The sequence below is a fragment of the Anabaena sp. FACHB-595 genome, from assembly GCF_048568275.1.
In the GTDB taxonomy this organism is placed as follows: Bacteria; Cyanobacteriota; Cyanobacteriia; order Cyanobacteriales; family Nostocaceae; genus Trichormus.
Genome location: NZ_CP183473.1, coordinates 5,088,015 through 5,145,685, shown reverse-complemented (window position 1 = coordinate 5,145,685; position 57,671 = coordinate 5,088,015). Strand labels below are relative to the sequence as shown.

48 protein-coding genes (2 of these 48 cut by a window edge) are annotated in these 57,671 nt (G+C 42.5%); 25 read left to right on the top strand and 23 right to left on the bottom strand.

The window, feature by feature from the left end:
- Positions 1–532: the 3' end of a peptidoglycan-binding domain-containing protein gene (locus ACN222_RS21470; RefSeq protein WP_010998432.1), read on the top strand. It extends 995 nt beyond the left edge of the window; the window shows 532 of its 1,527 coding nt (coding positions 996–1,527); its start codon lies off the left edge, out of view; it ends in the stop codon at positions 530–532.
- Between the two features lie 162 nt (positions 533–694).
- Here the strand turns inward: ACN222_RS21470 and ACN222_RS21465 are convergent, their stop codons facing one another.
- Positions 695–1,186 carry a hypothetical protein gene (locus ACN222_RS21465; RefSeq protein WP_010998431.1) on the bottom strand — a complete coding sequence of 164 codons (492 nt, stop codon included), beginning with the start codon at positions 1,184–1,186 and terminating at the stop codon, positions 695–697.
- Positions 1,187–1,396: 210 nt separating this feature from the next.
- Here ACN222_RS21465 and ACN222_RS21460 point away from each other — a divergent pair, with 210 nt between their 5' ends.
- Positions 1,397–1,966, top strand: a complete 570-nt coding sequence (locus ACN222_RS21460) for a DUF2808 domain-containing protein (protein ID WP_096637195.1) — start codon at positions 1,397–1,399, stop codon at positions 1,964–1,966.
- A 209-nt stretch (positions 1,967–2,175) separates the two neighbouring features.
- Here ACN222_RS21460 and psbC read toward each other — a convergent pair whose 3' ends face one another.
- Positions 2,176–3,555, bottom strand: a complete 1,380-nt coding sequence (gene psbC / locus ACN222_RS21455) for a photosystem II reaction center protein CP43 (RefSeq protein WP_010998429.1) — start codon at positions 3,553–3,555, stop codon at positions 2,176–2,178.
- On the bottom strand, positions 3,539–4,594 hold the full coding sequence (psbD, locus tag ACN222_RS21450) for a photosystem II D2 protein (photosystem q(a) protein) (RefSeq protein ID WP_010998428.1): 1,056 nt from the start codon (positions 4,592–4,594) through the stop codon (positions 3,539–3,541). Before psbD ends, psbC begins: the two co-directional genes overlap by 17 nt.
- Positions 4,595–5,077: 483 nt before the next feature.
- Here psbD and ACN222_RS21445 point away from each other — a divergent pair, with 483 nt between their 5' ends.
- The 6 genes from ACN222_RS21445 to ACN222_RS21420 all read left to right on the top strand — a co-directional run bounded on the left by ACN222_RS21445 (position 5,078) and on the right by ACN222_RS21420 (position 11,910).
- Positions 5,078–5,674, top strand: coding sequence for a photosystem I assembly protein Ycf4 (locus ACN222_RS21445; RefSeq protein WP_010998427.1), 597 nt, complete (start codon positions 5,078–5,080; stop codon positions 5,672–5,674).
- 230 nt (positions 5,675–5,904) lie between these two features.
- On the top strand, positions 5,905–6,690 hold the full coding sequence (locus ACN222_RS21440; RefSeq protein ID WP_044522147.1) for a peptidylprolyl isomerase: 786 nt from the start codon (positions 5,905–5,907) through the stop codon (positions 6,688–6,690).
- Between the two features lie 91 nt (positions 6,691–6,781).
- Positions 6,782–7,948: a beta-ketoacyl-ACP synthase gene (locus ACN222_RS21435; RefSeq protein ID WP_010998424.1), complete on the top strand. Its 1,167-nt coding sequence runs from the start codon at positions 6,782–6,784 to the stop codon at positions 7,946–7,948.
- Positions 7,949–8,086: 138 nt separating this feature from the next.
- A complete protein-coding gene (locus ACN222_RS21430) occupies positions 8,087–9,508 on the top strand; it encodes a folate/biopterin family MFS transporter (protein ID WP_010998423.1) in 1,422 nt (473 codons plus the stop codon).
- A gap of 134 nt (positions 9,509–9,642) precedes the next feature.
- On the top strand, positions 9,643–11,136 hold the full coding sequence (locus tag ACN222_RS21425; protein WP_010998422.1) for a carotenoid oxygenase family protein: 1,494 nt from the start codon (positions 9,643–9,645) through the stop codon (positions 11,134–11,136).
- A 24-nt stretch (positions 11,137–11,160) separates the two neighbouring features.
- Complete coding sequence (locus tag ACN222_RS21420) at positions 11,161–11,910, top strand: creatininase family protein (protein ID WP_010998421.1); 750 nt, start codon at positions 11,161–11,163, stop codon at positions 11,908–11,910.
- A gap of 3 nt (positions 11,911–11,913) precedes the next feature.
- On the opposite strand, the gene ACN222_RS21415 is transcribed toward ACN222_RS21420, so the two are convergent.
- From ACN222_RS21415 to ACN222_RS21405, 3 genes are all read right to left on the bottom strand, one after another.
- Positions 11,914–12,627 carry a DevA family ABC transporter ATP-binding protein gene (locus ACN222_RS21415; RefSeq protein WP_044522143.1) on the bottom strand — a complete coding sequence of 238 codons (714 nt, stop codon included), beginning with the start codon at positions 12,625–12,627 and terminating at the stop codon, positions 11,914–11,916.
- Positions 12,628–12,856: 229 nt separating this feature from the next.
- The gene (gene devC, locus ACN222_RS21410) at positions 12,857–14,035 is read right to left on the bottom strand and encodes an ABC transporter permease DevC (RefSeq protein ID WP_044522141.1); all 1,179 of its coding nucleotides are present in this window, start codon (positions 14,033–14,035) and stop codon (positions 12,857–12,859) included.
- Between the two features lie 42 nt (positions 14,036–14,077).
- Entirely contained in the window at positions 14,078–15,388 is a 1,311-nt protein-coding gene (locus tag ACN222_RS21405; RefSeq protein WP_010998418.1) for an ABC exporter membrane fusion protein, read from the bottom strand.
- Positions 15,389–15,573: 185 nt separating this feature from the next.
- Here ACN222_RS21405 and ACN222_RS21400 point away from each other — a divergent pair, with 185 nt between their 5' ends.
- Positions 15,574–16,461 carry a TetR/AcrR family transcriptional regulator gene (locus ACN222_RS21400; RefSeq protein ID WP_010998417.1) on the top strand — a complete coding sequence of 296 codons (888 nt, stop codon included), beginning with the start codon at positions 15,574–15,576 and terminating at the stop codon, positions 16,459–16,461.
- Positions 16,462–16,552: 91 nt separating this feature from the next.
- Here ACN222_RS21400 and ACN222_RS21395 read toward each other — a convergent pair whose 3' ends face one another.
- Both ACN222_RS21395 and ACN222_RS21390 read right to left on the bottom strand, forming a co-directional pair.
- Positions 16,553–17,419 (bottom strand): polysaccharide deacetylase family protein, encoded by an 867-nt coding sequence (locus ACN222_RS21395; RefSeq protein WP_126987203.1) that lies wholly within the window; start codon positions 17,417–17,419, stop codon positions 16,553–16,555.
- A 136-nt stretch (positions 17,420–17,555) separates the two neighbouring features.
- Complete coding sequence (locus tag ACN222_RS21390) at positions 17,556–18,941, bottom strand: ABC transporter substrate-binding protein (protein ID WP_010998415.1); 1,386 nt, start codon at positions 18,939–18,941, stop codon at positions 17,556–17,558.
- Positions 18,942–19,022: 81 nt separating this feature from the next.
- Here ACN222_RS21390 and ACN222_RS21385 point away from each other — a divergent pair, with 81 nt between their 5' ends.
- Positions 19,023–19,781 carry a YebC/PmpR family DNA-binding transcriptional regulator gene (locus ACN222_RS21385; RefSeq protein WP_010998414.1) on the top strand — a complete coding sequence of 253 codons (759 nt, stop codon included), beginning with the start codon at positions 19,023–19,025 and terminating at the stop codon, positions 19,779–19,781.
- A 64-nt stretch (positions 19,782–19,845) separates the two neighbouring features.
- On the opposite strand, the gene ACN222_RS21380 is transcribed toward ACN222_RS21385, so the two are convergent.
- Positions 19,846–20,322, bottom strand: coding sequence for an Rpn family recombination-promoting nuclease/putative transposase (locus ACN222_RS21380; protein ID WP_096637193.1), 477 nt, complete (start codon positions 20,320–20,322; stop codon positions 19,846–19,848).
- Between the two features lie 151 nt (positions 20,323–20,473).
- Between ACN222_RS21380 and ACN222_RS21375 the strand changes: the two genes are divergently transcribed.
- Positions 20,474–21,733, top strand: a complete 1,260-nt coding sequence (locus ACN222_RS21375) for an FAD-dependent hydroxylase (protein WP_010998412.1) — start codon at positions 20,474–20,476, stop codon at positions 21,731–21,733.
- Positions 21,734–22,004: 271 nt separating this feature from the next.
- On the opposite strand, the gene ACN222_RS21370 is transcribed toward ACN222_RS21375, so the two are convergent.
- Entirely contained in the window at positions 22,005–24,872 is a 2,868-nt protein-coding gene (locus ACN222_RS21370) for a GAF domain-containing protein (protein WP_096637272.1), read from the bottom strand.
- A gap of 143 nt (positions 24,873–25,015) precedes the next feature.
- Between ACN222_RS21370 and ACN222_RS21365 the strand changes: the two genes are divergently transcribed.
- Complete coding sequence (locus ACN222_RS21365; RefSeq protein WP_010998410.1) at positions 25,016–26,146, top strand: quinone-dependent dihydroorotate dehydrogenase; 1,131 nt, start codon at positions 25,016–25,018, stop codon at positions 26,144–26,146.
- Positions 26,147–26,378: 232 nt separating this feature from the next.
- Here the strand turns inward: ACN222_RS21365 and ACN222_RS21360 are convergent, their stop codons facing one another.
- The 5 genes from ACN222_RS21360 to ACN222_RS21340 all read right to left on the bottom strand — a co-directional run bounded on the left by ACN222_RS21360 (position 26,379) and on the right by ACN222_RS21340 (position 32,680).
- Positions 26,379–27,125 (bottom strand): hypothetical protein, encoded by a 747-nt coding sequence (locus ACN222_RS21360; RefSeq protein ID WP_010998409.1) that lies wholly within the window; start codon positions 27,123–27,125, stop codon positions 26,379–26,381.
- A gap of 125 nt (positions 27,126–27,250) precedes the next feature.
- Positions 27,251–27,625: a DUF2237 family protein gene (locus tag ACN222_RS21355; RefSeq protein ID WP_010998408.1), complete on the bottom strand. Its 375-nt coding sequence runs from the start codon at positions 27,623–27,625 to the stop codon at positions 27,251–27,253.
- 355 nt (positions 27,626–27,980) lie between these two features.
- Positions 27,981–28,997 (bottom strand): adenosyl-hopene transferase HpnH, encoded by a 1,017-nt coding sequence (gene hpnH, locus ACN222_RS21350; RefSeq protein WP_010998407.1) that lies wholly within the window; start codon positions 28,995–28,997, stop codon positions 27,981–27,983.
- Positions 28,998–29,084: 87 nt separating this feature from the next.
- Positions 29,085–30,068 carry a hopanoid-associated sugar epimerase gene (hpnA, locus tag ACN222_RS21345; protein ID WP_010998406.1) on the bottom strand — a complete coding sequence of 328 codons (984 nt, stop codon included), beginning with the start codon at positions 30,066–30,068 and terminating at the stop codon, positions 29,085–29,087.
- Positions 30,068–32,680 carry an efflux RND transporter permease subunit gene (locus tag ACN222_RS21340; protein ID WP_231865573.1) on the bottom strand — a complete coding sequence of 871 codons (2,613 nt, stop codon included), beginning with the start codon at positions 32,678–32,680 and terminating at the stop codon, positions 30,068–30,070. Before ACN222_RS21340 ends, hpnA begins: the two co-directional genes overlap by 1 nt.
- Here ACN222_RS21340 and ACN222_RS21335 point away from each other — a divergent pair.
- Positions 32,616–32,852: a hypothetical protein gene (locus ACN222_RS21335; RefSeq protein WP_010998404.1), complete on the top strand. Its 237-nt coding sequence runs from the start codon at positions 32,616–32,618 to the stop codon at positions 32,850–32,852. The two genes, ACN222_RS21340 and ACN222_RS21335, sit on opposite strands and share 65 nt — an antisense overlap.
- A gap of 210 nt (positions 32,853–33,062) precedes the next feature.
- Entirely contained in the window at positions 33,063–33,713 is a 651-nt protein-coding gene (locus ACN222_RS21330; protein WP_044522136.1) for a phosphorylase, read from the top strand.
- Here the strand turns inward: ACN222_RS21330 and ACN222_RS21325 are convergent, their stop codons facing one another.
- A complete protein-coding gene (locus tag ACN222_RS21325) occupies positions 33,714–34,175 on the bottom strand; it encodes a hypothetical protein (RefSeq protein ID WP_044522134.1) in 462 nt (153 codons plus the stop codon).
- Between the two features lie 136 nt (positions 34,176–34,311).
- Here ACN222_RS21325 and petN point away from each other — a divergent pair, with 136 nt between their 5' ends.
- The 4 genes from petN to ACN222_RS21305 all read left to right on the top strand — a co-directional run bounded on the left by petN (position 34,312) and on the right by ACN222_RS21305 (position 38,541).
- Positions 34,312–34,401 (top strand): cytochrome b6-f complex subunit PetN, encoded by a 90-nt coding sequence (petN, locus tag ACN222_RS21320; protein WP_010998401.1) that lies wholly within the window; start codon positions 34,312–34,314, stop codon positions 34,399–34,401.
- 7 nt (positions 34,402–34,408) lie between these two features.
- The gene (locus ACN222_RS21315; RefSeq protein WP_010998400.1) at positions 34,409–34,570 is read left to right on the top strand and encodes a hypothetical protein; all 162 of its coding nucleotides are present in this window, start codon (positions 34,409–34,411) and stop codon (positions 34,568–34,570) included.
- A 219-nt stretch (positions 34,571–34,789) separates the two neighbouring features.
- The gene (locus ACN222_RS21310; RefSeq protein WP_010998399.1) at positions 34,790–37,900 is read left to right on the top strand and encodes a GAF domain-containing protein; all 3,111 of its coding nucleotides are present in this window, start codon (positions 34,790–34,792) and stop codon (positions 37,898–37,900) included.
- A 203-nt stretch (positions 37,901–38,103) separates the two neighbouring features.
- Complete coding sequence (locus ACN222_RS21305) at positions 38,104–38,541, top strand: hypothetical protein (RefSeq protein ID WP_010998398.1); 438 nt, start codon at positions 38,104–38,106, stop codon at positions 38,539–38,541.
- A gap of 13 nt (positions 38,542–38,554) precedes the next feature.
- Here ACN222_RS21305 and ACN222_RS21300 read toward each other — a convergent pair whose 3' ends face one another.
- Together ACN222_RS21300 and ACN222_RS21295 are read right to left on the bottom strand one after the other, a co-directional pair.
- A complete protein-coding gene (locus ACN222_RS21300; protein ID WP_010998397.1) occupies positions 38,555–39,007 on the bottom strand; it encodes a hypothetical protein in 453 nt (150 codons plus the stop codon).
- Positions 39,008–39,078: 71 nt separating this feature from the next.
- Positions 39,079–39,771, bottom strand: a complete 693-nt coding sequence (locus tag ACN222_RS21295; RefSeq protein WP_190449730.1) for a hypothetical protein — start codon at positions 39,769–39,771, stop codon at positions 39,079–39,081.
- Positions 39,772–40,389: 618 nt separating this feature from the next.
- Between ACN222_RS21295 and acs the strand changes: the two genes are divergently transcribed.
- Positions 40,390–42,363: an acetate--CoA ligase gene (gene acs / locus ACN222_RS21290; RefSeq protein WP_096637192.1), complete on the top strand. Its 1,974-nt coding sequence runs from the start codon at positions 40,390–40,392 to the stop codon at positions 42,361–42,363.
- A gap of 234 nt (positions 42,364–42,597) precedes the next feature.
- On the opposite strand, the gene ACN222_RS21285 is transcribed toward acs, so the two are convergent.
- A complete protein-coding gene (locus ACN222_RS21285) occupies positions 42,598–43,887 on the bottom strand; it encodes a Glu/Leu/Phe/Val family dehydrogenase (protein WP_044522128.1) in 1,290 nt (429 codons plus the stop codon).
- A gap of 678 nt (positions 43,888–44,565) precedes the next feature.
- On the opposite strand from ACN222_RS21285, the gene ACN222_RS21280 reads away from it, so the two are divergent.
- The 3 genes from ACN222_RS21280 to ACN222_RS21270 all read left to right on the top strand — a co-directional run bounded on the left by ACN222_RS21280 (position 44,566) and on the right by ACN222_RS21270 (position 47,675).
- Positions 44,566–45,753: a HetZ-related protein 2 gene (locus ACN222_RS21280; protein ID WP_044522125.1), complete on the top strand. Its 1,188-nt coding sequence runs from the start codon at positions 44,566–44,568 to the stop codon at positions 45,751–45,753.
- 213 nt (positions 45,754–45,966) lie between these two features.
- Positions 45,967–46,233, top strand: coding sequence for a hypothetical protein (locus ACN222_RS21275; RefSeq protein ID WP_190449732.1), 267 nt, complete (start codon positions 45,967–45,969; stop codon positions 46,231–46,233).
- A gap of 317 nt (positions 46,234–46,550) precedes the next feature.
- Entirely contained in the window at positions 46,551–47,675 is a 1,125-nt protein-coding gene (locus tag ACN222_RS21270) for a Gfo/Idh/MocA family protein (RefSeq protein ID WP_010998390.1), read from the top strand.
- Between the two features lie 96 nt (positions 47,676–47,771).
- Here ACN222_RS21270 and petJ read toward each other — a convergent pair whose 3' ends face one another.
- From petJ to ACN222_RS21255, 3 genes are all read right to left on the bottom strand, one after another.
- Positions 47,772–48,107, bottom strand: coding sequence for a cytochrome c6 PetJ (gene petJ, locus ACN222_RS21265; RefSeq protein ID WP_010998389.1), 336 nt, complete (start codon positions 48,105–48,107; stop codon positions 47,772–47,774).
- A gap of 193 nt (positions 48,108–48,300) precedes the next feature.
- Complete coding sequence (locus tag ACN222_RS21260) at positions 48,301–48,795, bottom strand: GNAT family N-acetyltransferase (protein ID WP_010998388.1); 495 nt, start codon at positions 48,793–48,795, stop codon at positions 48,301–48,303.
- Positions 48,796–49,189: 394 nt separating this feature from the next.
- Complete coding sequence (locus tag ACN222_RS21255) at positions 49,190–50,362, bottom strand: RpoD/SigA family RNA polymerase sigma factor (RefSeq protein ID WP_010998387.1); 1,173 nt, start codon at positions 50,360–50,362, stop codon at positions 49,190–49,192.
- Positions 50,363–51,162: 800 nt separating this feature from the next.
- On the opposite strand from ACN222_RS21255, the gene priA reads away from it, so the two are divergent.
- The gene (gene priA, locus ACN222_RS21250; protein ID WP_096637191.1) at positions 51,163–53,703 is read left to right on the top strand and encodes a primosomal protein N'; all 2,541 of its coding nucleotides are present in this window, start codon (positions 51,163–51,165) and stop codon (positions 53,701–53,703) included.
- On the opposite strand, the gene ACN222_RS21245 is transcribed toward priA, so the two are convergent.
- Positions 53,689–55,215, bottom strand: coding sequence for an FAD-dependent oxidoreductase (locus ACN222_RS21245; protein ID WP_044523251.1), 1,527 nt, complete (start codon positions 55,213–55,215; stop codon positions 53,689–53,691). The genes priA and ACN222_RS21245 overlap by 15 nt on opposite strands.
- A 503-nt stretch (positions 55,216–55,718) precedes the next feature.
- Here ACN222_RS21245 and kdpA point away from each other — a divergent pair.
- Positions 55,719–57,404: a potassium-transporting ATPase subunit KdpA gene (gene kdpA, locus ACN222_RS21240; protein ID WP_010998384.1), complete on the top strand. Its 1,686-nt coding sequence runs from the start codon at positions 55,719–55,721 to the stop codon at positions 57,402–57,404.
- Positions 57,405–57,484: 80 nt separating this feature from the next.
- A protein-coding gene (gene kdpB / locus ACN222_RS21235; protein WP_010998383.1) for a potassium-transporting ATPase subunit KdpB crosses the window boundary here: on the top strand, positions 57,485–57,671 show its 5' end (the start). It continues 1,919 nt past the right edge of the window; only the first 187 of its 2,106 coding nucleotides appear in the window; it begins with the start codon at positions 57,485–57,487; its stop codon lies off the right edge, out of view.

The following is a 57,671-nucleotide window of genomic DNA, read 5'->3' as shown; positions in this document are numbered from 1 at the left end:
TAGACTCACAGCCGATGGCATTGCTGATGTGCAGATTTTACAGGCAGTTAGCCGGGTCTGGGAAGATAGATATGCTAATCAGCCCAATAGAAACTTACTCACTGTAGGCGATCGCGGCAACAATGTGAGAGCAGTTCAACAGCGTTTGACACAGCTAGGCTTTTTTACTGGCAGTCTAGATGGTTATTTTGATGAATACACCAGAGCATCTGTAGCCTCATTCCAGCAATATTATCAACTGAATCCTACTGGTAACGTAGATTCGCAAACTTGGCAAGCACTAAACATTAATGGTTCACCCATCGCAGAGATTTCTTATAATCCTGGTAATAATCGCTATGTGGTCATAGTGCCGATTAGTAATGGCGGGACTCTCAACCAAGTGCGCCGTTATGTACCTCGTGCTTACACATCTAAATCCAATTTGGGAACCTTTGTGAATGCTGGAACCTATAGCGATCGCTCTTCCGCAGAACAAATGTCTAGGATGTTACGCTCTAATGGCTTAGACGCAAGAGTACAGTATTTTTAATAGTTGAGGGCTGACCCTTCGACTACGCTCAGGGTCAGCCCTCAACAAACCATGTGTCTATGTAATTTAAAAGCGTAATAGCTGATCAACATTCACGAGTTTAATCTCATTCAGCTTCAGGGCTTTTTGCCTGGGTTTCATCTATTTTTTAGGAAAAACTATCTAACTTTGCTGTTGCCAGCACCAATTAAAAAGTGCGCCACCTACTAATAATTTCACCACCTCTAGTATAAAGTAACCACCGTGTAGTAAATTCATCGTTGCCGGAATCGTAGATTCTGTGGCAAATAGATTGAGATTAACTCCAATTGCCGACATTTGCGGAGTAAAAAAATAAGTATTGAGGAGAGCGATCGCCAACAGCATAAAGCCGATAATTGTCATATTCACGTTCCAATGTACGTGAGTCTTTTTCCAAACCAGTATCCCAGTCAATACTACAGCCGCAGATAACAATTCTAAGCGATTAAATATCCAAAAAATTGCATACCCTGCTGTAGTAAAACCCTCTTGCAACATCATCCCTGAAAGGTAAAGACTAGGCATAATTACCCAATCCAAAACTAGGCTAGCACTTAGCCAGAAGCCGAGAGCAAACAAGATAGCAGTTTGCCAACTCGGATGCTTGAATTCAACTTTGGAAATAGCATTCATAAGAATAATTGCTGGGTTTGTATGTTTAGTTTCTAACTTTCATAGTAACTCTGACAATAGATATCAATTATCTTTTACAAATCATTTGTATTTTTAAGTAATAATAGTTATCTTGGTAATTTATTAATAATAAATGTTAAGTTTATGGGCTAATTATTTTAGATATTGAGCAAGTATAATTACTATCTAATGAGTCAAACAAGCTGAGTCATGCGCCTTAAAGTATTATTGGGTAGAGCGATCGCCAGTTTAGCAATACTCAATGGATATACCATCCCACCGAGTCAAGCAATTCAGTTGCAAGATGGTACAGTCTATTTTGTCCAACCACCACGCCTTGTAGAAACTGTAACCACATACAATCAGGTCAATGTCTGGGGCGCAACATATTATTTCACAGTCAACTTGCCAGAAAACGCTAGCGAACCCTTACAAAAACTCACAATTAACCAACATCAGGGAGTAGATAATATTCGCTTCGACCTCAAAAATAGTTTTGCTTTTGAAGGTACACGCTCCCATAGAGGACAGAGAATTGGATTAAAAGATGCGGCTGATAATCGTCAAACCAGAACAGTATCTCTAATATTTGACCCGCCAGTATCTCCAGGTAAAACCATCACAATTGGCTTGAAACCTTGGCAAAATCCAACCATCTCAGGAGTATATCTATTTGGGGTTACAGCTTTTCCCGCAGGAGAAAAAACTCATAGCCAATTCCTCGGTTTTGGTAGATTACATTTTTACAATCACAGTAGCGGCCGTTTCCCTTTCTGGTAAGTAAGGGTATAGGGGTATAGGGGTATAAGGGTGTAATGGTTTCAAACATTCATAATCCTGTATCCCTCTATATTCTTTTCCTTGTACCCAATCCCCAATCGCCAGTCTCCAGTCCCCAGTCCCCAAAATCCATAATTAAAAAAAGCTCTTGCTGTTACGCAAGAGCCTAAAAAGCGTTTGATTGTCAGTGATGAAATAAAATTTGCAACCTAGTCAAGGTCACCCATAGCCATTGCTGGCTCATTCTCACGGTCGATACCCTTCTCAAAACCACCAGCCGCAGCGCGAGCGCGTCCAGCGTGCCACAAGTGACCAATTAAGAAGAAAAATCCTAACACAAAGTGAGAAGTAGCCAACCACGCACGAGGTGAGACGTAGTTGAAGGAGTTAATTTCTGTAGCCACACCGCCCACAGAGTTCAAAGAACCTAGAGGAGCGTGGGTCATGTATTCAGCAGCGCGACGTGCTTGCCAAGGCTGAATATCATTCTTGATTTTGTCGAGATCAAGACCGTTAGGGCCACGTAGAGGCTCTAACCAAGGGCCTTGGAAATCCCAGAAGCGCATGGTTTCACCACCAAAGATGATTTCACCAGAAGGAGAGCGCATCAAGTATTTACCTAGACCTGTAGGGCCTTGGGCAGAACCGACGTTAGCACCTAAGCGTTGGTCACGAACCAAGAAGGTCAATGCTTGAGCTTGAGAAGCTTCAGGGCCGGTGGGACCGAAGAATTCGCTGGGGTAAACGGTGTTGTTGTACCAAACCATACAGGAAGCGATAAAGCCCATTAAGGACAAAGCGCCTAAGCTGTAGGAAAGATATGCTTCACCAGACCAGATGAACGCACGACGCGCCCAACCGAAAGGCTTTGTGAAGATGTGCCAAATACCGCCAGAAATACAAATTAAAGCGATCCAGATGTGTCCGCCAATGACATCTTCCATGTTATTAACGCTAACAATCCAACCTTCGCCACCGAAGGGGGATTTAAGCAAATAACCGAAGATCACAGCTGGGTTCAGTGTGGGATTAGTAATTACACGTACATCACCACCACCAGGGGCCCATGTGTCATAGACACCACCAAAGAACATTGCTTTTAATACCAACAGCAACGCACCACATCCCAGGATGATCAGGTGGAAGCCAATGATATTGGTCATCTTGTTCTTGTCTTTCCAGTCGTAACCAAAGAAAGAGGAGTACTCTTCTAAGGTTTCTGGGCCACGGACGGCATGGTAAATACCACCAAAGCCTAATACAGCAGAAGAAATCAGGTGGAGTACACCGACAACAAAGTAGGGGAAGGTGTCGATAACTTCACCACCAACGCCAACGCCCCAACCAAGGGTAGCGACGTGAGGTAACAGGATTAAACCCTGCTCGTACACTGGTTTTTCTGGAATAAAGTGAGCGACTTCAAATAAAGTCATCGCTCCAGCCCAGAATACAATCAAGCCAGCATGAGCAACGTGAGCGCCCAGCAGTTTACCGGATAAGTTAATTAGGCGCGCATTACCAGACCACCAAGCAAAACCGGATGATTCTTGGTCGCGTCCGCCGCCTAAGGTATTAGAGAGCGTTACCACGTGGTAGTACCTCTTCGGGGAATACAAATTTTTCGTGAGGCTGATCTTGAGGAGCCATCCAAGCGCGGATACCCTCGTTCAACAAAATGTTCTTGGTATAGAAGGTTTCAAATTCTGGGTCTTCTGCTGCCCGTAGTTCTTGGGAAACGAAGTCATAAGCCCGGAGGTTTAATGCTAAACCGACGATGCCTACAGCACTCATCCACAACCCAGTTACGGGTACGAACAACATGAAGAAGTGCAACCAGCGTTTGTTGGAGAACGCAATCCCGAATATCTGTGACCAGAATCGGTTGGCTGTCACCATTGAATAGGTTTCTTCTGATTGGGTGGGGTTGAAGGCACGGAAGGTGTTTGCGCCTTCGCCGTCTTCAAACAAGGTGTTTTCTACTGTGGCACCGTGGATGGCACACAGTAACGCTCCACCTAGTACACCAGCTACTCCCATCATGTGGAAGGGGTTGAGTGTCCAGTTGTGGAACCCTTGGAGGAATAACAAGAATCTGAAGATTGCTGCTACTCCGAAGCTGGGTGCGAAGAACCAGGAAGATTGTCCCAAGGGGTACATCAGGAATACGCTGACGAATACCGCGATGGGGGCTGAAAATGCTAGTGCGTTGTAGGGTCTAATTCCTACTAGCCGCGCAATTTCAAATTGACGTAGCATGAACCCGATTAATCCAAAGGCTCCGTGTAGGGCTACGAATGGCCATAACCCTCCTAGCTGAAACCAACGGGTCAAGTCGCCTTGGGCTTCTGGCCCCCATAACAACAACAGGGAGTGTCCCATGCTGTCTGCTGGGCTGGATACTGCTACTGTCAGGAAGTTTGCTCCTTCCAGGTAGGATGATGCTAGTCCGTGGGTGTACCACGACGTTACAAATGTTGTACCGGTTAGCCAACCGCCTAGTGCTAGGAAGGCGCAAGGAAATAATAATATCCCTGACCAGCCTACGAATACGAAGCGATCGCGCTTTAACCAGTCGTCTAGTACGTCAAACCACCCTCTACTGGGGGCCCGTCCTACTGCGATGGTCATTTAACTAAAATCCTCTTTTACTAAAAATTGCAACGTCTTTAAGCAGTGCTTTAGCTGGGTTTCCCAACTTTTGGCAACTACCGCGAGGAAATAACGTTTTTTTTGACATTCTCAGTTGTCTTAAAACTTCTGAGTTCCTGAGAGGCTACCAATTAGTTAAATTGGCTTTTCTCAGAGTTATGTCTTTACACGCACCATCAGCTAGTCACCTAGCGTGTGGTAACTTAATGATTCTTAACTTACCATATTAGTTCGGCTTTTGCTTAATCCATCCAATGTGAATCAACCATTAAACACGAACCTATTAAATACTATGAATATCAGAAATTTTACAATCTGACACAACTTTTCTCAGAAATCTTGACATTGGACTTAGTTAACCGTTAACTGTCAACGGTTAACTAACTAATCTTGAGCTTGCAAGACATCCTATTCAGGTGGCAGACTCTTAAAAGGGAAGAACTCACAGGCCAAGATATTTCCATGACGGCATCAACAACAATTAACAAAGGCGATTCACCTAACGGTGACAGTTCCGCTTCCAGCGTCCTCCATCAAAAAGTTCTCGGTTCTCGTCGATTCAGTAACTACTGGTGGGCAAGTATTGTTACGTTGGGAGCATCGGGCTTTTTTTTGGCAGGCATATCCAGTTACTTAAGAGTTAATTTACTCATAGTTACCGACCCAACTCAACTGATATTTGTACCTCAAGGGTTGGTAATGGGTCTATATGGCACTGCTGGCTTGCTTTTAGCGTCGTATTTGTGGCTGGTTATCCTCTGGGACTTAGGCGGCGGCTACAACGATTTCAATCGAGAAACCGGGAATATTAAAATATTTCGTTGGGGATTTCCTGGTAAAAACCGTAAGATTGAAATTGGCAGTCGTATACAAGATATACAGTCTGTACGTGTAGATATCAAGGAAGGCTTGAATCCTCGCCGCGCGTTATATCTACGCGTTAAAGGTCGCCGAGATATACCATTGACTAGAGTCGGTCAACCTTTATCTTTGGCGGAATTAGAAACTCAAGGCGCTCAGTTAGCCCGCTTTTTAGGAGTACCCTTGGAAGGTCTTTAAGGGTAATGATTGGATGTAGCTTTAGATTTCCGAAGTTTGGTAGATGAAGAAACAGGGGAGCAAGGGGGAAAAACTTAGAGAAAGGTGTCCCCCTGTCCTCCTACATCCTGTCCCTCTGCCCATTCCTCTAGTTAATTATTTATTTTGAATTTTGAATTTTGAATTTTGAATTTTGAATTTTGAATTGTTATAAGAGGCTAATATACTTTGGTTGAGTCAGTAACTGAACAATGCGGTTAAAATTTTCACAATTCTTGGTTGCATTTTTAATAATCGGCTCCCTGATGTTGGGAGGTTGTTCTGCACAGGAGGTTAGCCTTAACTCTTCTCCAGCTTCTACAGCAGTTGAGACAACCACCACTACTGAAGCAACATCTGTCTCTGAAACAACTAGTGAGAGTAATTCGGGAATGACAAATTCTTTACCACGCCTCGAAGGCAAAGCTACTGTGGTAATTACAGTTAAAGGGTCACCAATTACTGTCGAGGTAGACGGTACTAATGCCCCCATCACAGCTGGCAATTTCATTGATTTAGTTCAAAAAGGTGTTTACGATAACACCGTTTTTCATCGGGTTGTCCGTCAGCCTCAACCCTTTGTAGTGCAAGGCGGCGACCCTCAAAGTAAAGACCCACAAAGTTCTCAACAACTCTGGGGAACTGGTGGTTATATTGACCCAAAAAGTGGCACCGAACGCCGTATTCCCTTAGAAATTAAACCCAAAGGAGAGGCGGAACCACTTTATAGCAAAACATTCGAGTCTGCTAGAGTGACAGTAGCACCTGAGTTACAGCATAAACAAGGGGCGTTAGCAATGGCGCGATCGCAACAACCAGATTCGGCATCTTCGCAGTTTTACTTTGCTCTAGCTGATTTGGGATTCCTCGACGGTAACTATGCTGTATTTGGTCAAGTTACTCAAGGCTTTGACGTAGTGAACAAAATTCAGCAAGGCGATCGCATCGACTCGGCTAAAGTTACTCAAGGTGCTGAGAACTTGAAAGTTCCTCAATAGGTTTGGGGATTAGGGATGGGGTACTAGTGATTGGGAATAGAGTAATCAGTGTCCTTTTCTTTATTTCCTCATCTCTAATCCAAAATCTCACATGATTGAAGTTGTCATTACTGGTATTGGGCTAGTTTCAGCCTTGGGTAAGAGCCTAGAGGAGAGTTGGCAAGGTTTAATTGCAGGCAAGTCTGGAATAAAATGGCATCAACCATTTCCAGAGTTACCACCTCTACCTTTAGGCTTAATTGGTGAAAAGCCGACTAGTTTGCACAGCTTGACTCAGGTGGTGGTGGATGCGGCAATCAAAGATGCGGGGTTAGTACCACCTTTAACTGATTGTGCGCTAGTCATTGGTTCTAGTCGCGGTTATCAAGGATCGTGGGAAAAACTAGCACGGCAAATATATACTGGTGATGATTCTGCGGATGAGGCAGAAAAATTAGAGAATTGGTTAGATGTTTTACCCCACATGAATACGATCGCCGCAGCGCGACAAATTGGGGCGACAGGGGCAGTTATAGCACCGATGGCGGCTTGTGCTACCGGAATTTGGGCGATCGCTCAAGCCGCAATTCTTATCCAGACAGGGCAATATCAACGCGTCATTGCTGGAGCCACGGAAGCAGCAATTACACCCTTAACCTTGTCAGGGTTTCAACAAATGGGAGCTTTAGCCAAAACCGGAGCTTACCCCTTTGATTTACAGCGTGAAGGTTTAGTTTTAGGTGAAGGGGCTGCTGTATTTGTCTTGGAATCCAGACAATTAGCAAAAAAACGTAAAGCCAAGATTTATGGTCAAATTTTGGGTTTTGGCTTGATAAATGATGCTTATCATAGTACTCAATTAGAGCCGGAGGGGAAGGGGGCGATCGCATCTATTCAGCAATGTTTAGCTCGGAGTCAGCTAACATTGACTGATATCGATTACATTCATGCTCACGGTACAGCTACTCAGCTCAATGACAGAGTAGAAAGTCAAGTAATCAAACATTTATTTCCCTCAAAAGTAGCAGTCAGTTCTACCAAAGGCAGTACAGGCCATACTTTAGGCGCATCAGGCGCATTAGGAGTGGCTTTTTCACTTCTAGCTTTAGAGCAAAAAATAATACCTCCCTGTGTGGGATTCCAGGAACCAGAATTTGATTTGAATATAGTAAAAACAGCACAACACAGCCAAATTCAACAGGTGTTGTGTCTGAGTTTTGGTTTTGGTGGACAGAATGCAGCTATAGCTTTAGGAAGAGGGAATGATAATTGGGGTTAGGGTCTAGAGTTTAGACAACAAGGAATTTCCCACAAAAATTTTGCCTTTTCTTCAGTCCCCAGTCCCTAATCCCCAATCCCTACATTTCAGAAACGGATATGATAGAAAAGTCGATAAAACTTAAAGAATATTCATCAAATGCTGATTGACTCCTCTGGCTTGTCCAAGGTCAAAGACTCAGTAAGAAAACAAATTTTCTTCGGTAATGAACCTAGTGCCGAATTAATTGCCATCCTTAGCGTCTATTTTGTCCAAGGGATTTTAGGCCTGGCGCGTCTAGCCGTCAGCTTTTTCCTCAAAGATGAATTGTTGTTAAGTCCTGTTCAGGTATCGGCATTAATGGGAATTGTTGCCTTACCTTGGATGGTTAAGCCATTATTTGGCTTTGTTTCAGACGGCTTACCGATATTCGGCTACCGTCGCCGACCATACCTAGTGTTATCAGGGATACTGGGGGCAATTTCTTGGATCAGTTTGGCCACAATAGTTCATACTAGCTGGGCAGCTACCGTGGCGATCGCTCTTGGTTCTCTATCTGTTGCGGTGAGTGATGTGATAGTTGACTCCCTAGTTGTGGAACGTGCCAGAGAAGAATCAGTGGCTCATGTTGGTTCACTACAAGCATTATGTTGGGGAGCTTCTGCCTTTGGCGGTTTGATTACTGCCTACTTCAGTGGGTTGCTACTGGAGCATTTCACAACCCGTACTGTATTTGGGATTACAGCCTCATTTCCCCTCATAGTCTCAGGGGTCGCTTGGTTGATTGCTGAGTCTCCCGTTAGTAAAGATGGGAGTGGTAATACTAACCTCCTCAGTGTCAAGCATCAACTACAGCAACTGCGCCAAGCATTCACCCAAAAAAGTATTTGGCTACCCACTGCATTCGTATTTATTTGGCAAGCCACACCAACTGCTGACTCAGCCTTTTTCTTCTTCAGCACCAATGAACTCCACTTTGAACCAGAGTTTTTAGGGCGAGTGCGTTTAGTTACTAGTCTGGCATCTTTGATTGGTGTTTGGATTTTTCAACGTTTCTTAAAAAGTGTCTCTTTCCGGCTAATTTTTGGTTGGAGTACGGTCATTTCCGCAGTTTTGGGCATGACCATGCTATTGCTGGTGACACACACAAATCGGGCTTTGGGTATAGACGACCGTTGGTTTAGTTTGGGTGATAGCCTCATTCTCACAGTGATGGGACAAATTGCTTATATGCCAGTTTTGGTACTCTCTGCCAGACTTTGCCCCCCTGGTGTAGAAGCCACATTATTTGCCTTGTTGATGTCAGTCTTTAATTTAGCAGGCATGGTTTCTTACGAAGCGGGAGCCATCATCATGCACTGGCTAGGAATTACTGAAACTAACTTTGATTTACTTTGGCTTTTGGTATTAATTACTAACTTGAGTACACTATTACCATTGCCGTTTCTCAACTGGCTACCATCCGATGATGCAGAAATAGAAACCCAGGCATTAGCACCAGCTTCAGCTAATACTCAAGTGTCCAATTTAGTTCCGGAATTAAGGTTGCGAGAAGCAGAACCCAGAACCGAAAGTAGTTGAATAAAGTTTCTCAACCAACGATAGCCTAATTTTTACTTGTGTCTCAATGTCTCTGTGGTTAAAAGGTTGTTTTCTCAACACGGAGACATGAAGTCACGCGGAATAATTCTTTCTTGATTCTCACCTTTTTTTATATGCAAAGTTACAAATATCAACAAAAGAAAAATTTAGAAAAATCATATACTCGTGAAGACTGGCAGGGAGGGTATAAATCTCTAAGGCAAGAGTTTGATTATTGGATTGATGATGTAGAAGGGGAAATTCCTACCGAACTGCAAGGTACTTTGTTTAGAAACGGGCCAGGATTGCTGGATATAAAAGGACAAAGCATTCATCATCCCTTTGATGGCGATGGCATGATTAGCCGTATTAGCTTTGTCAATGGTCGCGCCCATTACCGTAATAGTTTTGTCAAAACAGAAGGGTATTTAGCAGAGAAAAATGCTGGTAAAATTCTGCATCGGGGAGTTTTTGGTACTCAAAAACCTGGTGGTTGGTTAGCTAATATTTTCGATTTCAAGCTGAAGAATATTGCTAACACTAATGTTATCTATTGGGGTGAGAAACTATTGGCATTGTGGGAGGCGGCAGAACCCCATCGCCTTGACCCCAAAACGTTAGATACATTGGGCAAAGAATATTTTCATGGTGTTTTGTCAGCAGGTGAGGCTTTTGGCGCTCATCCCCGATTTGACCCCAGTTGTGAACAAGATAACGGCGCACCTTGCTTAGTCAATTTTTCAATTAAACCCGGATTATCTACAACAATTACGATTTTTGAGTTAAATGTAGCAGGCGAAGTTGTCAGAAAGCACGCTCATCATGTACCTGGGTTTTGTTTTATTCACGATTTTGTAATTACACCTAATCACTGCATCTTCTTTCAAAATCCTGTTAGTTTTAACCCCATCCCTTTCGCTTTAGGATTACGTGGCGCTGGGGAATGTATTCAAGTACAACCAAATCAGCCAACACGGATTATTGTCATTCCTCGCTTTCCTCAGTCAGGACAAAAAGAAATCAAAACTTTAGAAGTAGGTTCAGGTTTCATTTTCCATCACGTTAATGCTTTTGTTGTGGGAGAGGAAATTCTTGTAGATTCCCTTTGCTACGACTCTTTACCAGAAGTAGAGCCAGAAAGTGATTTTCGTCAAGTGGATTTTGAGGCGATCGCACCTGGTCAACTATGGCGTTTTTACCTTAACCTCAAAGATGGGACAGTACAAAAAAAATTAATTGAATCTCGTTGTTGTGAGTTTCCCGCAATTCATCCCCGTAATGTAGGACGCTCTTATCGATACTTGTATATGAGTGCGGCTCATGCAGCTACAGGTAATGCACCATTGCAAGCATTATTGAAAATAGATTTAGAGTCTGGAGAAAAACAGATCTGGAGTGTGGCACCTCGCGGTTTTACGGGTGAGCCGATTTTTGTTCCTCGTCCAGGCTCAGAAAAAGAGGATGATGGTTGGGTACTGGCTCTAGTTTATGATGCGGCTCATCACCGTTCAGATGTGGTAATTTTAGATGCTAGTGACTTTACTAAAGGGGCGATCGCTAGGCTACATCTCCAGCATCACGTACCCTATGGCCTTCACGGCAACTTTACTCCCCAGGTATTTGTATAAACTAGTACTGGAAAGTGAATAAAAATGTTACTAAGTTTAAGCACATGGCAGGAAGTTGAAACCTACTTGCAAAAATCAACGGGAATTATTCTGCCGATTGGTTCGACTGAACAGCATGGGCCGACGGGATTAATCGGGACAGATGCGATTTGTGCAGAAGCGATCGCTCATGGAGTGGGTGAAGCAACAGGGGCGATCGTTGCGCCTACAATCAATGTGGGGATGGCTCTACACCATGCTGCATTTCCGGGTACGATTAGTTTGCGTCCTAGTACTTTAATTTTGCTAGTGCGAGATTATGTAACTAGTCTTGCCAAAGCTGGTTTCACTAAGTTCTACTTTATTAACGGACACGGCGGTAATATCGCTACCCTCAAAGCTGCATTCTCAGAAACATACGTATATCTGGAAGACTTGCAGATTCCCTCTGCCCATAAGGTACAATGTCAAGTCGGCAACTGGTTTATGTGCAGTTCTGTGTACCAACTTGCCAAAGAATTGTACGGTGACAAAGAAGGTTCTCATGCTACACCCAGCGAAGTAGCCGTGACTCAATATGTTTACCCAGAAGCAATTAAGCAAGCACCGCTTTCACCAGAAGTAGCCAGAGGACATAGAATTTACAGTGCTACCGACTTTCGCCAACATTACCCAGATGGACGCATGGGTTCCAATCCCGCTTTAGCAACACCAGAACATGGTAAGCAGTTTTATGATTTGGCTGTTAAAGAACTCAGTAACGGGTATTTAGAATTTTTGACCAATGACCAATGACTATTAACTATTAACACTCACCGCATCCCTGACAAGATGACCATCTTCCATGTAGACAATGCGATCGGCTATGTCTAAAATGCGGTTGTCGTGGGTAACTAGCAGAATTGTGCAGTGATGCTCTTTGGCTAATTTTTGCATTAATTCTACGACATCGCGCCCTGATTGTTTATCTAGTGCGGCTGTAGGTTCATCGGCTAAGACTATTTTAGGCTGACTGACTAACGCACGGGCGATCGCTACCCTTTGTTTTTGTCCTCCCGATAAGTTATCAGGGTAATAGTTCAGCCGATTTCCTAATCCGACTTCTTCTAACATTTCTGTTGAGCGAGTGAGCATTTCCTGGGTGGAAATTCCTGGTTGCAACTCCAAACCCATCCGCACATTTTGCAGTGCTGTTAGGCTACCATGCAGGTTATGTGCTTGGAATATATAACCGTTGTTACGTCTTGCTTGAGTTAATTGTTTACTACTAGCACCAGTAAGTTCTCTTCCTAATATCCGCAAATTCCCAGACTGGGCAGAACGCAAACCACCAACTAAAGTTAGTAGGGTAGTTTTTCCAGAACCAGAAGGCCCTGTCATAATCACAATTTCGCCTGCATTAATTTCGAGGTTAATATTAAATAAAACCTGTTTTCGGAGTTGTCCACTACCAAAGTAATGGTCAAGATTTTGAATAGAAATCACAGGTTCGGAAGTGTTAATAGTTTGCATGAGTGATTTAATGATACCAATTTGAAAACAGAATGCGACAGATACATACGGACATACCCTTATTCCGTTTGGTTTTCCTAATTTTGAATTTTGAATTGGTATGAGGAGATTTGGCACGCAGAGACGCAGCGAAAAGTCGGAGCGGAGGTTTCCTCCGATCTGAACTTTTCAAGACAGAGGCGCAGAGAGTTTTTTTTGAGTATATGATGGTTATTAAAATTTTGCTGTCTCAAAACATATCTGCTGGGTCGGCAGATTGTAATTTACGTGTTGCTATAGCTCCCGAAAGAGTACACATTATTAGAGTTAATAATAAGACTAATAAGGCTCTAACTGCTGTCATAAATATGGGTAGATTTGTGGCATTGGCGGCTAACCGATAAAGTCCCAAGGGAACTATGAACCCTGGAATAAAACCCAAGACTGCCAGAATCAGCGCCTCTTCAAAAATTACTCCTAGTAAATAAGAATTGCCGTATCCCATTGCTTTGAATGTGGCATATTCTTTGATATGGGCATTTACATCAGTTGAAAGTACTTGATAAACAATAATCACGCCGACCATAAATCCCATTGATACGCCTAAGGTGAAAATAAAACCTATGGGACTTTCCGTTTTCCAGTAGTCTTCCTCCATTTTGACGTATTCAGCATGAGTTAGGACTTTGACATCATCCGTCGTTAGGTAAGACTTTAATGCTTCTGCTACTTGTTTTGGATCATGACCGGGTTGAATATTAACTAAGCCTAGATTGATACTTCCTGCTAGTCTGCGAGGAAACAAACGCAAGAAGTTTTCATCACTAGAAATTAAAGTACCATCAGCACCAAAGGAAGCACCTAGTTTAAATGTTCCACTAATCGAAATAGTTCTTTTATCTACTTCTGTGGTGACACTTTCACCGGCATCAATTTGACTAAAAACTTTATCATATTCACCCCTAGCCCCACGGTCAAAAATGAAGTTATCTGGTAACTTAATCTTATCTAGCTGATTGTTAACCTCTGGGATGTTCAGAGCCGATTGCTCAGGATTAAACCCAATTGCTTGCACTGAAGTTTTACGGCGAGTTTGGGGATTTTTCCAAGTGACTAAACCGATATACATGGCATCTGCGGATTTTACACCAGGAACATCAGCAGCTTGCAACAGTCGCCGCCGCGAGAAGGTAGCCAAGTTTTGCATATTCCGGCTTTGAGGACTGATTAAAACAATGTCTGCAAGCACTGCCCGATTGAGGCGAGTGTTACTGTCATACAAGGCATTTTGAAAGCCCAACTGCATGAACATGAGGACATCGGCAAAGGCGATACCAGATAAAGCAACCAAGAGGCGGCTTTTATGATGACTCAGTTGCAGCCATCCTAAAGGTGTGCGTCGCTGTAGTTCTTGAATAAATCCAGTCATATTAGTCATTAGTCATTGGTCATTAGTTATTGGTCAACAGCCTTATAGTTCAATTACTGCTGTGACTTGTAAGTTAGTAAATTTGGCTGCTTTCTGGCTGGAGGCTTCATCTAGTCGCACATGAACTTCTACGACGCGTGAATCAATATTTTCACTGGGGTCGCTGTTGATAATGTTCTGACGTTGGACTTTCCAGCCCACTTGGTCTACCGTACCTTGCAATTTTCCTGAGAGAGATTTACTTGATATCTCCACCTTTTGTCCGGGGCGGACTTTGTTGACATCACTTTGGTAAACTTCGACGACTGCATACATCTGGCTGGTTTGACCCATCTCGACGATACCATCAGTGGATACAACTTCGCCGGCGCGGGTGTAGATGTCGAATATCACACCATCTTGGGGTGACCGCACATAAACTTGATCTAAGTTAGCCTTTGCCTGTTTTGCTGCGGCTACAGCGCGGTTTACTTCTACTTTGGCTGCTTGCACATCAATAGGACGCACTTCCGCAATTTTATTTAAGGTGGCGGCGGCGGCGCTGACTTGTTTACTACCTGTGGCGTTAATTCGATATAAGGCTGTTTTCGCTTCGCTAATTTGCTTGCGTCCGGTGCTATCAATTCTTTGCAAGTTGGCTTGCGCTTCACTTAACTGCTGGGTGATGGTATCTAGACTCAGGCGCTTAGTATCATAGGAAGATTGGGAAATTGCACCGTCCGCATAAAGCTTTTGATAGCGTTCCCACTCACTTTGAGCATTTTTCAGTTCTGCTTCTAATCTCTTAACTGTTGCTTGTTGGGCTGATTTCTCACCTTGCCATTGGGCTTCTAATCTAGCTACTGTTTCTTGTTGTTCTCTACCATCACCTGTTGTCTGTGCTTGGACACGGGCAATTTCGGCTTTTTGCGCGTTAATCTCCCCAACTTTTGCCCCTTCTCGGACTTTCTCTAAGTTGACCTGGGCGACTTTCACCGCTTCTTGGGCTTCTTGATAAGCTGCCTCTAGGCGATCGCGGTTATCTAAAATAGCAATTACTTGTCCAGCTTTTACCCTGTCCCCTTCTTTAACTAAAAGCTTCTCCACTCGACTTCCTTGTCCAGATGATGAAGGTGCAGAAAGTTTAATCACTTCGCCCTTTGGCTCTAGTCTACCTAACGCTGTCACCGTTTTTATCTGCGGTGCGGTGACTTGGGGAATTGGGGTTGTAGGAGATTGCTGTGCTTGGGTTTGTAGTGAACTATAACCCTTTACGCCGGCGATCGCCAAACCTGCGGCTGTTGCCAAAATAATCAATTGCCGGGAGTTACGCTTGAAAAATACGGAACCTTGATCTGTTACCTCGCGTACCATAAGCCCCTCTTTTGTTTAGGACGCTAAATAAACTGTTTAGTTTAGTAATCTATAATTAAACTAAACTGTACATTACAATATTGTCAAGAGCGTATAGACTGAAAAATGAATCTTCCAGGAGAAATTTCTACAACGCCGGATCATTGATCGATCTAAGCTAGTTTATTTAGCGAAAATATAAAAATATGAGTAAGAACAAAGCACATATAGAAAGTAATAATGGCGATCGTTTGCCGTCAGCAGAGAAGGTTGATGCAATTCTCAAGGGTGCAATGCAAGAGTTTTTGACCCACGGCTATGCAGCTACAACAATGGATAGAGTGACAGCAGCAGCCGGAGTCTCGAAAACAACTGTCTACAGCTACTTTCAAGACAAAGAAGGATTATTTGCCGCTTTGATTGAAAAACTAGCACAGGAAAAATGTTTGTTAATCCACGACCCGGAATTTCTGCAAGGAGAACCCCGTATTGTTTTACGCCGTTTAGCAACAAATATTTTCGATCAAGTAGAGAAAGAACCAGTGTTTTTGAGTTTAGTCAGGCTAATTATCGGTGAATCTGGGCGGTTTCCATCCTTAGCAAAAACCTTTGTCTGCAACATAGATAAACAAGCTCTAGAGCGTCTGAGTCAATATTTTACAGAGCATTCAGAACTAAAATTACCTGATCCAGAGGTAGCAGCACGTATTTTTCTTGGTGCAGTAGTACACTTTATCATTCTTCAGTATATGCTCCATAGTCAGGATATCTTGCCAATGGAGAGCGATCGCCTGATTGACAATCTGATTAACTTAATCACTATTAATCTTTCCCAGAATACTTCTACGAATCAATATTCTGGTACAAGGCAGAAATCACCCAGGCGCAGGCGTACAGCTTCGGGTAAATTCCAGATGGACTATGGTTCAGAACCTAAACAGTTAAGGTCTATAAGATTGACGGATACAGCCTGGGAACAATTGGCAGAATTAGCAGAGAAAAATAATTTAACTCGCAGTGAAATGATTGAAATCTTTGCCCGTGAAGGTTTTTCAGGCAAGCGGACTAATTCTCAATTACCTACGATTGGTTAGTCTTGAGCCTTGAATTATGTATATACATGGAAGGATACAAGAACTAGTGAGGATTAATGTATATACATGGATAAAATCGCTTCCTAATCCCTTACTGACACGCCTGATTACTAGTTGGGGCCAATTCCTCAACCATCTTGATAATTTGTTTAGGTGATTTCGTGTAATTAACGATTAATCGAGGAATTTCATACGAATTATGTTTACAAGTGTAATTGAAAGTTTCATCATTATATAAATATCCAGATAAATAATATCTAGCAACATATAACTCTACCTGTTTATTATAAGCTCCATAAGGATAAGCAAAATGAGATGCTACGGTTTGTTCTGGATCTAAATCTTGTGTACATTTTCTCAAAATACTCCTAGATTTTAGAAGTTCATGCACAAGTTCTCGCCGGGATAATTTCGTTAAATCCTTGTGATTTAATCCGTGAGACTGAATATCATAAAATCCTTTTTGTAACCCTGCCCTGATTTCTTGGCAACTCAGGTGAGTTTTACTACTATTTGCCTTTTGAGCTAAACGACTGGGATTAATAAATAAAACTATTTTTACCTTCCTCCCATATTGCTTTTCTAGCTTAGATAAAATAGGCATTAGCTTTGTGTGTACTGATTTATAGCCATCATCAAATGTCAACATTATCGGCTTTTTTCGACGATACTCTGCTGGAATTTCTTGAGATTTCGTTAAGTAAAAATTATATAAGTCCTGGGTACTTAAAAACCAATAATTATTAATAATTAAAGACTCTAAGAGTTTTTCTAACTCCTGTTTTGAGTAGTGCATTTCTTCTGGAGCTAAAGCTGATAAAGTCTTATTATTTTTCGTATCTAGAATTCCGTGAAATCCCAAAATAGGCACGGTAGGCTCAGTATACCCAAAATTGAGGACAGCTAGAGAAATTATAGAAACTAAGGCTAAACTAAAGGGAAAATTTTGAGTAGTCATTGCAGTAGTAGTATTGCCCTGGTATGTCAGCATTCAGGTAAAAAGCCTGAGTTTTTTTACTCAAGTTTTGTTAACCTAGAGCCAAGATAGCAATTACTTTTTATACCACAATGACTTGGAAATCAATTGATATTAATTATTTGAAAATCAAATCTAATCTCTGCTGACTAGCTTTTAGGGCATCTGCTGGGGAACTTTTACCCATCAATACAGTTTCCACTGCCCGGCCTACACTATCAGAAATTCGATTATAACCGGGGAAAGTAGGACGCGATCGCGCATACTTAGCCTGTTCTAAAAAGACTTTTGCTTGGGGTACTTTCCTGACAAATTCCTGGTATTTTGAACTTTCGCGGGATTTTAAATTAATCGGTAAATAACCAGTTCCCAGTGCTAACTCTGTTTGAAATTCTTCACTAGCCGCATATTCAAGAAATTTAAAAGCCGCTTTTTCTCTTTCTGGTCTTGATTTAAAAATATACAAATTTTCGCCGCCAATTACAGTAGCAGGTCTTTGCCCCACCGGAATAGGGAATACATCAAAATCAATCCCACTGGCTTGAAACTCCCCTAAAGTCCAAGGCCCAGTTAATTGCATCGCCACTTTCCCAGCTAGCAAATCATTGGTTTCATAACCTCTTTCTGGGCCTGATAACACAGCCGAACCATCTGTAATTAAATCACGCCACAATTGCAAAGCAGCGATCGCCCCAGCATTATTTTCTAAAGTGACACCAGCCGCATTCTGTGAATCTTTACTTACCAACTCGCCGCCGCCACTCCACATAAATGGTAGCCAAGTAAAAACGGTAAACTCACCTTTGCCTAAAGGTAGTACCATCCCATGTTGATCAATTCTTCCATCACCGTCGGTATCACGAGTTAATTTTTTGGCAACTTCCCGAAACTCTGCCCAAGTCTTGGGTAATTTTGTAATTCCGGCCGCTTTAAACAAACTGGGACGATAAAAAACGCCAACATTATTTGTAGCAAAAGGTACTGCCCAAGTTTTCCCTTGGTATGCCACAGCTGGGTATAAGCTGGGGTCAATTTCGTCCTTAATTTGTGAACTTGCCAACATTTCGTCCAAAGGAACCAAGGCATTTAGTTCTACTAGTTGTCCTGTAGTTGCTGGGTTGTACCATAAAATATCCGGGGAGGCATTACCTACGACAGCTGCCAAAATTTTCGGCATTTGTTGGTCTTGTTGCCCAGCGTAAATCGCATCTACCTGAATATCTTTATGGCTTTGGTTAAACTTATCTACCAGCTTTTGAAAGACATCCCGATTAGGCGGCGGATTCACCCCATGCCATAAAGTTAAATGAATGACTTTATCTGCCTTCATGCCATTTTGAATTACCTGACATCCGCTTGTAACCAATATTCCTACTAGAAACAGCGATAGCCAACGATATCGGTAAAATCGCCAATTTTTTCTTTTTACCCTAGAATCATCAGAGGCGAAAAAAAACCGCCCACAGTGTTGATAAAACAGATTAATCAATTTTTTAACTTTCATGGACAGAGTGAGGGACTATTGACTAATGACTATTGACCATTAACCATTAACTTTGGAAAAGAGATTTATCAGCTTTAGATTATGGCAGGACATAGTAAATGGGCAAATATTAAGCGCCAAAAAGCGGTAGTAGATGCCAAGAAGGGAAAGACCTTTACTCAGCTATCTAGGGCAATTATTCTGGCGGCTAGAAGCGGGGTTCCAGACCCATCCGGAAATTTTCAACTCCGTACCGCCATCGATAAAGCAAAAGCGGCTGGTATTCCTAACGATAATATAGAACGGGCGATCGCTAAAGGTGCAGGTACTTTTGGTGGCGATAACGCTAGTTTAGAAGAAATTCGTTACGAAGGTTATGGGCCTGGGGGTGTAGCTATCTTAATTGAAGCTTTGACCGATAACCGCAATCGCACGGCTGCTGACTTGCGAGTAGCTTTTAGTAAAAATGGTGGTAATTTGGGTGAAACTGGCTGTGTTAGCTGGATGTTTGATCAAAAAGGTGTCTGTGTTGTCTCTGGTGTAGTGGATGAAGACCAGCTTTTAGAAGCATCCTTAGAGGGTGGTGCTGAATCTTATGAAATGACAGAAGATGAGACAGCCGAGGTGTTTACAGAAGTAGCAAATTTAGAAATTCTCAACCAGACACTCAAAGACCAAGGCTTTAAGGTGACAGATGCCGAGTTGCGCTGGATTCCCAGTAATCATTTAGAAGTTACTGAACCAGACCAGGCGCGATCGCTGCTCAAATTAATTGATACTCTAGAGGGGTTAGATGATGTCCAGAATGTGACATCCAATTTTGAAATGTCCGAAAATCTCATGGCGGTGAGTTTCGCCTAGATAAATATCTCAAAATATCTCATCGCTGGGGAAGTTAGGTAAGAAAAATTTGATACCTCACTCCTTAAGAAGATGATTTTGCTGCGGCTTGTTTGACCAAATCAACTTCTAATTCCAAAGCCTCAGCGATTGGTTCCACACTCAATCCCAATTTCAAAAACTTAGGCACTGCTTCAAGCTTCCTCTCCAGTTTACCTTCGAGTTTACCTTTGACCTTACCTTCCTCTTTTGCCTCTTGATAAACTTTTGTATTCCTAATAGCATCCAAACCCAACATAGTTTCTACCTCTTCCCGGCTAAGTCTGGGAAACTTATAAATTACTACTGTCTCAATAAATTCTATAATTTCTTGCTGGGTAAGCGCATCCGTTAACTGCTGTTTAGCTTTTCCTGCTGTTTTACTTTCGCTTTCCACAATTAGCTGCACAATACCAACGCCGATTGAGGTATTTGCTGTTTTCCCCAGTTCATTTAAATAAACTCGTTGTATTAAGGAACTGTTGAGTAAAAAGCGATAAGGTCTAGTACCGCAAAGCGGAATTCAAAATTCAAAATTCAAAGTTAAGAATCAAGACAAGACAAGCATTGAGGGCTATATATCTGTCGCATTCTTTTTTCAAATTGGTATAACTTGCTCAAATAGGGGCGATCGCGTAACAATAATAGTTAAGATCGCTTAATCTCTCTTAACAATGGCGCTAACGCAGCTTACTCAAACTATTTCTCCTCAACCGACACCGCCAGAACTGCGAAAATACGACTATGATTTAGTCATCGTCGGCGGTGGAATTGTTGGGTTAACTCTAGCTTCAGCATTAAAAGATTCTGGCTTGAATATACTGCTAATTGAAGCCAAAGTTGCATCAGCAGCAGTAGCTAAAGGTCAAGCCTACGCAGTTCATCTACTATCAGCCCTAATTTACCAAGGAATTGGTATTTGGGATAAAATTCTGCCTCAGATTGCCAAGTACCGCCAAGTCCGTCTTTCTGATGCTGATTATCCTGGTGTGGTGGAGTTTGAAAGCACAGATTTAGGGACACCAGAATTAGGTTATGTAGCGGAACATCAAGCGTTACTGGAACCTCTACAGGAGTTTGTGCAGAATTGCCCAAATGTGACTTATCTTTGTCCGGCTGAGGTGGTGAGTACCAATTACCAGCCAAATGAAGTAGTCATCGCTGTTAAAATTGCCGATCAATTAAACACAATTCGTAGCAAATTACTGGTAGCCGCAGATGGATCGCGATCGCCTATTCGTCAGGCGGCGGGGATTAAAACTCATGGCTGGAAGTATTGGCAATCTTGCATTGTGGCTTTCGTTAAGCCAGAGAAACCCCATAACGATACAGCTTACGAAAGATTTTGGCCTAGTGGCCCCTTTGCGATTTTACCTCTACCTGAGAACCGTTGCCGCATCGTTTGGACGGCTCCCCACGATGAAGCAAAAGCCCTTTGTGCCTTAAATGACGAAGAATTTTTACGAGAACTTAGCCAACGCTTTGGGCAGCAAATGGGTAAGTTGGAATTATTAGGCGATCGCTTCGTTTTTCAAGTACAACTAATGCAAAGCGATCGTTATGTCCTTCCCCGTTTAGCTTTAGTTGGCGATGCGGCACATAATTGTCATCCTGTGGGTGGACAAGGATTAAACTTGGGTATTCGAGATGTCGCCGCTTTAGCCCAAGTCATTCAAAAAGCACATCAAGCTGGTGAAGATATTGGTAATATTCGGGTCTTGAAACGTTACGAAAGCTGGCGACAAAAAGAGAACCTAGCCATTTTAGGGTTCACTGATATGTTAGACCGGATGTTCTCTAACCAATTCCCTCCGTTGGTGTTTCTTCGTCGCTTGGGTTTATGGTTTTTACGCAGTGTCCCTGTGCTGAAAACATTTATGCTCAAGTTGATGATTGGGTTGAAGGGAAAAACTCCAGAATTGGCTAAACGTTGAAAGTTTTGTGGGAGTAGTATGCTGTGTTTAAACGTCAGTGATGGCAACTCAGGATGATTCTACTCCTCAAACAATTCCCTTACCTTTTCTTGGCATTCTCTAGAGTAAACCAGGTTAAAGCCCTTTTCAATCCTGCCTCCTGACTTGAAAGGGGTATAAGGGTGTAGGAAAAAGACATCTTTCCTGTTTGGCGGTGAAATCTGTTTCATCGGGACTGACTTATCCCAACTACAAATATTTACGCCGTTCTACTTATCGCAGAGATGAAAAATTAAGAACTAATCTCAGCCAATGGCAGCACTAAGCGGCTAACGACTCGATTATCGGGTGATTGATAGATATCTAATTCCCCACCTAGTTGTTGTATAAGTTGTTGGCAAATCAACAAATTTAAGTTGGGCGATTGATCAAAATTACAGAAAGCAAGAATATCGTTGTGAGTTTTCTGTTGTATTTCTGTGAGTAATTCTGTGGGAATTGTGCCGTTATCTGTAATTGATACTTCTAAAAATTGCTTATCTATATGACGACACCAGATATCTATTCTGCTGCTGTTAGGAGAACGATGACAGGCGGCGAGTAATAATTCGTAAAGGACTAGTTCAAATTTTACAATATCGCCAGCGATCGCCATTGTTGATAGGTTAGCTGGGGTGGAAACGCCTTTGAGTAATGCACCACTGTTGGTTACTTCCTTTTCTGTGTGGGCTTGTGCTAAACCGTGGACACCAATCCACAGCTTTTGTTCTTGAACTAATTTATCTATGCGTTCGAGCGATCGCTTGAGTAAACTGGCTATGGGCATAGTTTCCCAGTTTATATGTAACTGCCATTGTTCCAGTTTTACCATTCCGGTAATGGAAGTAACTGTATGGTCTAACTGTTTAAGCAACACTTGATACCGTGTTTGCGCCATATCATTCGTAGGAACGCCCAAATCATACATTTGTTTCAGTAAGTTGGTAGTCGTGCGTTGGATGCTTTCCAAGCGTCGATGTTTGTACCAATTGAGTTGGCGTAAATCCTGGGTTGTAGACTCTAGACGTTGACTAATTTGTTGTTGACGACGCAACCAAGCAAGCTGATCAATTAAAATTTTGCCAGCATCAAGACGATGCTGTGGCCAGTGACGTTCTCGATGGTCTGCTAACAATACGACTCCCGTAGGTTGATGATCAGATCCAGTTCGTAAAGCCATTAATAAAACTTGCCCGATCCCCTCACCATGTAACCATTGGCGTGTTTCTGGAGGTAAATGATTTATACTGACATTTAAGTAACTATTCTCAACCAGCGCCCATTGAATTACAGCTTCATGTTGAATGGAAAGTTTGGCTGATATTTCAACTTCAAATTGATTATCGGGAATTACCCCAGGGATAATTTCTGCTGTAGACTCGCCGTGTGACCAAGACAATAACAGTGCCAAAGGGCAGTTAAGCACAGATGCAATTTGCCTCAGTGCTGCACATTCCAAATAATTTTTCTCAGTTTCGCTGTTTTCGCTTCCATCTACAATGCGTAGACATTCCTGGATACTCTGAAGAACTTGTTGCTGTTGTTCGTTATTCTTTTGTAGTCGCCACTGTCTGACAACTACCCCTATTTGTTGACTTACAACCCACAGCAGTTCCCTTTCTAGGTTTGTCCAGCTGCGATGGCTGGTGTGGGTGACAACTAATAATACTTCCGCTTTCTGATCTTGATTGCAATTGCAAATTAACAGCGATCGCACACCGTGTTCTAATAGGAGAGGCCGCCAGTTAAAAAACCGTAAATCAGCTTCTACATTTTCCACTGCTACTGTAGCATTTGCAGATTTCAACATCTGTCTGTCAGTCTGCGATAATAAACCGAAGCTACAGCTAAGAGGACGGCGATGGTGAGGCTGAGTTTGATAAATAACTTGATAATTATTCTGGTCGGGGTCGTAATGTAAAAGTAAAAAGCGAGTAGCATTGAAACGATGTAATACTTTAGCAGCACAAACCCGTAAAGTTTCCTTCCAGTCTTGGTGAGTGTAGATACTTTGAGAAACTTCACTACTTAACTGGGAATCTTCTTGAATTTGTTTAACAATATTTTCTATTTTGTCATTGGGAGCTACAAGGGAGAGGAACCCCGCCGCGCCTTGAACAAAATTTTTATCAGCTTCCGTCCAAATGCGTGGTTCATAACCTTCTACCGCCAGAAACCCCAACAGGTCTTTCTGCCAAATAATCGGGGCTGCTAAGAGCGATCGCACCCGCAGACGTTGCAACAATTTAGCGGTAAACTGGCCTTCTAAGGAACTGCGAGCATCACCAATCCAAATAATTTTATTAACCGATAAAGCATAATATAAATCACTTAAGTCTTGCACAGTCATACCTGCGGCTGACTGTTCACGGTTAGTTTCCCGACCAATATTGACTAATTGATCGCCCATCCGACACCAAAAATAGCGTCCTTGCCTTTCAAACCAGTAAATATTAGTACGACTAGGGGAAACAAAGCTATGGGTAGCTTCTACTACCGCCTTTAGCCTTTCCTCTAAATTACTCAGATTACGGATATTTTCTAGTAGTTGTAATAACGGCTCATCAGGACGCTTGATTTGCTTCTGCTGCAAATTTATTTCCTGTTGATAGAGACTGGCTGCTAGTTCACCTAAAACCATCATCAGACGAGCTTTAGCATCTTCTGGTAGCAAATAACCCCAACGTTCTGAACCGAGTAAAAGTAATCCCATGCAACTGTTTTTATGACGCATGGGCAGCATGATTGTCCCTTGGATGTTAAATTTTGTGCCAACTTCTCGCCATTCTCCAGCCCGCTTTTCGTTGCGGATATCTGCAACCCCTAACGGTGACTGTTGAATTACTACCTGCTCTAATAAATCCCCTGGTTGCAGAACAAGTCGTTTGCGTAAAAAATTAATGTCGTTACCAGGAGCAATACCCCCTCTACCAAATAAAGTGTGTTTCAGGCGATCGTAACTAGCAATCCAAATCAGCTTGTAGTTGAACTCACTGTGAATGTAATTAATAGCAGTTTCAATCAGAACATCAACATCATCTTCCTCCCTAAGGATTTGTAGAACACGTCCTAAAGCAAGAATTGGTTGTTCGGCGGCTATCGATTTATGTGGCTGCCCCATCTGATTTTTGATCAACATAACTTGTAATATATAAGATGCCCAAATTACCCACACTAATATCTTTACGGGTATTGATTGATATTTCTGGATGAAAGGGAGCGGTGACTGGGGGTTGGGGAAATTAAAATTATTGGCTATTGACTATGGATATATATAAATTTGCAGTTCGTCCGCTTTTATTTGATTTGGTAAAGGCCGATCCTGAGTGGTTACATCAGCAAACAATGAGGAGTTTGAGTTGGCTGTCACACACAAGCGATCGCACAAGTACTAAGTGGGTGCAAAATATCCTACAAAAGTCACTTTGTCTAGAAGATTCTCGGCTGGAGCAGAATTTGTTTGGCTTAAGGTTTCCCAATCCTGTGGGTTTGGCTGCTGGTTTTGATAAGGATGGTGTAGCAGCTAGAATTTGGTCTAGTTTAGGTTTTGGCTTTGCGGAACTGGGAACAGTCACATTTGTCGGACAACCTGGTAATCCTCCCCCGCGTCTGTTTCGCTTGCCGTTGGATCAAGCTGCTCTTAACCGCATGGGCTTTAATAATCATGGTGCGGCGGTGATGGCTGCACGCTTGGCTGATGAAAAAGGGCAGTTTTCCATCCCTATAGGTATCAATTTGGGTAAATCTAAGGTGACACCCTTAGAAGCCGCCGCCGAAGATTATTTAAATAGTTTTCGCTTACTCAAGGAGTTGGGTGACTATTTTGTAGTTAATGTATCTTCTCCCAATACTCCGGGTTTGCGATCGCTCCAAGATGCCTCAATGCTCAGTTCTATCTTGGATGTCTTACAAAAGGAAAATAATTCACATAAACCTATATTTGTCAAGATAGCACCGGATTTAGAATGGGAAGCGATCGCTGACATTATTGGATTGGCTAAAACCTACCAGTTAGCAGGTATTATCGCTACTAACACCACAATTCGCCGTGATGGACTGAAAACTCAAGTGATTGAGCAAACAGGCAAGGCACCCCAAGAAGAAGCTGGAGGAATTAGCGGTGCGCCAGTGCGCGATCGCTCCACGGAAATCATTCGTTTTATTTGGCAGCAAACCCAGGGAGAAATTCCCATCATTGGAGTTGGGGGCATATTTACCCCTGAAGATGCTTGGGCAAAAATTACTGCTGGAGCCAGCCTGATTCAAGTTTATACGGGCTGGATTTACCAAGGCCCAATGATGGTGAGCCAGATTTTAACCGGGTTGCTGTCCAAGTTAGAAGAACATGAATTAAATTCCATCAGCGAAGCTATAGGCTTAGAATTTAAAAGTTAATCAGCCAATAGTCAATAGTCCACAGTCAATAGTTTATTAAGCTTCGCGTGTCAGTTGTCAGTTGTCAGTTGTTGAAAGGATCTGGTCTAATACCCCAACCCGCAAGTGGCGTGGTTTCTACATATCTTTGCCACTAACTACTGACGACTGACTACCGACAAAACTCCATCCCCTTGTGGGTGGAGTTTTTATTAACGATGACTGAGCAATGACCAATAAAAACACTGCTGCCTTAATTTTCTTCTAATGGGAAAAATTCCTTAGTTCTTTCGGAAAAAGTCCAGGCGATTCCATCAGGATCGCGGTTGCGAGTCCATTCTGGAAAATCTGGATCATTGCGCCGTTTGTACACCGTACTGGAATATACATTGAGACGCTTTGCCAGTTCTGATTGAATCAGGGAGCCGAAAATTAGCTGTCTTTCCAGATTTGGTTTAACTTCATGATGGGTAACTGGTGGCGGTAATTCAGCCTCAGGTTCAGTTTCAGGTTCAGGCTCTGCGAGAACTGGTTCTGGTGGGGGTGGTGGTGCTAGAAGCGATCGCGCCTCTGTCGTCACTGGTGGAGATGCCAGCTGTTTCACTGGCTCACTACTATCGAGTATGCTACCCAAAATACTGGCTGTGATGAAATAGTAAACTTCACCGCCTTCTCCAGCTGGTAGTAAACTTGCCCCAAATTCTGAAGCTTTACCGTCTAGATAACGTTTTGCGGACGGGCCGGGAAAATTGCCACGAATTGCTAAATCCATAGGCGTAATTTTGCCTTGGTTTTCCCGAATTAACTGATTGAAAATTGGGTTAACTCGCTGACACCACTGTTGCCATTGATATTCCTGGAAAATTTTGAAACCAATGGCTAGGACGATCAGTGCCAGCAAAAATCTCCAGGTAGAAACCAGGAAAATAACCAAAAACGATATTGGCAAAAGTAGAACGAGAAACGCTTTCCCGCCACTTTCTAATGTTTTTTCACTCATGCCGATTTTTGCCAAGCGAATTTTTTGGGAAATAATATATTATATTGGCAAAAATTGTGACAAGTTTTTGTATATTTTGGCAAAGTCACGGCAAAAGTATTGGGGACTGGGGAAAATTTGATTCCCTACTCCTCATTTATGAGAGCGTGTTGTTTCAAATCAGCTAAAGAACATACTTCTAATGCTCTAGCATGGGTGGCTGAAAGAATTACAGGCGGCGCAACTCCGGCTTCCAGTGCTTCTTGCCAACGAGCTGCACATAAACACCAGCGATCGCCTGGCCGCAAACCAGGAAAATTATACTCAGGATAGGATGTACTTAGGTCGTTACCACGAGATTTTGTAAACTCCAAGAATTCTGCTGTAACTTGAGCGCACACAACGTGCATCCCAGTATCGTAAGCCCCTGTTTGACAAAATCCATCACGATAAAACCCGGTTACGGGAGAAGAACAACAAAGTTCTAATTCTGTTCCGATTACGTTTTCCGCCTGTGCCATATTGAATTCCTTAATTATTCCAAATATTGGCTATAGGGCAATACGGTTCGGTTAAGAAGAAATGTAGGTTGGGTAGAGCGATAGCGAAACCCAACAAAAGCCTGTTGATATTGGGTTACTCTACGAGAAGGCTGCGCCTACGTTCTTTTAGCCTTAACTGAACGGTATTGGGCTATAGGGTTCATAGTTGATTTCTGAAATACATCTAGAGTAGGCATTGCCCACCGTATCATGGTTTTGGTGGGCAATGCCCACCCTACAGATACTTGGATTTTTATACACAAGCACAGACTACGCCAACAATAATCTTATGAGTGCTGTTCCCCAATCCCCAGCACCCATTACCTCATCCCTACTATCTACCAAACACACTCCCAAGAGAACGGGTAATATTTTGCGGTTGCATAGCATCCATTGCGGCGGTAGGTTCGTAGCCACAGTGAACCATGCAATCTGCACACTTGGGATTACCACTGGCGCGGCCGTATTTGCTCCAGTCTGTTTCTGCTAGCAGTTGTTTGAAGCTGGTGTAATGTCCTTCATTCAAAAGATAACAGGGTTTTTGCCAACCGAGAACGCTATAACTAGGGCTACCCCAAGGCGTGCATTCGTAATCTTTCTCACCGACAAGAAAGTCTAGAAATAAGGGGTTGTGGTTAAAATTCCAGTTTTTCTTGCCAGTTTTATAGGGTGTGAGGATTTCCCGAAACAGGGCGCGTGTTTGCTCGCGTTTGAGAAAATGGTCTTGATCTGGGGCCCAGTCGTAACTATAACCTGGGGAAATCATCATGCCATCAGTGTTGAGGGTTTCTAGGAAATCGAAAAATTCCTGCATTTCCTGGGGATCACAACCTTCAAAAATAGTCGTGTTGGTGGTGACGCGGAAACCTTTGGCTTTGGCAGCTTTGATGGCTTTGACGGCAATATCAAACACCCCTTTTCGATCTACACATTTATCATGCCACTCCTGCAAACCGTCTAAATGCACACTAAAAGTCAAGTAGGGGGAGGGTTGAAATTTATCTAGGCTCTTTTCCAATAACAAGCCATTGGTACACAAATAAACATACTTTTTCCGTTCAACTAAACCCTTGACAATCTCGTCAATCTGGGGATGCAGTAGGGGTTCTCCCCCAGGAATAGAAACCACTGGTGCGCCACATTCATCTACTGCGGCAAAGCATTGTTGGGGAGTCAAATTCTGTTTCAATATCTCTGTAGGATGCTGAATTTTCCCACAACCAGAACACGCTAGATTACAGCGAAACAGTGGTTCTAGCATCAATACCAAGGGAAAACGTTTGCGTCCTAAAAAACGTTGCGTAACTAAATACTTACCAATATCGATCGCTTGTTGTAAGTTAACCGCCACTGTATTACTCCTCAATAGTCATTAGTCAGTTGTTAGTTGTCAGTTGTCAGTTGCTAATAGTTTTCTTCTCCCTGCCTCTTTTTCACCTCACTTGACATAACCTTGGGAAACAAACCAATTCACCGCATCTTTCAAGGCAATATCGACAGGAGATTGGGGTAAACCTAATTCTTTGACGGCTTTTGAGGCATCGTAGTACATGGTTTGTTGTGCCATACGGACACCATCTATAGGGACTGAGGGAGTTTTTCCCAAGGGTGCGAGAATCTTTTCTTCCATCCAGGCGACGCTTAGGGGTAACCAGCCTGGGACAGTCCATTGGGGTGCGGGTAAACCTGTGATTTCTGCCAGTTTCTCAAGTAGTTGCTGGAGGCTGAGGTTTTGATGACCTAAGATATAGCGATCGCCACTTTTGCCTTTTTCCAAGGCTAGTAAATGTCCCCAAGCTACATCCCGCACATCGATTAAATTCAGCCCTGTATTCACATAAGCGGGCATTTGTCGCCGCAGGAACCGCAGAATAATATCGCCAGTGGGTGTAGGTTTGATATCCCAGGGGCCGATGGGGGTGCTGGGGTTAACGATGACGATATCTTGTCCCTTGGCTGCGGCTTGTACAGCTTCCTGTTCTGCAAGAAACTTGGACTTTTTGTAATGTCCAATTAGCTTATCTACGGGACTTTGATAAGTTTCATCTGCAATTTCACCAGAGGGGTTGACCCCAATAGCGGCTACGGAACTGGTGTAAACAGTACGTTCAATTCCAGCTTTTTGGGCTGCTTCTAACACCTGAAAAGTTCCGAGGACATTGTTTTGATAGAGTAAATCACGGTCTTTTTGCCACAGGGAGTATTGGGCTGCGACATGAAACAGATAGCGACAACCAGACATCTGTTGCCAAAGGAACTGATTATCGAAATCTCCTTCGACAATTTCCACGTCTAAACCGCGTAAATTACCCAGATTGCTCTGAGGACGGACTAGGGTTTTGACCGTGTATCCTTGTTGCAGCAGCAATCGCACTAGATTAGCACCAACAAAACCCGTAGCCCCCGTGACAAAGACCCGCATTAGTTTCTCTCCTTGTGGGCAAACCGGGGAAACCAATCGTCCAAAATGGCGTATACCACGGGTATCACAATCAAACTGAGGATGGTAGAAGTTACCAGTCCACCAGCGATCGCTACAGCCATAGGCGATCGCAATTCTGAACCCGCACCCAAACCCAAGGCGATGGGTAACATTCCTAACAGGGTGGAAATGGTGGTCATGATGATGGGGCGCAAACGTACCGGGCCTGCCTTGAGAATCGCCTCTGTACGGTTTAAGCCAGCTTGACGTAGTTGGTTGATGTAATCTACTAGGACAATGGCGTTTTTATTGGCTAACCCCAGTAAGAAGACAAAACCAATCAGGGAAATCATCCCAAAGTCACTCTTGGTAAAGAGTAACGCCAGCATTGCACCCACAATGGACAGAGGTAAGGAAACGCCGATTACTATTGGGTCTATCCAACTTTTGAACAATAAAACTAGTACGACGATAATGCACAGTGCTGACAACGCCAAAGTGGAAGCAAAGCTACCAAAAACCTCGCTTTGGCGTGCCGAATCTCCTCCCAAATTTAATGTGATGCCAGCAGGTAAGATGGGCTGGGCTTCCGCTACTATCTTATCAGTAGCATTACCTAGAGATAAATCCTGTCCCAAGTTAGCGCTGATATAAGCTACCCGTTGATTATTCAGCCGTTCAATTTGCAAAACCTGATCCTGAGTATTGGTTTCGCCGGTAACTGTGACATCAGCGAATCCGGGTATTTTCTCGATGCGCTCTTTAATTTTCTTAGCGGTTTGATTGAGAGCTTGTAAATCGTTACCGCTTAATGCTACTTGTAGAGGTTTTTGTCCACCCGTATCAACAAATTGAATATCTTCCACACTGGTAGTTACGCCAGGGAGACTAGGCAAAGTTGAGCGTAATTGGTCTTGTAATTCCGCAGTCTGGATTTTACGGTCTTCCTTTAGCTTCACATACAGTGTTCCTTTATTCGGCTCACCCTCACGAGAACCAACTGTGGTAAAAACTGTTTCTACATCTGGGGATTTTCTCACTACCTCTTCTAGTTTTTTGGCTGCTTCTAGAGAGTCGTTGAGGGGATTGGGGATTGGGGATTGGGGATTGGGGATTGGGGACTGGGTAATATTACTTCTTTGTCCTGCTCCTGCTTGTAGTTGTAAAGCTGCCAAGTCTGGGATTTTGGGTAAGGGTGCGGTGTAGGTGATGTTGAATTCACCCCGGTCTAGTTTGGGAATAAAGCCTTTTGGGATGAATGGTATTAATGCTATACCAGCAACAAAACTGAGTACGGCTAAGGTGATGACTGTTTTGCGGTGATTTAAAGACCAGTTGAGTAAGTTTCGATAAAATTGGGTAAATTTTCCCCAGATATTGGCTTCACTTCGTTGAGAAGTTTGTGTGGCAGGTTTTAGCCAATAGGTAGCCAAAACTGGTGATAGGGTACGAGCAACCAAGGTAGAAGCTATATAGGAAGCCGAAACCGTGATTCCAAAAGGCTTGAAGAATTGCCCAACTACTCCACCCATCAAACCGATGGGTAAGAATACTGCTACGGCGGCGGCGGTAGTGGCGACGACGGCCAAACCAATTTCGTCTGTGGCTGAGTGAGCAGCTTGGCGGGGGGTTTCGCCTTCTTCAATGTGCCGTAAGATATTTTCTACATCAAGGATGGCATCATCAATTACACTCCCAATGACTAATGCTAGAGCCAGTAAGGTAATGGTTTCTAGATTGAAGCCAAAAATCGCCATCACGATAAATGTCGCCAGCAAGGATGTAGGAATAGCCAATGCGGAGATAAAAGTTGCCCGCCAATTCCATAAAAAGGGATAAATCACCACAATGGACAAGATGATCGCCTCTATGAGGGCATCTATGGTTGACTTAGTGGCCTGGCGGATATATTCTGCTTGAGTCGCGGCTAAGGTAAGTTTGACATCTTGGAGATTAGCACGGAGCTTCTGCACTTCTTGTTCGACTCGACTAACAACTTCTAAGGTGTTAGCGTTACCACGTTTAATTACTTGAAATGCCAATGCTGATTGACCATTGAACCTGACTAGAGTGCCTGCACCTTGACTAAGAGCCGCAAGGCTATCACTGGCAGCATTCAGGGGTGGTGAGGCAGTCGGAGCGCCCAACAGCGACACTTTGAGGACTCCTGGTAACTTAGCGATCGCTGGTGTAATCTGGTCTTGAGCTAACTTTGTTAAATCTGCCAGATTCCGAGAATTACTCTCAATGGCATAACTCACAGCAGCAGACTCATTCAAGTTCAAGGGAATAGTTTTGTAACTTGCGCCTTGAGGAAGGTTTAACTGCTTGAGTGCTGCTTCGACCTTACTAGTGGAAGTTTCGAGATTTGTTCCTACACTAAAAGCCAGACTCACAGCAGCCTGACCAGGATAGCTAGATGAGCGGAGATTATCTAGTCCTTCTAAAGAACGCAGACTCTCTTCTATAGGTATGGTAAGCTTTGCTTCAGTATCCACGGCAGTTTTCAGAGGAGCCGTAGCATTTACCACCACTACCGGAAAGGTAATGTCTGGAAACAAAGCATACTTAAGGGAACTGAAAGCCAGCGCGCCAGCTACCGCTACGGCAATCCAAAAACTGACAGTCAGCCACGAATACTCAATTGCCCATCGGGAAAAATTGAAGCGTTGTCGTGCCGATTTTGAGCTAGTTAGCTTTACCATCTTGGAAATTCATCAGGCGGAAGACACATTTAATTGTCATGCTACAGTAATCCTTGACACTTTGCGAGTCGAAGAGTAAGCGGAGTACAGAGCAGGGGTGTAAGGGTAAACTATTGACAACTGACTAATGGCCTTTTTTGAATTCAAAATGCAAAATAGCCTGCGGCAAGGCTACGCCAACAAGCTCCCACTAATTGTCTTTAATTTTGAATTTTGAATTTTGAATTTTGAATTGGAGCGAAGCGACTTGACTATCAACACAATTCTTGTGCCACAAGGTTCTGAATACATGGCTGTGTGTCGCGGCTTAAGTCGAGTCACTGGTAAAACGCCTAAAATTATACCAGTGCCAGTAGGTAAAAAGCCGTTAACAAAATACCTCCAACAATTGCCAAAGCAGGAATACTCTACCGGTTATTTACAACCAAAAGTCTTGGTTGTGGGTCTATGTGGCAGCTTAACCCCGCAAGATTGTATTGGGAATGTGGTGTTGTATGAAAGTTGTATTTATCAGGAACAATTGCAAATCTGCGATTTTGCTTTCACTATAGAAATACACTCAGCACTAAAAACTCATTATCCAACACTGAAGTTAGTTAAGTCATTGACAAGCGATCGCGTTATTTGCTCTGCTTCAGAAAAACAATATCTTGGCAAAACCTTAGGTGCTGATGTCGTTGATATGGAAGGATTTACTACCCTAGAGTATTTCAATGGATCTGGTGTAGCAGTAGCTATGCTTAGGGTAGTTAGCGATGATTGCCATCACAATATCCCTGACATCACAGCAGCCATCAATCCCGACGGTTCTCTACAACCTTTATCCTTAGCATTAAGATTCCTGGGTCAACCTATTGCAGCCGCTAGGCTAATTCAAGGTTCCCTGCGGGGACTAAAAGTGTTGGAAGAAGTGACAAAATCACTGGTTGCTGAATTGTAATTAACTTGATGGAAAAGATTTCACCCAACCGAGTTGGATAGCCAGATCAAGAGCGATCGCTGCCGTCGCAAACCACAATATACTTTCACTAGCCATGACTATACAAGGTAAAATTGTGTTGCTGCTACTCCACCCCATTTCTACCTGAGTTAATCCCCGCACCAAACCAAAAGCCATCACAGCACCATCTTTCAGATGAGAATTTTGATCTGTGCGGATAATATAGCGGTAAGTAATACCAAATAATAAACCAGAGAAACCAGCGATCGCTCCACTCAAAAACCAAGACAAGTTAACATCTATTTGCAGACTTACGAGTGTGGGAAAATACTTTGCCAAAACTAGAGTATTCAGCAAACTGGTGACAATAAAAGCCAAACCCAGCGAAAATCCGCCAATCATACCAGCCTTAATGGATTCTATCCGTTCAGCCATTACTGGCTCATCAAAAATTCTATTCATGATAAATCTTGGACTCACAGCAGCGATCAACTAGAGATGGAACATGAGAAAATTGCCCAATACCCAATCCCCAATACCCAGTCCCCAGTATGATAAATAGTAGAGACATTTTGTAAATAATTTCCAAAGAGAGACTATGGCGATTTTGACACTTGGTTGGGTATCACTGTTAGTTGTGTTTACTTGGTCGATTGCGATGGTAGTTTGGGGACGTAACGGACTATAGGGGAATCGTGGAAAGTCCATTCCTAAGTATTTTGGCTCTAGTCGCCTTAGTGCTGTTACTATCTGTTACAGGTGGCGTTGTTTATTTAACGGTAGCAGACTGGCGCGATCGCCGTCTTCGAGAAAATGAAAAGCGCACACTCCGAAGCAGCACTCCCAAACGGCGATAATTCTCAAGCGACAAATTGAACGCAGTTTTACAAAAATCTTCTTCCAGGGACATGATTCTATCGTGTCCCTAAATTTTTATGTTTCTGTGGGTGTCATTCGTCAATAGTCATTAGTTTTTCCACCTGCTCCTCTGCACCCCACTCTCTACTTGTTACATTTCTCCTCCTTCGGGGAACTCTGAGATAGAAGGCCTTGCGATATTTTAAGTCCTACAGGGAATGGAAAACTCTTCTACGGTACAACCCATACAAACAACTTGTGAGCGAGAATCTCAACCAGATATGAAGACAGCTCTTTCGGGGGTAGTTAGTCGGATTCGCCAGTCTCTGGACATAGAAATAATATTCCAAATTACCGTTACGGAAGTGCGTCAATTATTAAATGCTGATCGGGTAGGAGTATTCCGTTTCTATCCTGAGTTGAGATGGGAAGGGGAATTTATTTATGAAGATGTGGGTTCTGAATGGATTTCAGTGTTGACATCCGAATTAAGCGATGGACTATCCCATACCCCAGGCTATGACTGCTTTGCTGAGGAATTTGCTCAACCTTATCAGCAAGGCACAATCAAGGCAATAGATAATATCTACCAAGCGGGAATTAGTGATGATCACATTCAGATGCTGGAAAAGTTGCAAGTACGTGCTAACGTAGCTGCTCCTTTAATAAAAGGAAAAGAGTTGTGGGGATTATTATGTGTTCATCAGTGTAGTACTCCTCGACAATGGGAAGCATCAGAAATTGAGTTTGTGCAATTGATTGCTGAACATTTGGGAGTGGCTTTACAGCAAGCAGATTATCTAGAACAGGTAAAAGCACAATCAGCACAACTAGCACAAGCCAAGGCTAGAGTAACAGCCGCAGAATGGCAAAGAAGTATGGCGATCGCTATCGAGAAAATTCGCCAATCCCTTGATTTAGAAAGCATTTTTCGCACTAGTACCATAGAAATTAGAAAGCTAGTGAATGCTGACCGTGTAGCCATTTACCGTTTCAATCCAGATTGGAGTGGTGAATTTGTCTTTGAATCTTTGGCTGATGGTTGGATTTCTTTGATAGATGAACAAGAAAAGCAACCGGAATTACGAAAGAACGTCAGCGAATGTAGCGCCAAAGATTTAGCATCTACCCCAGTAGTAGATACTTACTTACAAGAAACCAGAGGTGGTAGCTTCACCAAATGTGAAATTTACCGTGTCTGTAATGATATTTATAATGCAGGCTTTAGCGACTGCTACATCAAAGTATTAGAAACTTATCAAGCTAGAGCTTATGTAATTATTGCTATTTACCACGGTCAAAAACTTTGGGGCTTATTAGCAATCTATCAAAATACAGGCATACGTGATTGGCAAGATGATGAGGTATACTTACTTACTCAAGTCAGCACCCAGTTAGGTGTAGCATTGCAGCAAGCCGAAAATCTACAGCAAATGCAAACTCAAGCAACCGAAATTGCTAAAGCTGCTGAACGACAAAGAGCGCTGGCTAACACTGTAGAGAAAATTCGCCGTTCTCTTGACCTTGATACCATCTTTAAAACTGCCACTCAAGAAGTGCTAAGTTTATTAGGTGTAGAGCGGGTAGCAATTTATCGCTTTTACCCCGACTGGAGTGGTGAATTTGTCGCCGATTCCATTGTTGATGGTTGGACACCCGTAGTTAAGCCACAAGCTGTTACAGAACGTCTACTGCTCCAAGAAACACAAGCAGGTAAATATGCACGGAATGAAGTTTTTGTTCCTATTTCTCAAGGGGATAAGTTATGGGGTTTGCTAGTAGCCTATCAAAACTCCCAACCCCGTTATTGGCAGGATGAAGAAATTAACTTATTGGCTCAAGTTGGTATACAGCTAGGTGTAGCCTTACAGCAAGCAGAAACCTTGCAACAGTTACAGGTGCAGGCTGCACAATTGGCTAAAGCCGCCGCACGAGAACGCAAAGCAGCAGAGAGAGAAAAAGCATTAGCAGCTACAGTAGAGAAAATTCGCCGTTCTCTTGATTTAAATACTATCTTTGCTACTAGTACTCAAGAAGTCCGACGATTATTGGAAGTTGATCGCGTAATTATTTACCGTTTCCAACCTGATTGGAGTGGGGAATTTGTCGCTGAATCCTTGGGTAATGGTTGGACACCAGTCAGTAAACTTCTCACTGTGATTGCAGACGATTACTTGCAAAAAACTCAAGGTGAATATTTTATCAACGGTAAAATTCTAGTTGTTAAAGACATTTACAGCCAAGATTATTCTAGATACCATATTGCCCTCATCGAAGCGATGGAAGCCAGAGCATATATAGTTGTGCCAATTTTCCAAGGCGAAAGACTGTGGGGATTACTAGCTGCTTATCAAAATACTCAACCCCGTGATTGGCAAGAGGAGGAAGTAGATTTACTAGTGCAGATTGCTAATCAATTAGGTGTAGGACTCCAGCAAGCAGAATTACTCGAACAAACACATCGTCAAAAGGAAGAAATCACTCAAACACTCAAAGAATTACAGGTGACTCAAAGCCAGTTAATTCAAAGTGAAAAAATGGCTGGTTTAGGACAACTAGTGGCGGGTATTGCACACGAAATCAACAATCCCATTAGTTTTATTTACGGTAACATCACTTATGTTACTGAACACATCGAGAATTTATTTCAATTGCTGCATATTTATCAAAAAAACTATCCTAAACCAAAAGCAGAAATCCAAGAACAGATAACAGCATTAGATTTAGACTTTATTACTGATGATGTAGCGAAAATTCTCAGTTCCATAAAATTTGGTGCAGAGCGCATTTCTCAATTAGTCTTATCACTAAGGATTTTTGCTCGACTTAACGAAGCAGAAACGAAAATGGTGAATCTCCATGAAGGTATTGATAGTACTCTGCTGATATTACAACATCGCTTGCAAGCAAATACTAATATTGTGGAGATTGAAGTAATCAAAGAATATGGTGATTTACCTGGAATTCTCTGCTATGCAGCCCAAATGAATCAAGCATTCATGAATATCATCAATAATGCAATCGATGCACTAGAAAAGTCAAGATTGATAGGTGAAATAGTAGATACACCACAAATTAAAATTAGTACGAAATTCATCAATAATAATACAGTGTTAATTTGCATTGCTGATAATGGTTGTGGGATTCCCGAAGAAATGCGATCGCGGATTTTTGAACCGTTTTTCACTACCAAAGAACCAGGACAAGGTACTGGTTTAGGTTTGTCTATTAGCTATCAAATTGTTGTAGAAAAACACGGCGGGCAAATTAAGTGTATTTCTGAATTAGGTAAAGGTTCGGAATTTTTGATAGAAATCCCTATCAAGTAGCCAATAATTTGAGCAGTTCTGTTGCGCTGAAGAAAACTCTCCTAGAGGAAATCCGGAAAGATGTATAAATTTTTTGTAGTTACATAGCCACAAAAATGATTTTTTCATCTATCACGACTCCCCAGGCATCTGGATCATATTCGAGATTAGTGTAAAATCATGCAATAAAAACCTTTGTGTATACGTAAAAACAGGTATTTTCCATGCTTATTGGTAATTTCAGGCTGCATCCCCAAAAATTAATTTGTTGCTTAAGTATTGTCGGTGCTTCTTTGGGTGTAATAATTCCTCAGGCCGCTTACCCCCAAACCACTAGTGTTCCCGTGATTAGGATTTTAAGGGTTACGGTTGCTGGCGGTACAACTTTTAAGTTGCAAGAGAATTGGTTTCGCCAGTCAACGGAAATTACAGACAATAACAAAAAATGTGGCGTGAGGACGGGAGAAAAGTTTTTTGTCTCTTCTATTAGCGATAATCGTAATAATAATGCCGAGTACCGTGAAGGGAATCGGGTGGAAAAAGTCAAAGATTACTATACAGTGACTTTTGAGAAACCATTACCTTGCAATCGCACAAATCAAACATGGTATATATTTAAAAACCATGTAGAACAATTACAGGCTATACCTATTCGCCGCTAGTATCTGAAGTTTTTTACAGAATTTCCGATAATTTCTGTACCAAACTATTCGCTAAATCCAAAATAGCAATCTCAGAATTTTTATCGTTAGCTAATAGATGCTTGATAGCAGTTAACCTTTGTTCTGTTGGATATTGCCAGCATTCTTCTAGGTTGACTGCTATATCAAATAGTGAACGATGGCATTCCACCGACTGTAGGTCATCGCCTAAATGTCTTCTTAACCTGAGAGCTACATTATCATCGCTGATCAAAAATTCTTTGATTTTACTTAGTACTGAACTAGTAAATATTTCTTCATCTCCCCATGTTTCTAACCAATCTCCGTGAGCATCTTCAACGTAAATGTGGATGAAATTTATCCCATAATTGAGCCAGTCTTCCTGCATTTTTCTGGCTGTTGCTAATGCTTCTGTAAATTCGTCCACCTGATTTGTGTAGCTATTAGTTTCTCTTTGATTAGCCATATCAAGCTTTAATGGGCAGATAAATTAGATAGTTGACAGCAGAAGTTTTGAGTATCGGACTTTCAAGATAATTAAGAGAAATTTAAGTACTTACCACCAGCAAGGTAATCACTGTTATAAAGTGCTACATTAACTAACTGGTTGACAAAATTAGCGTCTTGAGGGTTGTAACTCAAAAATAACCCTCTTTGTATTTCCCACGATCGCAATGTGTTTTCCCAAGCCTGGTATTTTTGTTGATGCAATTCTTTACTGACGCTGGTAACTTGAATACACAATGGTTGTTGGTGATGATTACTAACGATTAAATCCGTTGCCATCGAAAGGTCTGCGATGTAGCGCTGCCAAAAACTCCCGTCTCGACTGGCAATATCTTGCGCTATTGATTTAATGATATCATCATCGCCTTGATTAAACTCTCCTGCCATCAATTTTTGTTTCCAAATGTAGAACTTGGAGTCACTAGCATTAATCCATTTGGGAAACAGATAACCGTACCAATATCTTTCATTAGCAGTCATCTGGGCAAATTTTGCTTGTTGTTCTTCAGGGGAAGGTAATGATTTCAGTATCAGCCAGATGGTAGAGTCGGTAATTACCTCTAAAAGAAATGCCAAGACATAGGGTTTTGCTGTCAGAGAACCTGGCTTGATATTTTTTACCCAACGATTAATTTCATCCAATCTTCTGGCTAAATTGGGGTCTATGGATGATGACTGCTCAATGAGGGAATGGAGTTTGTCCTTAATGTCTTTTGCTTGCAAACTATGGCTAACTTTCAAGAACTTACGCTTTTTTCCAATTTATACCTAAATTTTACTGACTACTAACTTATTTAACAAAAATATCAAATGTATCTTCATACAACATATCAACCTAAATAGATTAATTTGTTTAAGCAGTAGTAGAGTTTACCCTTGGGGGATAAAAATTAGTAGCCCATTATTATATCATCTAAGTCTTATCTATTGTCTTACCTGTAATAATTTTGAGGCGCGACAGCATAGCTTGTAACCAAATAGAACTAATAAGAATGGCGATGACCTCCAATCATTCATTCATGTAGAGTCTGTCTTTGCTACGCAACGCTACCGCGAACGACACACTCCGCGTACACCAGGGAACCTAGAGAAGACCATAGCTACTTATTTTATTTATCAGTGGTATAAAGACAAACATTGATTGTTTCGACCTTCTAGTACCTACAGCAGTTATCAGGGAATTTCCGTAGACTGATAACATTATCCTTGCCTAACTGTCGAGGTCATAATGATAATAACTAGGTAATTACCGCTTACTTAGCTTAATGAAAATCTAAATATTGTTGGACACAACTCCGATAAAAATAGTTTTCAGTAACAATACTACTCATCCTTATAACTATGTCTCAGCCAACTATAGAGTCAATTCTGCAAGAAAAACGTTTATTTCCTCCCAGTACCGAGTTTTCCCAAAATGCCCAGATTAAAAGTCTAGAAGATTACCAACGTCTTTATGACAAAGCCAAAGCTGATCCGCAAAAATTTTGGGCAGAATTAGCCGAAACAGAATTGCACTGGTTCCAAAAATGGGACACAGTACTAGATTGGCAAGCACCTTTTGCTAAGTGGTTCGTGGGTGGGAAGATTAACATTTCCTACAACTGTTTAGATAGACATCTCACAACCTGGCGGAAAAATAAAGCCGCGTTGATTTGGGAAGGGGAACCAGGAGATTCCCGTACTTTAACTTATGCCCAATTGCATCGGGAAGTTTGCCAGTTCGCCAACGTCTTGAAACAACTGGGAGTGCAGAAAGGCGATCGCGTCGGTATTTATATGCCGATGATACCGGAAGCCGCGATCGCTATGTTAGCCTGTGCCAGAATTGGCGCGCCTCATAGTGTGGTATTTGGTGGGTTTAGTGCGGAAGCATTGCGCGATCGCTTAATTGATGCCCAAGCCAAGGTAGTAGTTACAGCTGATGGTGGTTGGCGTAAAGATGCGATCGTTCCCTTGAAAGAACAGGTAGACAAAGCCTTGGCTGATGACGCTGTTCCCAGTGTGGAGAATGTCCTGGTTGTCAAGCGTACCGGACAAGATATTTATATGCAGTTGGGAGGACGAGATCATTGGTGGCACGATTTACAAAAAGGTGCATCGGCAGATTGTCCCGCCGAACCAATGGACAGCGAGGATTTACTCTTTGTCCTCTACACTTCTGGTAGCACAGGCAAACCCAAAGGTGTTGTCCACACCACTGGCGGTTATAACCTATATACTCACATGACCACCAAATGGATTTTCGACCTACAAGACACAGATGTATATTGGTGTACTGCCGATGTAGGCTGGATTACCGGACACAGTTACATTGTTTACGGCCCCCTCTCCAACGGTGCAACCACTCTGATGTATGAAGGTGCGCCTCGTGCCTCTAATCCTGGGTGTTTCTGGGATGTAATTGAAAAATACGGCGTGAATATTTTCTACACCGCACCCACCGCAATTCGCGCCTTCATTAAAATGGGCGAACACCATCCCAACGCCCGTAATCTTTCTTCTTTAAGATTATTAGGAACCGTCGGCGAACCCATCAACCCAGAAGCTTGGATGTGGTATCACAAAGTAATTGGTGGTGAACGCTGCCCCATAGTTGATACTTGGTGGCAAACGGAAACTGGCGGTATCATGATTACGCCTCTACCAGGGGCAATTTCCACTAAACCCGGTTCCGCTACCCTTCCCTTCCCCGGCATCCTGGCCGACATCGTTGATTTAGAAGGTAACACTGTACCGGAAAACGAAGGTGGTTACTTAGCAGTGCGTTATCCCTGGCCTGGGATGATGCGGACTGTCTACGGCGATCCGGAACGCTTCCGCCGCACCTACTGGGAACACATCCCCCCCAAAGATGGGAATTATACTTACTTTGCCGGCGATGGTGCAAGAAAAGATGAAGACGGCTATTTCTGGGTAATGGGGCGTGTGGATGATGTATTGAATGTGTCAGGACATCGCCTCGGTACAATGGAAGTAGAATCAGCTTTAGTGTCTCACCCAGCCGTAGCTGAGGCGGCAGTAGTGGGCAAACCAGATGACTTAAAAGGCGAAGAAGTGGTAGCTTTTGTCACCCTAGAAGGAACTTATCAAGCCAGCGAAGACTTGAGTAAAGCCCTCAAACAGCACGTAGTTCAGGAAATTGGGGCGATCGCTCGTCCTGGGGAAATCCGCTTTACTGACGCATTACCAAAGACGCGATCGGGTAAAATCATGCGCCGCTTACTACGAAATCTCGCCGCCGGACAAGAAGTTTCTGGCGATACTTCCACTCTGGAAGATAGAAGTGTCTTAGATAAATTACGCGAAGGTGCGTAATTAAAATACGAAGGTGCGTTACGGAAATTAGTCCTAACGCACCGAAAATCTAGGAGAGTAGGGAGTAAAATCTGGCGCTGCATAATTGTGAGATGATTTCTATCACGCAGTAGACGCTTTGCGGCTACTCTACGAGAACGCTAAGAGCGAACCCGCAGGGTGGCGCAGAGGCGCAGAGAGAATAAAGAGTTTATTTCATACCCAGTCCCCAATCCCCAATCCCCAGTCCCTTCCTCAAGGATAAAGACCGCGATCGCTCAACGCCTGAGCAACCCTACCCACACCCAAGGTATAAGCGGCTAATCGCAAAGGAACTTGCCGCATCTGTGACTGTTTAATAACTTGATGATAAGCTTGCACCATCAAGTGTTCCATTTCCCGATTGACACGCTCCTCATCCCAAAATAGGTAAGAAAGACCTTGCACCCACTCTAAATAACTCACCACCACACCCCCAGCATTCGCCAAGATGTCTGGTAGTACAGTCACACCCCGCCCTTCTAGAACTCGGTTAGCCTCCAAAGTCACCGGGCCATTAGCAGCTTCCGCCACAATTTGCGCCTGTATCTGGTCTACATTTTCCTCAGTGATTTGGTTTTCCAAAGCTGCGGGTATCAAAACATCGCAAGGTAAAGTTAGCAACTCTGCATTACTAATTGGTACTGCTTGGGGAAAACCCACAATACTCCGATGATTTTCCGCAGCGTAGGCTTTTAATGCCGGAATATCCAGACCATCAGACGCAAATAAACCTCCTGCACCTGTAGAAACAGCAAGAATTTTCGCTCCAGCTTGGTACAGTAATTCAGCCGCAGCACCGCCTACATTGCCAAAACCTTGAATAACTACTTTGACTCCCTCTAAGGTTCTGCCCATATCCGCCAGTGCTTCACGGACAATAATCATTACACCGCGTCCAGTTGCCATTTCCCGTCCCCGTGAACCACCGATAGAAATTGGCTTACCTGTGACAACCCCTGGGACTGCGTGACCAACATTCATAGAATAAGTGTCCATCATCCAAGCCATCTCACGGGCGGAAGTTCCCACATCTGGCGCTGGTATATCTACGGAAGGGCCGATATCTTTAATCAATTCACTTGTATAACGACGAGTAATTCTCTCTAATTCACCTACACTGTAGTGTTCGGGATCTATAGCAATACCTCCCTTCGCACCACCATAAGGAATACCCAATAGCGCACATTTCCAAGTCATTAGCATTGCTAGAGCAGATACTTCCCGCAGTGTCACAGCTGGATGGTAACGCGTTCCACCTTTGTAGGGGCCTAATATATCAGAATGCTGTACTCGATGTCCTGCTAGCACCCGGATGTCACCGTTATCTAATCTCACAGGTATAGAAACTGTCACAACTTTACGTGGGTGACTGAGAATTTCCAGCGCCCCTTGATCTAGCCTCAACTCTTTTGCGGCTGCTTCCAAGTAGCTACAAGCTTGATCAAATGGACAAATATGTGCTGGACTAGCACCTTCCAAAGGTAGGGTCGGCATTGAAACCATATGTTTTTCTCCTATTCGCCGCATTTTGGCGAATCAGATATATATGCCTAGCTTATCTTTGGTTTTTCAGAAAAATGGTGATTTTGTAGTTTTTGTTACATTTTTATGTTTTATAGAAAAAAGCCAGGTTTAAAACTGTGCTTCTCTTTGAGGCGCTAAAGCCTCTTGCGGGTGTAAAGCGGTATAGCTTCTCTGTCGGAGAGGCTGCACCAACGCTTAACGCGGAGCGTCATCCAGGAAACGTAGAGAAAGACAGAAAGAAATTTACACTCTCCATCCCTAAAAATACAAGATTATCCTCGCTAAATTCCCTGAAATGAAACTTATATGGCTAAAATAGCGTCTGAATAAGAGTGTATTATTTCCGCTCCTCTAGGTACAAAATGTTAGCTTTTCTAAACGCCTCTCAAAAAATTAGGCATCTGCACTTACTCTGGGTAAATGCCCCATCCGTGATTCCAACACATAAGTTTACAAAATTTTAATTTTGCCTAGATTGAAGCAAATGCTTGATATACAAGGATTTCCGCGACTTGAAGACGAAGAAAAATCCAGAAAAAGATAAATTCCTGCATAAAATTCGTCAATAAAGACGTAATAACAATGGAATCGTTGATACGTCCTCATCAAGATGACGGACTCACGGTGATTTGCTAGCTCACAAGATAAGTGCGACAAATGGGGGTTGTGATGCAAACTTTAAAACAGGGTTTCGAGGAGCGCAATCTCGCTATGGCAACGGAAGCAGAAAAACTAGCACAATTTTGGCGCAAGCGGCTAGCTGCGGAGTGTCCAGAACAAAATGTAGCTGCAATAGAGAGTATTATTCTCTGGCTGTTAGGTCGTGATGCACAACGATTGGATTTACTAAACCCTAAAGAACTTGAAATTGCCAAGCAAGCGATGGAATATCGCTGGAAGATTTTAAGTCAACGCTACTTGGGTGTAGGTCGAGAACGTGCTTATCGCAACCTGATCACTCGGCTGGGAAGTTTAGTCACATTACGGAATAAAATTCAAACCTGGATTGCTCTGAGCCGCGATCGCCAACGTGGTGTTCTTGATGTATTACAAGAAGTAATACAAGAATTGCTACAAAATGACACTTACATCCAACAGCAAATGGCGTACATCGCCGAGGTTGCTCTAGATAAGAGACTCAAAGATACTTTACTATTTGCGACTGTAGAAGAATATTGTTTACGACCAGTACGCAATCAGCCCTTGTTAGTTTATCGTTTTGTCAACTACCTGCGCCGTTCTCAACGCGGTGGGTTAACTCAAGTCCCTGGTGGTGACTTAGTTAGGCTAGTTTCCGAAGAAGTATTGACAGACGACAACGACAATCGAGTTAACCTAGTAGATAATCAAGCGATCGCTGAATATCAAGAAGCACAGCAAATAGAAGAACAACAAGCGCTGCGCCAGACAGTACAGCAAGAGTTTGCCAACTACTTACAAGAAAACCTGGGAACAGAAGCAGTAGAGTGGCTAAAACTGTATTTACAAGGCAAAACCCAAGATGAAATCGCCAAGAAATTAAATAAACCAATCAAAGAAATCTATCGACTGCGAGAAAAAATCAGCTACCACGCAGTGCGTGTCTTTGCCCTCAAGGGTAAACCAGAACTCGTAGATAACTGGCTGGCAATTTCCTTACAGGAAAATAACTTGGGTTTAACACAAAACCAATGGCAAGAACTCTACGAAAAATTAAGCCCTATTGCACGACAAATCTTGGATTTGCGGAAATCAGGCAACTCCACAGAAGCTGTAGCCCAACAATTAAACCTCAAACAGCATCAAGTCATGGGCGAATGGACTAAAGTTTATCTTGCAGCTCAAGCCATCAGAACGCAAGAGTAACTATGATGAGTGCTAAATACGGAGAACTGAGAACTGAGTGCTGAGGACTGAGTAGTGTTAGCAAGGTGAGGCGTAAGCCCTTGCTGAGTAAAAATTCTAGCCTCTAGCCTCTAGCTTCTTGGCGATTTAAATATATTTATTTTATAAAAATTCCTGAGCATCAAACTTTAGGTAGAATTCCGCAATTGTCACCAGGACAATTGGATGTATATCATGTCATCTTTAACTAGAAATTCATTATCTGGTAGTTGTTCTTTATATGGTGAGCTACTACCAAAACTATTTTTATACTATCTTGCTCTTCCTATGGCCGATAAACACCACAAAATTAAATTTCCTCTTTGGCAATATCTCAACCAACCATTGTTCAACCGCGACTTAGAACTTAATCCCCGACGTTTCGCCTACAGTTGGCGCATTGGACTGTTAAAACGGTGCTGGAGTAAGGAATGTGATGCCAAAGGGCCACAACAGCATTGATAATTGTTAAGCTATTACGCTTTTAAATTACATAGTCAAAAGAGGCAAGGGAGCAAGGGGGATAAATTGAGACGGAAGCTCAGACTCCGCCCCAATTAAGCATCCTTCTAGGATAGGGCTTCCGTGTTTCGCTTCTCTACGAGATCCTACGCGTAGCTTGCTTCCATGAAGTGGTACGCCGCACTCGCATTGGCGGAAAGGGCTTGCTCCCCCTGCCTCTTCCGGTCAACAGTCAACATGAAAAGATTGCTCAAAGATGTTACGCCTAGCTTGCTTCGCCGTAGAATTACACATAAACTTTTAGTTATTTAAATTTTATGGTGTCTGGATTACAAGCAAATCAGGGTAAAATTGGAGTAGCGATCGCCGGGACTGGTTTTGGTCAAAAAGTTCACATACCTGCCTTTCAAGCCCATCATCGCACTGATATAGTTGCGATTTATCACCGCGATATTCATAAAGCTAAAGCAATTGCCGAAGCAAACAATATTCCCCATGCCTTTGACACTATAGCTGATACCGTTAATCTGCCGGAAGTACAAGCAGTCAGTATCGCTACACCACCTTTCCTGCATTATGAAATGGGGAAAACAGTATTGCAAGCAGGAAAACATTTACTACTAGAAAAGCCTGTCACCCTAAATGTAGCTGAAGCACAAGAATTGTATCAATTAGCAAAAAAGCAAGGTGTTATTGCCACTGTAGATTTTGAGTTTCGTTTTGTCCCTGCATGGCAACTATTCGCTGAACTTCTATCATCAGGTTATGTAGGAACTCCTCGCCTGATTAGAATTGATTGGTTAGGTTCTTCTCGTGCCGATACTTCCCGTCCTTGGAACTGGTATTCTTCTAAGGAAAAGGGTGGTGGTGCGTTAGGTTCATTAGGTTCCCACGCTTTCGATTATATTTATTGGCTATTTGGTTCAGTCCGCCGATTAAATGCCCATTTGACTACAGCTATTCCTCAACGGATTGACTCTATTAGTGGTGAATTAAAAGCAGTAGAGACAGACGATACTTGTCTGCTGTCACTAGAATTAGCAAATGGTACGCCCTGCCAAGTGACTATCAGCGCTGCTGTTCATGCTTCTAGAACACACTGGATGGAAGTATATGGCGATCGCGGTACTCTAGTAATTGGTAGTGAAAATCAAAAAGATTACATCCACGGTTTTCGCGTTTGGGGTTCCCAACCAGGTCAACCTCTTCAAGAAATCGAAATCCCACCCAAATTACTATTTCCCCAACATTACACCGACGGACGCATTTGTGCATTCTTGCGGGTAGTAGACCAATGGGTACAAGGCATTGATCAGCAAAAGCCAATAGTACCATCTTTAAAAGAAGGTATTTATTCCCAGTTATTAATGGATTTATCTCATCAATCTTATATAACTGCTAGCTGGGTAGATGTGCCAAATGTGGAAGATTATCTAATTTAATTTGCGCTTTCCACTTATTACTTCATCTCTCTCATGATAAAAATAGCGGGATTATTTCCCGCTATCTGTTAGTTAGCTTTGCTCTTGAAGTGGAATTTACTTCCAATCTGCATCGGCTTTTCCTAGCACGTAAGCAGCTACATCTTCAATTTGTTCAGGTTTTAAGCGACCTTTGAAAGCAGGCATGGCGTTCTTACCGTTTGTTACCTGGGCAATGATTGCCTCTGCTGAGTACATCCCATATTTTTCCAAATCGGCTTTCTTCAGAGTTTTCTGTGCTTGAACCAAATTCTTGCCACCTGCATGGCAAGAAGCGCAGTTAGCACTGAATATCTTGGCTCCATTTACACTGTCTGCTGCTAATGCAGGGCTACTGAAGGCAAAAGTGAAGAGTGCTATGCCTAACAGTACTAGGGAAAAAATCTTTTTCATGTCGCGTTCTCTCTGCAAATAAGGCTCATTGAGACCAATATCATCCTCAATTATTTTCAGTTGAGCTGCTGTCATAGTCAAATGACAAGCTGTCAAACTTTAATAGTCGGTTGTCAGTTGTCAGTTGTCATTGGTTCTTCTTCTTTGCTTCCCCTGCCCCTCTGCTCACCTGCTCCCTGCTCCCTTGCCTTCTTCACTTCCCCTTGGCTAATTGGCTCATTGCGTCTTCTGTAACGCGGCAAATTCGCCAATCGTCTAATATGGTTGCTCCCATGTGGCGGTAAAATGCTTGGGCTGATTCATTCCAGTCCAGAACGCTCCATTCTAGTCGTCCACAATCACGCTCGACAGCTATTTGGGCTAATTTAGTGAGGAGTGCTTTACCAATGCCTTGTCGTCGATAGTCGGGTAGGACAAACAAGTCTTCTAGATAAATGCCTGGCTTGGTGAGGAAGGTAGAGTAATTATGAAAAAATAAGGCAAACCCTACGGCTTGACCTGAGGATTCCGCTAAAATTGCTTCAACGTATCTTTGGGAGCCAAACAAATGCTCTTGAAGTGCAAGAACGTTGCCAGTTACAGCATGAGTTAATTTTTCGTACTCCGCCAATTCTTTAATTAAGCTAAATAGTGTTTCGCTATCAGCAGGTTCAGCAAAACGCACGGTCAAATCGTTACGCACAGTCATTCATTCATAGTCTATAGTCCACAGTCAATAGTTTAAGCGATCGCCTACGGTGGGCGGAACGCCATCGCCTCCAATAGGGTGTGCTTATGTTGTAATTTTTTTGACTTGTTACTCTTGGCAGAATAAAAAATGGTCAGGTTATACCAATTCAAAATTCACTCATAGCCTACGGCAATCTCTTACGAGAGGCTAACCGCCAACGCGTAGCGTCTCCTAGATAAGGCTTGCGCCAACAGAATACCCTTTGGGTTCTCCGCAGGAGTACAAAATTAAGAATCAAGACGGGATAAGCGTTTGGGGCTTTATATCTGTCGCATTCCTTTTTCAAATTGGTATTAGTTATGAGTCCTAAGTAAAAATACTAAAGTCCAATCTCTAATCCCTAATTCCTAGCTCAAATCAACCAACCCTTAAGACGTTTGGCTATGTGAGGACGGCGTAATTTACGCATGGCTTTGCTTTGAATTTGGCGGACTCGTTCGCGGGATAAGTTGAACATATTTCCGACTTCCTCCAGGGTGCAAGGTTCGCTAGTTGTCAAACCATAGCGTAGAGAAATTACGTCTTTTTCTCTGGGAGTGAGGACATCACCTAAAACTTCCCAAATCTCCTGACGCATCATATTTTCGTTCATTTTTGCTTCCGGAGATAAGTTATCCTCATCTTCTAATAAATCCATCAGTTCGGTATCTTCTTCTTTACCGACACGATGGTTTAAAGATAGGGCTTGTCGCCGGAGTTGTTGCAGTTGGCGCAGTTGGGGGACGCTAATTTCCAAAGCTTCGGCCATTTCTGCTTCGGAAGGGTTGCGGCTGAATTTTTGTTTGAGTTCCCGTTGGGCTTTTTTGAGTTTGTTGAGTTTTTCTACAATATGGATGGGTAGGCGGATGGTTCTGGCATCATTAGCGATCGCTCTCGTAATCGCTTGTCTAATCCACCAGTAAGCATAAGTAGAGAACTTATATCCTTTATCGGGATCAAATTTTTCTGTAGCTCGATTCAATCCCATTGCACCTTCTTGAATTAAATCTAGAAAAGGTACTCCCCGATTTAGATATCGCTTGGCAATTGATACTACTAATCTCAAGTTCGAGCGAATCATTTTACGCTTCGCCACTCGACCTTGATACAATCGATTTTCTAATTGTTTTTCTGTTATCTCTAGTTGACCAGCTACTTGGGCTTTTGTCGGATGTTGCCCTATTTGTAATTGCAGATCTGCTTGTAAATCTCTAACTTCTTCTAAAAATCTGACTCTTCTGGCTAATTCTACCTCTTCATCGGGTTTTAGCAGTGGATAACGTGCCATTTCTTTAAAGAACGCACCTACCGCATCATCATGCTCGGTTTTATTGTAGCCCGAAGGTCGGGCAGCCGCCATTTCATCCCCGCTATCACGTTCCTCTGAGTCTAAATTCTCTGTTATTGGGGGTTCTTCTTCTATTATCAGTTCTAAAGTATCAAGAGAGTGTTCTTCATGTTCTACAACGCTCTCTATTATTTCCATTGTTCCCAATTCAGCAATATTCATAGTTTCCTTGAGGGATTCATGCTTTGTTTGGTACATAATTTCATGACAACTGTTAACTACTGAGAATTGTTGGGCTTCCTAACTAAGATTGTGTCTTTTAAGTAGCAATTTTCAGATTCATGTAATTAATTTCTAGCAGTTAAAAATAACTCCTAGCCGCCTCTTTATAGCTGCTACTATATTAGAATTCTCAGGAATATTTAGTTTTGCACCCAAATTTTATTTTCTCAGTTTCCAACAGATATATTGCTTATTTTTTTATTAATCATTTAATCTGTTAAACCCCCTCAACCTTTCTCTAAATTAACAATTAGAAAAAAATACGGGAAAAGTCCCCTTCATTTTTAATAATTATATACTTTTATAAAGTTTTCTAGCTTTATTCGTTGAGAGACATAACTGCAATCATAATATTTGTTGGTTTAAAGTTAGTCAGTGGCTTGGTTATTTTCCTAAATGCTAATAGTTAGGCAATTTACTAATCCCACAAAATTGTTTGTATAAAAGCATCTCATAGAGACAAAGGAATGAATATCTATCAATGGGCGGAAAAAAGGCTATTCCCTATTTAGTAGTTAGATGAACTATTTCAGAAATAGACAGGTAGATAGTTTTATTTTTTATAGTGGACTTCAAATATTTATTGCACGTATGGTTGGTTTTAATTTGTCTAGTAGATTACATAAGAGGAAACTTATCAAGTATCATAACTAATAAAAGTATTTTGAATTACAATTTTATTCTAAAGAAAGAAAAATTAAAATATAACGAGCTAAGAGAACTTTACGGACTGAGTTTAAGGCAATAAGAATATTTATCTTTAAAATTCAAGAACTATGTATATTAATGACATCAATTCCCTGGATTTAGTAGTGAGTGAAAATCAGGAATTATACCGAGTAATAACCAATGAAAATCAGTATGTCGAAGTATTAGTAGACTTTCCTGGTAATTCAGGATTATTCACTTACCGAATACCAAGTCAGTTAGAAATCAGACCTGGGGATATATTAAGTGTACCTTTTGGCTCCCAACAATTGGGAGCGATCGCCATTCGTTTATTGGCAGAACCCAACATTGATCTAGCACCAGACAAGATCCGGGAAGTAGAGGACGTAGTAACTTCCGGATTTTTTGCTAGTGCTTATTGGGAATTATTAAATAGAGTAGCGTCATATTACTACACACCTTTAATTCAAGTAATAAGAGTAGCATTACCACCAGGATTATTAGGGCGATCGCAACGTCGCGTGCGCTTGATCAAAAGAGAAAATGAACAGCCATTTGTCAGCTTTTTAAGTCCCCCAGCGCAGCAAATTCTCCAACTACTGCAATCCCAACCATCAGGAGATTATAGTTTCCATTATTTGCAACAAAAAGTTAAAGCTACTTATCGAGGGATGCGGGAATTATTACGCATAGGTTTAGTAGAAAGTTACTTAGAACCGCCCCGGACAAATCGCCCAAAATTGCAAAAAGCAGTCATATTAATTGATACAGTTGATCGTGATTTAACCAACCGTCAAAGGGAGATTTTAGAAGTATTGCGGAGACGTGGCGGTGAGCTATGGCACAGTGAATTGTTACAAATTTGTAGTACCAGTTCCTCTACCCTGAAGTCGATGGAACAAAAAGGTTACATTGCTATAGAAGAAAGAGAGGTATTGCGGACAGAACAAGGACAAGTATTAGATTTAGATACACCGAAGTTATTAAATATTGCTCAAGAGAATGCCTTAGCAACTATCCAAAAGTTAAATGGATTTGCTCAAGTATTGTTGCACGGAGTCACAGGTTCCGGCAAAACAGAAGTATATTTACAAGCAATCGCTCCAATACTCGCACAAGGCAAATCAGCTCTAGTATTAGTCCCAGAAATCGGTCTCACACCCCAACTCACAGACCGTTTCCGCGCCCGTTTTGGTAACAATAAAATCAGCGTCTATCACAGCGCCCTCTCCGATGGTGAACGCTACGACACTTGGCGACAAATGCTGACAGGCACACCCCAAATTGTCATCGGCACACGTAGCGCCATCTTCGCACCCTTACCCAACTTAGGCTTAATCATCCTCGACGAAGAACATGACTCCAGCTTTAAACAAGACTCCCCCATCCCCACCTACCACGCCCGCACCGTTGCCCAATGGCGTGCAGAACTAGAAAACTGTCCCCTAGTTTTAGGTTCCGCCACACCTTCCTTAGAAAGTTGGGTAAGCGTGAGTCAACAGTCAGCAGTCCACAGTCAACAGTCAGCAGTCAACAGTCCACAGTCAATAGTCAATAGCCTCGCTCTCTACTCCCCCCTCCCGGAACGCATCAACTCTCGCCCCCTACCACCAGTAGAGATAGTTGATATGCGGCAAGAGTTACAGGATGGGAATCGTTCTATATTTAGTCGGTCGTTACAAGCAGCTTTACAACACCTGGAACAAACGGGAAAACAGGGGATTTTATTTATCCATCGTCGGGGACATAGTACGTTTGTGTCGTGTCGTAGTTGTGGCTATGTAGTGGAGTGTCCCCACTGTGATGTGTCCCTGGCTTATCACCAGACAGAAGCAGGCGCGCCTCAATTGTTGCGCTGTCATTACTGTAATTATGTGAGCGTACATCCCAAACACTGCCCAGAATGCAGTTCACCTTACCTGAAATTTTTCGGTAGCGGTACTCAACGAGTCGCCCAGGAATTAAGCCGACAGTTTCCGGGGTTAAAATACATCCGCTTTGATAGTGATACCACCCGCAACAAAGGCGCACACCGTACCCTACTGACTCAGTTTGCCAATGGGGAAGCGAATTTATTAGTGGGGACGCAAATGTTAACTAAGGGGTTAGATTTACCCCAGGTGACACTTGTGGGTGTCGTCGCTGCTGATGGACTGTTGAATTTGTCAGATTATCGCGCCAGCGAACGGGCATTTCAAACTCTGACTCAGGTAGCTGGTAGAGCTGGCAGAGGTGATGACCCTGGTAGGGTGATTATGCAAACTTACACACCAGAACATCCAGTAATTGAAGCAGTCAAGTATCACAATTATCAGTCTTTTGTGCAGGCGGAATTGGAACAACGGCAAGCCCTCAATTATCCACCTTATGGTAGGTTAATTTTATTGCGACTGAGTAGCTTTGATCCTATACAAGTACAGAATACAACTCAGGCGATCGCCACAGTATTAAATGCCAACCCAGGATTTGAATTATTAGGCCCAGCACCAGCTAGTGTGATGCGGGTAGCAAACCGTTATCGCTGGCAAATATTACTCAAGTTTGCCCCCGAAGCACTACCCCAATTACCAGACTGGGACGAAGTACGTCTACTTTGTCCTGATGGTGTCAACTTAACTATAGATGTAGACCCATTAAATATTATGTGATGCGACAAATAGCCAGCGACCACCTACAACCAACAATCCACACCCGATTACCAGCCCAAGTACATATAAAGTCTGGCTGGTACGTTCGACTTTAACCAAAATTTCTTGGTAGGAAAGCTGATAATTTTGGATGAGGAAAAATGCTGGTGGATAAAATAGGAAAGGTAACAAACGACTAAGTACAAGTCTGAGAAAAAAATTGATACTCCATAGCTTAGTGCGGAAGGGGTTTTGACCGTATTGCCAGGGAAAGGCGATTTGAGCAAGTTTGGTGACAGCTTTGACATCAGCAAGCCGCAAGGACTCATATAAAGGTAATGCCTGTGAGAGGTTATCATGACTCTGAGCAAGCGCCTCATTCAAAACACAAACATCTTCTAACGCCGCATTTACCCCCTGTCCAATATCTGGCGGAAAGCAATGGATAGTGTCGCCTAACAACACTACCCCAACAGCAGAAGCATCCTGAGTTTCTGGCTTGTGTTTCAATAAAAATTGCAATCCATCACAGTATTGGGGTTTAGGGAAATAACCGCCTTCACTTTTGGCAAATCGGTCGGCTTCTTCGGGGGATAATATTTTACGTATGGGCAACTGGGGAAAGGATTTCTCGAAAAACCTATAAATTGCCTCACCATCTTGCAACGTCCACACTTCATGGTCTGGTAAGGCGATTACATTCGCGGTTCTTGGTTCCTCTGGGTCTTTTACTGGTAGTAAACCAAGTCTTAAATAACGCTGGCGATTACGTAAAGCTCCCAGGACAATATAAGCCATTTCGCTCACAGCTTGTTCTTCACCACGATGATCCAAAGATGGCTTCGGTGGCAAGCTTAACACTTTATACCTCAAACCAGAACTAGCGGAGGGTAGCTGCTGCATCTGAAATTTGTGCAATCCAGAAGTTTCCCACTCTGCTAAAGTATTACGGACAACTGAGCGCAGACCATCACACCCAACTAAAAGACTAGGCTCAAATTTGACGAAATTATCGTTACCAACCTGAGCAAGAACTTCTAATTTCTCTACTTCATTATTGATAGCTAATTTATTAATTTTGACACATTTAGCATTGAATAGAACTTTTATATATTCGTTCCAATGCTGTTCAATCTGCTGATATAACATCCCCACAAAAGCTTTTCTGGTAATCCAATAAGCAGTTTTTCTTTGAGGGTCTATAATAGGCAACTTTGATGATTTTTTGTCACCGTTAGGGGCAATCTTGGTTAAGTAAAATTCTTGAGATGAAACACCTAGAGTTGCCAGGATAGAGGTGATGCCCAGATAATCTGTTAACTTTTGTCCTCGACCATCTATTAAATAATTAAATGACTTGTCAGGTTCATAATAATCAGCTGTTGCCCGTTGTTCCAATATAGTAATATTTGTCCAACCCCTTTTGGCTAGAATTAATGCGGTAGCAAGGCCTGAAGGGCCGCCACCTATGATTAAAATATTTTGTTTATAATATTTAGGTTCATTAGCTATTAATAATTCTTGTTCTAACATATATTTTTTATTCATATTAGTAGTCACCATTTTTAATATACTAATTCTCAAGCTGATCTAAAATTAGATCCTATTTCTCGGTATTGAAATTAAATTTCTGATTAAATAGGTGAAAATGTTAATCAAACTGAAGGTAGAGAATTTGATTTTTATCATATTTTTTTCTTAAGTATCTATCGTAATGCGTGTAATATTATACTTGCGGGTTACTTTTGAGCAAGTAAATCTCACAGATTGTAAAGTAGCCAATCTTCAGGATGTATTGTATAAACAAATGTATTCACAATCAAAAATATGAGTAAAAGTAAAATTTAAATATTCTTGATGGACACTTTAAATAGTATCCAAGAAATAGTAATGGTTGAAACAAGTAAAGTGTGTAGATTGAATTGTGGTTCACGGAGAAGTTGCCAAATTGCTCACACTCTCATCAGTAAACAGGTTATTTTTTATATCTAAATAATTAACGGTATAGCACTCAATTGGAATTGGGCGTGAAATAAATGGGACAAGGTTTGTTACAAATTGGCTTAACGCTGTGTATTGTCATAGCAATTACTCCGGTTTTAGGTAGATATATAGCCCGTGTGTTTTTGGGAGAAAGAACAATACTTGATCGTGTAATGAATCCCATAGAGCGGAGTGTCTATGTAATATCAGGTGTCCGTCCTAAAGATGAGATGACTGGTTGGCAGTATATCCGGGCAATACTATACACCAATCTGTTCATGGGAATTTTAGTATATTCGCTGATATATTTTCAGAGGTTATTACCTTGGAATCCCAACGGTTTAGGTGTGCCTAGTTGGGATATCGTCCTGCATACAGTAATTTCCTTTGTCACCAATACTGATCAACAACACTACGCTGGCGAGACAACCCTCAGTTACTTCTCCCAAGTAGCAGCCTTGGGATTTTTGATGTTCACCTCAGCCGCCACTGGTTTAGCTGTGGGTATTGCCTTCATTCGTGGCTTAACAGGCAGAAAACTAGGGAACTTCTATGTTGACCTTACCCGTGGGATTACCAGAATATTATTGCCCATCTCGGTAATTGGTGCGATCGCCTTAGTTTTGTTAGGTGTACCGCAAACAATAGGCGAAACTTTGACAATCACTACCTTAGAAGGGGGAACCCAGTACATTGCTAGAGGCCCAGTAGCATCCTTTGAGATGATCAAAATGTTGGGAGAAAACGGCGGCGGTTTTTTTGCCGCTAACTCCGCTCACCCCTTTGAAAATCCCAACGGCTTGACTAACTTAATTGAAACCATTGCCATGATTGCGATCCCCGCAGCCATGATTTATACATACGGTGTATTTGCCAAAAACATCAAACAGGCTTGGCTATTATTCTGGATGGTCTTTATTGTCTTTGTAATTCTGGTGTGGGTAGCCGCAGGTGGCGAACTCCAAGGAAATCCTCTAGTTAATGGCACTTTAGGAATAGAACAACCCAATTTAGAAGGCAAAGAAGTCCGCTTTGGTTGGGCAGAAACAGCACTTTGGGCAGTTATGACAACCGCTACCATGTGCGGTGCAGTCAACGGAATGCACGATTCCTTAATGCCTCAAGGGCTATTTGCCACTTTATTTAACTTATTCTTGCAAATTATTTGGGGTGGTCAGGGAACCGGCACTGCTTACCTATTCATTTATTTGATTCTCACCGTATTCCTCACCGGACTCATGGTAGGACGTACCCCAGAAATTTTTGGACGCAAAATCGAAAAGCGGGAAATTGTCCTGGCCAGCCTCATATTACTGATTCACCCCATAGTAGTCTTAATTCCCAGTGCGATCGCCCTGGCTTATCCGTTCTCCCTTTCCGGCATCAGTAACCCCAGCTTTCACGGCATCTCCCAGGTAGTTTACGAATACGCCTCAGCCAGTGCTAACAACGGTTCCGGTTTAGAAGGATTGACCGATAATAGCCTGTGGTGGAATCTCAGCACCAGTCTCAGCATTCTTACAGGCCGCTATGTCCCCATTATTGCCATGCTGCTCTTGGCTGATAGTATGTCTCGTAAACAAACCGTACCCCAAACCCCAGGAACCCTGAAAACCGATTCTTTAATATTTACGACGGTCACCGCCGGCATAGTCTTGATTTTGGGGGTTTTAACATTCTTCCCCGTCCTAGCTTTAGGCCCCATCGCCGAAGGTTTTAAACTAGCATCTGGTAGCTAGAAGCGGCTGGGGGTAGAGGAGCAAAAAAATCCTATTCCCCAGGAGTTTTTGAATTTTGAATTTTGAATTTTGAATTGTATATGAACCCAGTTGCACCTACCCGAAAAGTTAAACCCCCCCGCAATCGTCCGAGCGATCGCCGACAAGCACGTAAGAAAGCTAGAATCAAAACCAAAGGAATTTACCTCAGGGCTATTAAGGATGCTTTTGTTAAACTCAATCCCAAATCTGCCATTAAAAACCCTGTCATGTTTGTGGTTTGGGTAG

Excerpts from the sequence above, each read along its gene's own strand:
- ACN222_RS21465 (WP_010998431.1), bottom strand. The coding sequence starts at position 1,186 with ATGAATGCTATTTCCAAAGTTGAATTCAAGCATCCGAGTTGGCAAACT.
- ACN222_RS21460 (WP_096637195.1), top strand. The coding sequence starts at position 1,397 with ATGCGCCTTAAAGTATTATTGGGTAGAGCGATCGCCAGTTTAGCAATA.
- psbD (WP_010998428.1), bottom strand. The coding sequence starts at position 4,594 with ATGACCATCGCAGTAGGACGGGCCCCCAGTAGAGGGTGGTTTGACGTA.
- ACN222_RS21445 (WP_010998427.1), top strand. The coding sequence starts at position 5,078 with ATGACGGCATCAACAACAATTAACAAAGGCGATTCACCTAACGGTGAC.
- ACN222_RS21440 (WP_044522147.1), top strand. The coding sequence starts at position 5,905 with ATGCGGTTAAAATTTTCACAATTCTTGGTTGCATTTTTAATAATCGGC.
- ACN222_RS21435 (WP_010998424.1), top strand. The coding sequence starts at position 6,782 with ATGATTGAAGTTGTCATTACTGGTATTGGGCTAGTTTCAGCCTTGGGT.
- ACN222_RS21430 (WP_010998423.1), top strand. The coding sequence starts at position 8,087 with ATGCTGATTGACTCCTCTGGCTTGTCCAAGGTCAAAGACTCAGTAAGA.
- ACN222_RS21425 (WP_010998422.1), top strand. The coding sequence starts at position 9,643 with ATGCAAAGTTACAAATATCAACAAAAGAAAAATTTAGAAAAATCATAT.
- ACN222_RS21420 (WP_010998421.1), top strand. The coding sequence starts at position 11,161 with ATGTTACTAAGTTTAAGCACATGGCAGGAAGTTGAAACCTACTTGCAA.
- ACN222_RS21415 (WP_044522143.1), bottom strand. The coding sequence starts at position 12,627 with ATGCAAACTATTAACACTTCCGAACCTGTGATTTCTATTCAAAATCTT.
- devC (WP_044522141.1), bottom strand. The coding sequence starts at position 14,035 with ATGACTGGATTTATTCAAGAACTACAGCGACGCACACCTTTAGGATGG.
- ACN222_RS21405 (WP_010998418.1), bottom strand. The coding sequence starts at position 15,388 with ATGGTACGCGAGGTAACAGATCAAGGTTCCGTATTTTTCAAGCGTAAC.
- ACN222_RS21400 (WP_010998417.1), top strand. The coding sequence starts at position 15,574 with ATGAGTAAGAACAAAGCACATATAGAAAGTAATAATGGCGATCGTTTG.
- ACN222_RS21395 (WP_126987203.1), bottom strand. The coding sequence starts at position 17,419 with ATGACTACTCAAAATTTTCCCTTTAGTTTAGCCTTAGTTTCTATAATT.
- ACN222_RS21390 (WP_010998415.1), bottom strand. The coding sequence starts at position 18,941 with ATGAAAGTTAAAAAATTGATTAATCTGTTTTATCAACACTGTGGGCGG.
- ACN222_RS21385 (WP_010998414.1), top strand. The coding sequence starts at position 19,023 with ATGGCAGGACATAGTAAATGGGCAAATATTAAGCGCCAAAAAGCGGTA.
- ACN222_RS21375 (WP_010998412.1), top strand. The coding sequence starts at position 20,474 with ATGGCGCTAACGCAGCTTACTCAAACTATTTCTCCTCAACCGACACCG.
- ACN222_RS21370 (WP_096637272.1), bottom strand. The coding sequence starts at position 24,872 with ATGGGGCAGCCACATAAATCGATAGCCGCCGAACAACCAATTCTTGCT.
- ACN222_RS21365 (WP_010998410.1), top strand. The coding sequence starts at position 25,016 with ATGGATATATATAAATTTGCAGTTCGTCCGCTTTTATTTGATTTGGTA.
- ACN222_RS21360 (WP_010998409.1), bottom strand. The coding sequence starts at position 27,125 with ATGAGTGAAAAAACATTAGAAAGTGGCGGGAAAGCGTTTCTCGTTCTA.
- ACN222_RS21355 (WP_010998408.1), bottom strand. The coding sequence starts at position 27,625 with ATGGCACAGGCGGAAAACGTAATCGGAACAGAATTAGAACTTTGTTGT.
- hpnA (WP_010998406.1), bottom strand. The coding sequence starts at position 30,068 with ATGCGGGTCTTTGTCACGGGGGCTACGGGTTTTGTTGGTGCTAATCTA.
- ACN222_RS21335 (WP_010998404.1), top strand. The coding sequence starts at position 32,616 with ATGTCTGGAAACAAAGCATACTTAAGGGAACTGAAAGCCAGCGCGCCA.
- ACN222_RS21330 (WP_044522136.1), top strand. The coding sequence starts at position 33,063 with ATGGCTGTGTGTCGCGGCTTAAGTCGAGTCACTGGTAAAACGCCTAAA.
- ACN222_RS21325 (WP_044522134.1), bottom strand. The coding sequence starts at position 34,175 with ATGAATAGAATTTTTGATGAGCCAGTAATGGCTGAACGGATAGAATCC.
- petN (WP_010998401.1), top strand. The coding sequence starts at position 34,312 with ATGGCGATTTTGACACTTGGTTGGGTATCACTGTTAGTTGTGTTTACT.
- ACN222_RS21310 (WP_010998399.1), top strand. The coding sequence starts at position 34,790 with ATGGAAAACTCTTCTACGGTACAACCCATACAAACAACTTGTGAGCGA.
- ACN222_RS21305 (WP_010998398.1), top strand. The coding sequence starts at position 38,104 with ATGCTTATTGGTAATTTCAGGCTGCATCCCCAAAAATTAATTTGTTGC.
- ACN222_RS21300 (WP_010998397.1), bottom strand. The coding sequence starts at position 39,007 with ATGGCTAATCAAAGAGAAACTAATAGCTACACAAATCAGGTGGACGAA.
- acs (WP_096637192.1), top strand. The coding sequence starts at position 40,390 with ATGTCTCAGCCAACTATAGAGTCAATTCTGCAAGAAAAACGTTTATTT.
- ACN222_RS21285 (WP_044522128.1), bottom strand. The coding sequence starts at position 43,887 with ATGGTTTCAATGCCGACCCTACCTTTGGAAGGTGCTAGTCCAGCACAT.
- ACN222_RS21280 (WP_044522125.1), top strand. The coding sequence starts at position 44,566 with ATGGGGGTTGTGATGCAAACTTTAAAACAGGGTTTCGAGGAGCGCAAT.
- ACN222_RS21275 (WP_190449732.1), top strand. The coding sequence starts at position 45,967 with ATGTCATCTTTAACTAGAAATTCATTATCTGGTAGTTGTTCTTTATAT.
- ACN222_RS21270 (WP_010998390.1), top strand. The coding sequence starts at position 46,551 with ATGGTGTCTGGATTACAAGCAAATCAGGGTAAAATTGGAGTAGCGATC.
- petJ (WP_010998389.1), bottom strand. The coding sequence starts at position 48,107 with ATGAAAAAGATTTTTTCCCTAGTACTGTTAGGCATAGCACTCTTCACT.
- ACN222_RS21260 (WP_010998388.1), bottom strand. The coding sequence starts at position 48,795 with ATGACTGTGCGTAACGATTTGACCGTGCGTTTTGCTGAACCTGCTGAT.
- ACN222_RS21255 (WP_010998387.1), bottom strand. The coding sequence starts at position 50,362 with ATGTACCAAACAAAGCATGAATCCCTCAAGGAAACTATGAATATTGCT.
- priA (WP_096637191.1), top strand. The coding sequence starts at position 51,163 with ATGTATATTAATGACATCAATTCCCTGGATTTAGTAGTGAGTGAAAAT.
- ACN222_RS21245 (WP_044523251.1), bottom strand. The coding sequence starts at position 55,215 with ATGTTAGAACAAGAATTATTAATAGCTAATGAACCTAAATATTATAAA.
- kdpA (WP_010998384.1), top strand. The coding sequence starts at position 55,719 with ATGGGACAAGGTTTGTTACAAATTGGCTTAACGCTGTGTATTGTCATA.